55 protein-coding genes and 1 pseudogene (1 of these 56 only partly in view) are annotated in these 55,263 nt (G+C 68.4%); 29 read left to right on the top strand and 27 right to left on the bottom strand.

Annotated features, from left to right (window positions below):
- Positions 1 to 121: 121 nt before the first annotated feature.
- Positions 122 to 3,322, bottom strand: a complete 3,201-nt coding sequence (locus M2165_RS03900) for an Rne/Rng family ribonuclease (RefSeq protein WP_280813370.1) — start codon at positions 3,320 to 3,322, stop codon at positions 122 to 124.
- A 558-nt stretch (positions 3,323 to 3,880) separates the two neighbouring features.
- Here M2165_RS03900 and M2165_RS03895 point away from each other — a divergent pair.
- The 4 genes from M2165_RS03895 to M2165_RS03880 are packed head-to-tail and all read left to right on the top strand — an operon-like array spanning position 3,881 to position 7,061.
- Positions 3,881 to 4,963, top strand: coding sequence for an RluA family pseudouridine synthase (locus M2165_RS03895; protein ID WP_280813369.1), 1,083 nt, complete (start codon positions 3,881 to 3,883; stop codon positions 4,961 to 4,963).
- Complete coding sequence (locus M2165_RS03890; protein WP_280813368.1) at positions 4,956 to 5,630, top strand: HAD-IA family hydrolase; 675 nt, start codon at positions 4,956 to 4,958, stop codon at positions 5,628 to 5,630. The genes M2165_RS03895 and M2165_RS03890 overlap by 8 nt, the downstream gene beginning before the upstream one ends.
- 10 nt (positions 5,631 to 5,640) lie before the next feature.
- Positions 5,641 to 6,012: a Rieske 2Fe-2S domain-containing protein gene (locus M2165_RS03885; RefSeq protein WP_280813367.1), complete on the top strand. Its 372-nt coding sequence runs from the start codon at positions 5,641 to 5,643 to the stop codon at positions 6,010 to 6,012.
- 5 nt (positions 6,013 to 6,017) lie between these two features.
- Entirely contained in the window at positions 6,018 to 7,061 is a 1,044-nt protein-coding gene (locus M2165_RS03880) for a S49 family peptidase (protein WP_280813366.1), read from the top strand.
- 24 nt (positions 7,062 to 7,085) lie between these two features.
- On the opposite strand, the gene M2165_RS03875 is transcribed toward M2165_RS03880, so the two are convergent.
- The 3 genes from M2165_RS03875 to M2165_RS03865 are packed head-to-tail and all read right to left on the bottom strand — an operon-like array spanning position 7,086 to position 9,582.
- The gene (locus M2165_RS03875) at positions 7,086 to 8,237 is read right to left on the bottom strand and encodes an MFS transporter (RefSeq protein WP_280813365.1); all 1,152 of its coding nucleotides are present in this window, start codon (positions 8,235 to 8,237) and stop codon (positions 7,086 to 7,088) included.
- 2 nt (positions 8,238 to 8,239) lie between these two features.
- Positions 8,240 to 9,004: an SAM-dependent methyltransferase gene (locus tag M2165_RS03870; protein WP_280813364.1), complete on the bottom strand. Its 765-nt coding sequence runs from the start codon at positions 9,002 to 9,004 to the stop codon at positions 8,240 to 8,242.
- Positions 9,001 to 9,582, bottom strand: a complete 582-nt coding sequence (locus M2165_RS03865; protein WP_280813363.1) for a Maf family nucleotide pyrophosphatase — start codon at positions 9,580 to 9,582, stop codon at positions 9,001 to 9,003. Before M2165_RS03865 ends, M2165_RS03870 begins: the two co-directional genes overlap by 4 nt.
- Positions 9,583 to 9,619: 37 nt before the next feature.
- On the opposite strand from M2165_RS03865, the gene M2165_RS03860 reads away from it, so the two are divergent.
- The 22 genes from M2165_RS03860 to nagZ all read left to right on the top strand — a co-directional run bounded on the left by M2165_RS03860 (position 9,620) and on the right by nagZ (position 29,059).
- A complete protein-coding gene (locus M2165_RS03860; RefSeq protein WP_280813362.1) occupies positions 9,620 to 10,177 on the top strand; it encodes a YceD family protein in 558 nt (185 codons plus the stop codon).
- Between the two features lie 113 nt (positions 10,178 to 10,290).
- Complete coding sequence (rpmF, locus tag M2165_RS03855) at positions 10,291 to 10,473, top strand: 50S ribosomal protein L32 (RefSeq protein ID WP_007830466.1); 183 nt, start codon at positions 10,291 to 10,293, stop codon at positions 10,471 to 10,473.
- 61 nt (positions 10,474 to 10,534) lie between these two features.
- Positions 10,535 to 11,632, top strand: a complete 1,098-nt coding sequence (plsX, locus tag M2165_RS03850) for a phosphate acyltransferase PlsX (RefSeq protein WP_280813361.1) — start codon at positions 10,535 to 10,537, stop codon at positions 11,630 to 11,632.
- Positions 11,632 to 12,609 carry a beta-ketoacyl-ACP synthase III gene (locus tag M2165_RS03845; RefSeq protein WP_280813360.1) on the top strand — a complete coding sequence of 326 codons (978 nt, stop codon included), beginning with the start codon at positions 11,632 to 11,634 and terminating at the stop codon, positions 12,607 to 12,609. Before plsX ends, M2165_RS03845 begins: the two co-directional genes overlap by 1 nt.
- 51 nt (positions 12,610 to 12,660) lie before the next feature.
- Positions 12,661 to 13,614 carry an ACP S-malonyltransferase gene (gene fabD / locus M2165_RS03840; RefSeq protein ID WP_280813359.1) on the top strand — a complete coding sequence of 318 codons (954 nt, stop codon included), beginning with the start codon at positions 12,661 to 12,663 and terminating at the stop codon, positions 13,612 to 13,614.
- Between the two features lie 28 nt (positions 13,615 to 13,642).
- Positions 13,643 to 14,386, top strand: coding sequence for a 3-oxoacyl-ACP reductase FabG (gene fabG, locus M2165_RS03835; RefSeq protein WP_280813358.1), 744 nt, complete (start codon positions 13,643 to 13,645; stop codon positions 14,384 to 14,386).
- A 98-nt stretch (positions 14,387 to 14,484) separates the two neighbouring features.
- Positions 14,485 to 14,724 (top strand): acyl carrier protein, encoded by a 240-nt coding sequence (acpP, locus tag M2165_RS03830; RefSeq protein ID WP_007830471.1) that lies wholly within the window; start codon positions 14,485 to 14,487, stop codon positions 14,722 to 14,724.
- A 99-nt stretch (positions 14,725 to 14,823) separates the two neighbouring features.
- Positions 14,824 to 16,068, top strand: coding sequence for a beta-ketoacyl-ACP synthase II (gene fabF / locus M2165_RS03825; RefSeq protein WP_280813357.1), 1,245 nt, complete (start codon positions 14,824 to 14,826; stop codon positions 16,066 to 16,068).
- A 13-nt stretch (positions 16,069 to 16,081) separates the two neighbouring features.
- Positions 16,082 to 16,564 carry a hypothetical protein gene (locus tag M2165_RS03820; RefSeq protein WP_280813356.1) on the top strand — a complete coding sequence of 161 codons (483 nt, stop codon included), beginning with the start codon at positions 16,082 to 16,084 and terminating at the stop codon, positions 16,562 to 16,564.
- Between the two features lie 9 nt (positions 16,565 to 16,573).
- The gene (rpoE, locus tag M2165_RS03815; RefSeq protein ID WP_280813355.1) at positions 16,574 to 17,248 is read left to right on the top strand and encodes an RNA polymerase sigma factor RpoE; all 675 of its coding nucleotides are present in this window, start codon (positions 16,574 to 16,576) and stop codon (positions 17,246 to 17,248) included.
- A 17-nt stretch (positions 17,249 to 17,265) separates the two neighbouring features.
- A complete protein-coding gene (locus tag M2165_RS03810; RefSeq protein WP_280813354.1) occupies positions 17,266 to 17,937 on the top strand; it encodes a sigma-E factor negative regulatory protein in 672 nt (223 codons plus the stop codon).
- A 22-nt stretch (positions 17,938 to 17,959) separates the two neighbouring features.
- A complete protein-coding gene (locus M2165_RS03805; protein ID WP_280813353.1) occupies positions 17,960 to 19,027 on the top strand; it encodes a MucB/RseB C-terminal domain-containing protein in 1,068 nt (355 codons plus the stop codon).
- Between the two features lie 109 nt (positions 19,028 to 19,136).
- Positions 19,137 to 20,639, top strand: coding sequence for a DegQ family serine endoprotease (locus M2165_RS03800; protein ID WP_280813352.1), 1,503 nt, complete (start codon positions 19,137 to 19,139; stop codon positions 20,637 to 20,639).
- Between the two features lie 523 nt (positions 20,640 to 21,162).
- Positions 21,163 to 22,974: a translation elongation factor 4 gene (gene lepA, locus M2165_RS03795; RefSeq protein WP_280813351.1), complete on the top strand. Its 1,812-nt coding sequence runs from the start codon at positions 21,163 to 21,165 to the stop codon at positions 22,972 to 22,974.
- A gap of 8 nt (positions 22,975 to 22,982) precedes the next feature.
- Positions 22,983 to 23,948 carry a signal peptidase I gene (lepB, locus tag M2165_RS03790; RefSeq protein WP_280813350.1) on the top strand — a complete coding sequence of 322 codons (966 nt, stop codon included), beginning with the start codon at positions 22,983 to 22,985 and terminating at the stop codon, positions 23,946 to 23,948.
- A 34-nt stretch (positions 23,949 to 23,982) separates the two neighbouring features.
- Entirely contained in the window at positions 23,983 to 24,354 is a 372-nt protein-coding gene (locus M2165_RS03785) for a DUF4845 domain-containing protein (RefSeq protein WP_280813349.1), read from the top strand.
- A gap of 17 nt (positions 24,355 to 24,371) precedes the next feature.
- Positions 24,372 to 25,058: a ribonuclease III gene (rnc, locus tag M2165_RS03780; RefSeq protein WP_280813347.1), complete on the top strand. Its 687-nt coding sequence runs from the start codon at positions 24,372 to 24,374 to the stop codon at positions 25,056 to 25,058.
- Positions 25,059 to 25,065: 7 nt separating this feature from the next.
- On the top strand, positions 25,066 to 26,031 hold the full coding sequence (gene era / locus M2165_RS03775; protein WP_280813346.1) for a GTPase Era: 966 nt from the start codon (positions 25,066 to 25,068) through the stop codon (positions 26,029 to 26,031).
- A 1-nt stretch (position 26,032) separates the two neighbouring features.
- Complete coding sequence (gene recO / locus M2165_RS03770) at positions 26,033 to 26,806, top strand: DNA repair protein RecO (protein WP_280813345.1); 774 nt, start codon at positions 26,033 to 26,035, stop codon at positions 26,804 to 26,806.
- Positions 26,803 to 27,570 (top strand): pyridoxine 5'-phosphate synthase, encoded by a 768-nt coding sequence (locus M2165_RS03765; protein ID WP_280813344.1) that lies wholly within the window; start codon positions 26,803 to 26,805, stop codon positions 27,568 to 27,570. The genes recO and M2165_RS03765 overlap by 4 nt, the downstream gene beginning before the upstream one ends.
- Positions 27,567 to 27,959: a holo-ACP synthase gene (gene acpS, locus M2165_RS03760; RefSeq protein WP_280813343.1), complete on the top strand. Its 393-nt coding sequence runs from the start codon at positions 27,567 to 27,569 to the stop codon at positions 27,957 to 27,959. The genes M2165_RS03765 and acpS overlap by 4 nt, the downstream gene beginning before the upstream one ends.
- Positions 27,956 to 29,059: a beta-N-acetylhexosaminidase gene (gene nagZ / locus M2165_RS03755; RefSeq protein WP_280813342.1), complete on the top strand. Its 1,104-nt coding sequence runs from the start codon at positions 27,956 to 27,958 to the stop codon at positions 29,057 to 29,059. The genes acpS and nagZ overlap by 4 nt, the downstream gene beginning before the upstream one ends.
- 16 nt (positions 29,060 to 29,075) lie before the next feature.
- Here the strand turns inward: nagZ and M2165_RS03750 are convergent, their stop codons facing one another.
- The 4 genes from M2165_RS03750 to M2165_RS03735 all read right to left on the bottom strand — a co-directional run bounded on the left by M2165_RS03750 (position 29,076) and on the right by M2165_RS03735 (position 33,189).
- Positions 29,076 to 29,591, bottom strand: coding sequence for a M48 family metallopeptidase (locus tag M2165_RS03750; protein ID WP_280813341.1), 516 nt, complete (start codon positions 29,589 to 29,591; stop codon positions 29,076 to 29,078).
- A complete protein-coding gene (locus M2165_RS03745; RefSeq protein WP_280813340.1) occupies positions 29,588 to 30,853 on the bottom strand; it encodes an Hsp70 family protein in 1,266 nt (421 codons plus the stop codon). Before M2165_RS03745 ends, M2165_RS03750 begins: the two co-directional genes overlap by 4 nt.
- A 2-nt stretch (positions 30,854 to 30,855) precedes the next feature.
- Entirely contained in the window at positions 30,856 to 32,418 is a 1,563-nt protein-coding gene (gene lysS, locus M2165_RS03740) for a lysine--tRNA ligase (protein WP_280813339.1), read from the bottom strand.
- Positions 32,419 to 32,541: 123 nt separating this feature from the next.
- Positions 32,542 to 33,189 (bottom strand): LON peptidase substrate-binding domain-containing protein, encoded by a 648-nt coding sequence (locus M2165_RS03735; RefSeq protein ID WP_280813338.1) that lies wholly within the window; start codon positions 33,187 to 33,189, stop codon positions 32,542 to 32,544.
- Between the two features lie 49 nt (positions 33,190 to 33,238).
- On the opposite strand from M2165_RS03735, the gene M2165_RS03730 reads away from it, so the two are divergent.
- Entirely contained in the window at positions 33,239 to 33,799 is a 561-nt protein-coding gene (locus tag M2165_RS03730) for a YggT family protein (protein WP_280817462.1), read from the top strand.
- A gap of 109 nt (positions 33,800 to 33,908) precedes the next feature.
- On the opposite strand, the gene accD is transcribed toward M2165_RS03730, so the two are convergent.
- The 19 genes and pseudogenes from accD to M2165_RS03635 form a co-directional block, all read right to left on the bottom strand.
- On the bottom strand, positions 33,909 to 34,781 hold the full coding sequence (gene accD / locus M2165_RS03725) for an acetyl-CoA carboxylase, carboxyltransferase subunit beta (protein ID WP_280813337.1): 873 nt from the start codon (positions 34,779 to 34,781) through the stop codon (positions 33,909 to 33,911).
- Positions 34,782 to 34,810: 29 nt separating this feature from the next.
- Positions 34,811 to 35,669 (bottom strand): annotated as a pseudogene (trpA, locus tag M2165_RS03720) (tryptophan synthase subunit alpha).
- 71 nt (positions 35,670 to 35,740) lie between these two features.
- Positions 35,741 to 37,018, bottom strand: a complete 1,278-nt coding sequence (gene trpB, locus M2165_RS03715; RefSeq protein WP_280813336.1) for a tryptophan synthase subunit beta — start codon at positions 37,016 to 37,018, stop codon at positions 35,741 to 35,743.
- A 51-nt stretch (positions 37,019 to 37,069) separates the two neighbouring features.
- Positions 37,070 to 37,768 (bottom strand): phosphoribosylanthranilate isomerase, encoded by a 699-nt coding sequence (locus M2165_RS03710; RefSeq protein ID WP_280813335.1) that lies wholly within the window; start codon positions 37,766 to 37,768, stop codon positions 37,070 to 37,072.
- On the bottom strand, positions 37,765 to 38,577 hold the full coding sequence (truA, locus tag M2165_RS03705) for a tRNA pseudouridine(38-40) synthase TruA (RefSeq protein ID WP_280813334.1): 813 nt from the start codon (positions 38,575 to 38,577) through the stop codon (positions 37,765 to 37,767). The genes M2165_RS03710 and truA overlap by 4 nt, the downstream gene beginning before the upstream one ends.
- A 32-nt stretch (positions 38,578 to 38,609) precedes the next feature.
- On the bottom strand, positions 38,610 to 41,390 hold the full coding sequence (locus M2165_RS03700; protein WP_280813333.1) for a FimV/HubP family polar landmark protein: 2,781 nt from the start codon (positions 41,388 to 41,390) through the stop codon (positions 38,610 to 38,612).
- Positions 41,391 to 41,557: 167 nt separating this feature from the next.
- Positions 41,558 to 42,700, bottom strand: a complete 1,143-nt coding sequence (gene asd / locus M2165_RS03695) for an aspartate-semialdehyde dehydrogenase (RefSeq protein WP_280813332.1) — start codon at positions 42,698 to 42,700, stop codon at positions 41,558 to 41,560.
- Between the two features lie 92 nt (positions 42,701 to 42,792).
- Entirely contained in the window at positions 42,793 to 43,881 is a 1,089-nt protein-coding gene (gene leuB, locus M2165_RS03690; protein WP_280813331.1) for a 3-isopropylmalate dehydrogenase, read from the bottom strand.
- A gap of 162 nt (positions 43,882 to 44,043) precedes the next feature.
- A complete protein-coding gene (gene leuD, locus M2165_RS03685; RefSeq protein ID WP_280813330.1) occupies positions 44,044 to 44,694 on the bottom strand; it encodes a 3-isopropylmalate dehydratase small subunit in 651 nt (216 codons plus the stop codon).
- Between the two features lie 14 nt (positions 44,695 to 44,708).
- Entirely contained in the window at positions 44,709 to 46,130 is a 1,422-nt protein-coding gene (gene leuC, locus M2165_RS03680) for a 3-isopropylmalate dehydratase large subunit (RefSeq protein WP_280813329.1), read from the bottom strand.
- Positions 46,131 to 46,186: 56 nt separating this feature from the next.
- The gene (locus M2165_RS03675; RefSeq protein WP_280817461.1) at positions 46,187 to 47,134 is read right to left on the bottom strand and encodes a LysR substrate-binding domain-containing protein; all 948 of its coding nucleotides are present in this window, start codon (positions 47,132 to 47,134) and stop codon (positions 46,187 to 46,189) included.
- Positions 47,135 to 47,324: 190 nt separating this feature from the next.
- Positions 47,325 to 47,465 (bottom strand): entericidin A/B family lipoprotein, encoded by a 141-nt coding sequence (locus tag M2165_RS03670; protein ID WP_280813328.1) that lies wholly within the window; start codon positions 47,463 to 47,465, stop codon positions 47,325 to 47,327.
- 148 nt (positions 47,466 to 47,613) lie between these two features.
- Positions 47,614 to 48,924, bottom strand: a complete 1,311-nt coding sequence (locus tag M2165_RS03665) for a citrate synthase (protein WP_280813327.1) — start codon at positions 48,922 to 48,924, stop codon at positions 47,614 to 47,616.
- 24 nt (positions 48,925 to 48,948) lie between these two features.
- The gene (locus tag M2165_RS03660) at positions 48,949 to 49,272 is read right to left on the bottom strand and encodes a succinate dehydrogenase assembly factor 2 (RefSeq protein ID WP_280813326.1); all 324 of its coding nucleotides are present in this window, start codon (positions 49,270 to 49,272) and stop codon (positions 48,949 to 48,951) included.
- Positions 49,273 to 49,289: 17 nt separating this feature from the next.
- A complete protein-coding gene (locus M2165_RS03655) occupies positions 49,290 to 49,991 on the bottom strand; it encodes a succinate dehydrogenase iron-sulfur subunit (protein WP_280813325.1) in 702 nt (233 codons plus the stop codon).
- Positions 49,992 to 50,018: 27 nt separating this feature from the next.
- On the bottom strand, positions 50,019 to 51,827 hold the full coding sequence (gene sdhA, locus M2165_RS03650; RefSeq protein WP_280813324.1) for a succinate dehydrogenase flavoprotein subunit: 1,809 nt from the start codon (positions 51,825 to 51,827) through the stop codon (positions 50,019 to 50,021).
- Between the two features lie 16 nt (positions 51,828 to 51,843).
- Positions 51,844 to 52,209, bottom strand: coding sequence for a succinate dehydrogenase, hydrophobic membrane anchor protein (gene sdhD / locus M2165_RS03645; RefSeq protein WP_280813323.1), 366 nt, complete (start codon positions 52,207 to 52,209; stop codon positions 51,844 to 51,846).
- 16 nt (positions 52,210 to 52,225) lie between these two features.
- Complete coding sequence (gene sdhC, locus M2165_RS03640) at positions 52,226 to 52,672, bottom strand: succinate dehydrogenase, cytochrome b556 subunit (protein WP_280813322.1); 447 nt, start codon at positions 52,670 to 52,672, stop codon at positions 52,226 to 52,228.
- A gap of 246 nt (positions 52,673 to 52,918) precedes the next feature.
- On the bottom strand, positions 52,919 to 53,677 hold the full coding sequence (locus M2165_RS03635) for a GntR family transcriptional regulator (protein WP_280813321.1): 759 nt from the start codon (positions 53,675 to 53,677) through the stop codon (positions 52,919 to 52,921).
- Positions 53,678 to 53,858: 181 nt separating this feature from the next.
- On the opposite strand from M2165_RS03635, the gene M2165_RS03630 reads away from it, so the two are divergent.
- Together M2165_RS03630 and tam are read left to right on the top strand one after the other, a co-directional pair.
- Positions 53,859 to 54,845 carry a malate dehydrogenase gene (locus M2165_RS03630; RefSeq protein ID WP_280813320.1) on the top strand — a complete coding sequence of 329 codons (987 nt, stop codon included), beginning with the start codon at positions 53,859 to 53,861 and terminating at the stop codon, positions 54,843 to 54,845.
- Positions 54,846 to 54,858: 13 nt separating this feature from the next.
- Positions 54,859 to 55,263: the 5' portion of a trans-aconitate 2-methyltransferase gene (gene tam / locus M2165_RS03625; protein WP_280813319.1), read on the top strand. It continues 372 nt past the right edge of the window; 405 of the gene's 777 nt are visible here — the first part of the coding sequence; it begins with the start codon at positions 54,859 to 54,861; the stop codon falls past the right edge of the window.

Genomic DNA, 55,263 nt, shown 5'->3' with positions numbered 1-55,263 from the left:
GAACGAAGGCGGCAGGCGCGACGGGCCGCCGAACACAGCAAAGAAAAACGGCGCCGATGAGGCGCCGTTTTTCATGGAGCATCGGGCGCAGGGCCCGGATGCGCTTTCCCGCGGATCCGCGTCAGTTCACGCCCTGCTGCGCATCGGCAGCCGACGCGGTCTTTTCGAACGGCAGGCTCATCGCGCCGAGGTCGCGACGGGTCTCGACCAGCACCAGCGGACCGTCGTCGAGCACGACGGCCGGCGGGCGCTCGCGCGGCACGTGCACCGGCTTCGGCTCGGCCGCGATGGCCGCGCGCGCCTGCGCGATGCGTTCGGCGTCGGAGTTCACCCACTGCAGGCCGGACTTCTCGGCGATCTGCGCGAGCTCGTCGAGCGGCAGCTGGAAGGGCTGGACCTTCGGCAGCGCGCGGCCGTTGGCAGCGGGGGCCGGCTGGCTCGCCACGCTGGGTGCGGCGGCGACCACGGCAGGTGCGGCAGCGACCGGAGCCGCCGCGACAGGGGCCGGGGCCGGGGCGGGCGCAGGCGCCTGGACGTGCGCGGCGGCCGGTGCTTCGGCGCTGCGGTCGAAGTAGCTGCGGCGCACCGGTGCTTCTTCGGCCTCGGCGCTGCGGTCGGCCACCTGGGCGGGGGCGCTGAGGTCGCCGGCTTCGGCGGTCGCCGCGGCACCTTCGGCAGCTTCGCTTTCGTCGCGCGGGGCGCGCTCGCGGCGGTCGCGGCCGTAGCGGTCGCGCGAACGGCCGCGGCGCTCTTCGCCTTCGCGGCGCGGCGCCTGCTGCTCGCTGCCGCCGGCTTCGCCTTCGGCATTCGGTGCTGCTGCTTCGGCTGCATTGTCGAAGGCTGCGGTTGCCTCCGCCGCTTCGCCGTCGTTGCCTGCGAAGCGCGGCTGGCCTTCGCCACGGCGCTCGCGGCGGCCTTCGCCGCGCTCGCCACGCGGGCCGCGCTCTTCACGGCCGCCGCGCGGCGCGCGCTCGGTGGGCGTGGTGCCGTCCTGTGCGACAGCGTTGTCGCCGGCCGAAGCGTCGCGCGATGCCTCGGCACCGCCGCGCTCGCCACGTTCCCGGCGTTCGCCGCGGGCGCGCGGTGCGCGTTCGGTCGCCGCCTGGCCTTCGTCGCCTGCCGCGCCGTTGGGCGCGAGCTGTTGCTGGGCTTCGAGGTTGCTGCCGTCGATCAGCTCGGGCGTGCCTGCGCGTGCACTGCGGCCCTCGCCTTCGCGGCGTTCACCACGGCCGCCACGGCGCTGCTCGCCGTCGCGCGGCGCGCGCGCCTCGCGGGGCTCGCGCTGTTCGCGCGGCTGGGCGGCTTCGTTGCGCAGTTCGCTGCCGCGGCCTTCGCGCTGCTCGCGGCCTTCGCGGCGTTCGCCACCGCGGCCGCCGCGGCGTTCGCCGTCGCGGCCACCGGCGCGGTTGCTGCTGCCGTCGCCGCGGCCTTCGCCATTGCGGCCGCCACGGCGCTGTTCACCGTCGCGTGCGTTGCCGCGCGCTTCGCCGTCACGGCCCGGGCGGCCGCCATCGCGGCGCGTGGGCTTGGGCGGCTCGACCGGGATCACGGCCGGCGCCGGTGCCGCGGCCGGGGCGCCGGAGAACCAGCTCTTGATGCGGGCGAAGAAGCCGGTCTCGGCCGGCGCGGGCGCGGCGGCCACGGGCGGTGCGACCGGTGCGGGCGCCGCGGTCGCGGGGGCGCGCGCGGCTTCGGGCTTGGGCACCGACACGGGCGCCGGCGCATCGGGCAGCACGCCCTTGATGACCGGCGTCTGCTTGTTGGTGGGTTCCTGCGAACGGCGCGTGACCGAGGTCGGGTCCTCGATCTCGTCGGCCATCTTGTAGCTGGCTTCGATGTGGTCGAGGCGCGGATCGTCGTGCTTCAGGCGTTCGAGCTTGTAGTTCGGCGTTTCCAGCGTCTTGTTCGGCACCATGAGCACGGTGACGCGCTGCTTGAGCTCGATCTTGGCGATCTCGGGGCGCTTCTCGTTCAGCAGGAACGAGGCGACTTCCACCGGCACCTGCACGTGCACGGCGGCCGTGTTGTCCTTCATCGACTCTTCCTGAATGATGCGCAGGATCTGCAGCGCGCTCGATTCGGTGTCGCGGATGTGGCCCGAGCCGCCGCAGCGCGGGCAGGGGATCGACGAGCCTTCGCTGAGCGCCGGCTTCAGGCGCTGGCGGCTCATTTCCATCAGGCCGAACTTGCTGATCGAGCCGAACTGGACGCGGGCGCGGTCCTGCCGCAGCGCATCGCGCAGGCGGCTTTCGACCTCGCGGCGGTTCTTCGACTCGTCCATGTCGATGAAGTCGATGACGATCAGGCCGCCGAGGTCGCGCAGGCGCATCTGGCGCGCCACTTCGTCGGCGGCCTCGAGGTTGGTGCGGGTGGCGGTCTCCTCGATGTCGCCGCCCTTGATGGCACGGGCCGAGTTCACGTCGACCGAGACCAGCGCCTCGGTGTGGTCGATCACGATGGCGCCGCCCGAGGGCAGCTGCACGGTGCGGGCATAGGCCGACTCGATCTGGTGCTCGATCTGGAAGCGGCTGAACAGCGCCGCGTCGTCGCGGTAGCGCTTCACGCGCGAGGCATGCTCGGGCATGACGTGCGCCATGAACTGCTGGGCCTGGTCGTAGATGTCGTCGGTGTCGATCAGGATGTCGCCGATGTCGTGATTGAAGTAGTCACGGATGGCGCGGATGACGAGGGAGGACTCCTGGTAGATCAGGAAGGCGCCCTTGCCGCCCTTGGCCGCGCCGTCGATGGCGCTCCAGAGCTTGAGCAGGTAGTTCAGGTCCCACTGGAGTTCGGGCGCCGAGCGGCCGATGCCGGCGGTGCGCGCGATGATGCTCATGCCCTTCGGGTACTCGAGCTGGTCCATCGCCTCCTTGAGCTCGGCGCGGTCGTCGCCCTCGATGCGCCGGCTCACGCCGCCGCCGCGCGGGTTGTTGGGCATCAGCACGACGTAGCGGCCGGCCAGCGAGATGAAGGTGGTCAGCGCCGCGCCCTTGTTGCCGCGCTCTTCCTTTTCGACCTGGACGACCAGTTCCTGGCCTTCCTTGATGACGTCCTGGATGCGCGCCTGGCTGGCGGAGACGCCTTCGGCGAAGTACTGGCGGGAGATTTCCTTGAACGGCAGGAAGCCGTGGCGGTCTTCGCCGTAGTCGACGAAGCAGGCTTCGAGCGAGGGCTCGACGCGCGTCACGACGGCCTTGTAGATGTTGCCCTTGCGCTGTTCGCGCCCTTCGATTTCGATTTCGTAGTCGAGGAGCTTCTGTCCGTCGACGATGGCCAGGCGGCGTTCTTCGGCCTGCGTGGCATTGATCAGCATCCGCTTCATGATGCGTTGTCCTTCTATGTATCGTTCTACCGGCCCATGACGGGCCAACGATGCACGGACGACGCCCGCGAAACGAGGGGAATTGCCGCTTGGCCCCGGTTGCCGTGCTGTTGCGCCAGGCGCGAACAGACCTCTAGAGCGTCAGCTCAGGAGGACAGCCGGGGTGGGGGCGCGTGGATGGGCGCGAGCCAGATTCGGTGTTGAGCGGCCATCTTTTTGACGGCCGGTTGCGCAATGGTGGCGCGCGGTGCGGATGATCCGATGCCCGAGGCCGCTGGCAGAAGCCAGGTCGGCCAGCGCAGGCACAGTTGAATCAGCAGCATCAACACAAGGGACTCGCTTCGATCCGCCGGCAGCTTGGAAGCTGCCGGCTGGGTATTCCGTATCGGTGTTTCGTGGGTGTCGGCTTGACTTGGACGCCGGGCCTGCCACTTTGCGCGCTTGCGCGGGGTTTGCAGTCTCGGCGCCAAAGCGGCATCGACCTCGCAGCGCTGTCGTGGGTGTTTGACTGCAGTGGTCTAAACTTCTGTCTAATCAAGCACTTACACGACCGCGCTGGTGAAAAACATTATAGGTGCGAAGCAAAGCCCCGCGGCGGCCCAAATTGCGGGAAACGAAGGCGCCGCGCCCGGCGCGTCCATCCAATTCATTACCGTGGATGCCGAATCGGCCGGCCAGCGGCTCGACAACTTCCTGTTCCGCCACCTGAAGGGCGTTCCCAAGACGCACGTCTACCGGATCATCCGTTCGGGCGAGGTGCGCATCAACAAGGGGCGCGTGCAGGCCGAGACCCGCATCGAGGCCGGGGACGTGCTGCGCCTGCCGCCGGTGCGCATTTCGCCGCGCGCCGAAGAGGGCGCGCAGCCGCCCGCCCCCGCGCGCGAGTTCCCGGTGCTGCTCGAGGACGAGGCGGTGCTGGCCATCGACAAGCCCGCCGGCGTGGCGGTGCACGGCGGCAGCGGCGTGAGCTTCGGCGTCATCGAGCAGCTGCGCACCGCGCGGCCAGCGGCGAAATTCCTGGAACTGGTGCACCGGCTCGACCGCGAGACCTCGGGCATCCTGCTCGTCGCCAAGAAGCGCAGTGCGCTGGTGGCGCTGCAGGACCAGTTCCGCGAGCGCGAGACCGGCAAGACCTACCTGGCGCTGGTCGAAGGTATCTGGCCCGCCAACAAGAAGGTGCTCGATGCGCCCCTGGCGCGCTACCTGCTGCCCGGCGACGGCCCGGGCGCCGGCGAGCGCCGCGTGCGCGTGGTGGCGAAGGACCATCCCGATGCCATGCGCGCGGTGACGCTGGTGCGCGTGCTCGCACGGCTCACGCTGGCGGGGGATGTCGCGCCGATGTCGCTGCTGGCCGTCACCATCAAGACCGGCCGCACGCACCAGATCCGCGTGCACCTGGCGTCGGCCGGCCACCCGATCGCGGGCGACGACAAGTACGGCGATTTCGAGCGTCAGCGCGTGCTCCACAAACTCGGCCTGCGGCGCATGTTCCTGCATGCCTGGCGCCTGCAGTTCAACCACCCGGCGACCGGTGCGCGCGTGGCGCTGCAGGCCGACCTGCCGCCCGAACTGCACACCCTGATGCCGCCGCCCGCGCGCGAGGCGCTGGCCCAACATCCCATTCCCACGGCCCATGACTGATTCTTCTTCCAGACCCCTGCGCTTCGACCTGATCGCCTTCGACTGGGACGGCACGCTCTACGACTCCACGCGGCTGATCGTCCGCTGCATCCAGGCGGCGGTGGTCGACGTGGGCGGCGCGAAGCCGAGCGAGAACGATGCCTCCTGGGTGATCGGCCTGGGCCTGGCCGAAGCGCTCGCACGCGCGGCGCCCGACGTGCCGCGCGAGAAATACGCGGAGCTCGGCGCCCGCTACCGCTACCACTACCTCCAGCACCAGGACGACCTGGTGCTGTTCGACGGCGTGCTGCAGATGCTCGATGCCCTGCGGGCGCGCGGCCATCGGCTCGCCGTGGCCACCGGCAAGTCGCGGCGCGGCCTCAACGAGGCGCTGAAATCGGTCGCGCTGCGCGACCGCTTCGACGCCTCGCGCACCGCCGACGAGACCTTCGGCAAGCCGCATCCGCGCATGCTGCTCGAGCTGATGGAGGAACTCGAGGTTCCGGCCGAGCGCACGCTGATGATCGGCGACACCACGCACGATCTGCAGCTCGCGCTCAATGCCGGCTGCGCGAGCGTGGGCGTGAGCTACGGCGCGCACGAGCCCGGGAGCTTCGACGAACTCAAGCCGTTGTACGTGGCCCACTCGGTCGCCGACCTGGAGGCGTGGCTGCTCGAGAACGCCTGAGAATGCGCGCATGAGCGAAGAACAGCGCATTCCCCTGTGCAACGCGTCGGACCTGGCCGAAGGCGGCCGGGCCGTGCCTTTCGACGTGATCTACGGCGGCGAGACCTGCCGCGCCTTCGCTGTGCGCTTCGAGGGCCGGCCGCATGCCTACCTGAACCGGTGCAGCCATGTGGCGATGGAAATGGATTTCCAGCCCGACCGCTTCTTCGACGATTCGGGCCAGTGGCTGCTCTGCGCCACGCACGGCGCGGTCTACCGGCCCGACACCGGCGAATGCGCGGGCGGACCGTGCCGCGGCGGCCTCGTGAAGATCGCCCTCAGCGAGAGCGACGGCGTGGTGCACTGGCATACTGCCTGGAACCTCCATCCCCTGACTTTCTGAAATCAATGACCGACCCGAACCGCACGGAACCCCACGGTTTCGAACCTTTTGAGCCGGCGACCCCCATCGCGTCCTCGCAGGACGCCCCGAGAAACATGGCCCAAGACCCTACGCAGCGCCCCGGCTGGGAGCGCGCAACGCTCGAGAAACTCGCTTTCGCATCGCTCAACGAGCAGAAGGCCACGCGCCGCTGGAAGACCTTCGTGCGCCTGGCGTGGCTCGCGTTCTTCGTCTTCCTGGTCTGGCTCGGCATGTCGCGCAGCACGCCGAGCGCCGCGAAGAGCACCGCCCACACCGCGGTGGTCGAGATCAAGGGCGAGATCGCCAACGGCGGCGACGCGAGCGCGGAGTTCGTCATCGCCGCGATGAAGACGGCCTTCGAGGACGAGGGTGCCAAGGGCATCGTGCTGCTCATCAACTCGCCCGGCGGCAGCCCGGTGCAGGCCGGCATCATCAGCGACGAGATCAAGCGCCTCAAGGCCAAGCACAAGAAGCCGGTCTATGCGGTGGTCGAGGAGACCTGCGCCTCGGCCGCCTACTACATCGCCGCCGCCACCGACAAGATCTTCGTCGACAAGGCCAGCATCGTCGGCAGCATCGGCGTGCTGATGGACGGCTTCGGCTTCACCGGCGTGATGGAGAAGGTCGGCGTCGAGCGGCGGCTGCTCACGGCCGGCGAGAACAAGGGCTTCCTCGATCCCTTCAGCCCGATGAACGATGCGCAGCGCGCCCACGCCCAGGCGATGCTGAACCAGATCCACACGCAGTTCATCAACGTGGTGAAGAGCGGGCGAGGCGACCGGCTCAAGCTCGACACGCCGGGCCTTTTCAGCGGCCTCTTCTGGAGCGGCGAGCAGGCGGTCCAGTTCGGCCTCGCCGACCAGCTCGGCAACGTCGACTACGTGGCGCGCGAGGTCATCAAGGCCGAGGAGGTCACCGACTACACGCGGCGCGACAACGTGGCCGAGAAGCTGGCCAAGAAGTTCGGCGCCGCCATGGGCGACGCCGCCGTGCGCTCGATGCAGCTCGCCTCGCCGGCGCTGCGCTGAACCGCCGCGGCGGCCGGCGGCGGCTCAGGCCCGGCTGCCGCCTTCCGTGAAGCGCGCCGAGGCCGCCAGCGCCACGGCGAACACCACCACCACATAGAGCGCGGCGGTCAGCGAACTCGCCCGCGCGAGCAGGCCGATGACCGCCGGTCCGGCCATGAAGCCCAGGTACGCCACGGCCGACACCGCGGCGATGCCGCTGGCCGGCTCCACGCCCGGGACGCGGGCGGAGGCGCCGAACAGGATCGGCACCACGTTCGCGAAACCGATGCCCACGCCGGCGAAGCCCGCCAGCGCCACCCAGGGCAGGTCGGTCAGCAGCACCAGCGTCATCGCCGCCGCCGCGAGCACGCCGCTGCCGAGCAGCAGCGCCGCCGGCGAGAAGCGCGCCCGCATCGCGTCGCCGCCGAAGCGCGCGGCCGCCATGGCCGCCGAGAAGCTCGCGTAGGCGAGGGCGGCCTGCTCCTGCGGACTGCGGAGCTCCTGCTGCATGTAGAGCACGCTCCAGTCGTAGATCGCGCCTTCGGCGATCAGCCCCAGCGCGGCGAGCACGCCCAGCACCGCCAGCGTGCCGCGCGGCAGCCGGAAGCCGCGTGCGGCCGGCGCCGCATCGGCGGGCGCGGCGGCAGGCGGCAGCATGCGCGTGGACGCGATCGCCACCACCAGCACCATCGCCGCGGCCACCCACAGCAGATGCGCCTGCGGGCCGAGCCCGGCGGCCAGCACCGCGCTCCCGCTCGCAGCGCCTGCCATGCCGCCGAGGCTGAACATGCCGTGCATGCCGCTCATCAGCGGCCTGGCGCCGTGCAGTTCGAGCTGCGCCGCCTCGGTGTTGATGGCCACGTCGAACACGCTCGTGACGAGGCCGAAGGCGGCCAGCAGCCCGAGCAGGGCCGGATAGCCCGGCATCGCGATCAGGCCGGCGAGCAGCAGCGCGTAGATGCAGCCGCAGAGCGCGGCCATGCGGCGGGGCCCGTGGCGGCCGATCCAGCGGCCGGCGCTCGTCAGCCCGACCATCGCGCCGGCGCCGGCCGCGAGCATCGCGATGCCGAGCTGGGCCTCGTCGATGCCGTAGTGCGCCTTGACCGTCGGCACGTGCACGCCCCAGGTCGCGAAGATGAAGCCGGAAGAAAAGAACTGCGCGCGCGAAGCCCAGCGGTGGCCGGTGGTCACTTCCATCGTCAGCGCCCGATCGCGAACACGGCGGGCAGGCGCTCGTCGGCCACGTCCTGCGGCTTGGCGCGCCATGCCTTCACCGTCTGGCTGCGGACCTGCGCGCTGGCGAGCGTCAGGCCGCGCGCCACCGCGAGCCGGGTGTTGTGCTGCAGCGTCTGCACCAGCGCCTGCAGCAGCGCGGCATTGCGGTAGGGCGTCTCGATGAACAGCTGCGTCTGGCCGGTCCTGAGTGCGAGCGCCTCCAGTTCGCGGATGCGCGCCTGGCGCTCGCCCGCATCCTGGGGCAGGTAGCCGACGAAGGCGAAGTTCTGGCCGTTGAGGCCGCTCGCCGCGAGGGCCAGCAGCAGCGACACCGGGCCGGTGAGCGGCACCACCGCGAGGCCCAGCTCGTGCGCGGCGCGCGCCACCGAGGAACCGGGATCGGCGACCGCCGGCATTCCCGCCTCGCTGAGCAGGCCCACGTCATGGCCTTCGAGCGCCGCGGCGAGCAGCGGCCGGGCGTCGAACTGGCCGGCGTGATCGCCTTTCTTGTGCACCTCGCGCGGCAGTTCGCGGATGTCCTGCGCCTGCAGCGGTGCGGCGAGCGGAACCACCGCGTCGATGCGCTTCAGGTAGGCGCGGGCCGACTTGGCGTTCTCGCAGATCCAGTGCGTGATGCCCGCCGCGGTCTGCAGCGTGCCGAGCGGCAGCACGTCCTGCAGCGGCGCCAGCGGGTCGCAGCCGAAATCGAGGGGCGCGGGGACGAGGTAGAGCTTGCCGGGCGTCGTCACAGGAGTTCGACCCCCGCGGCGCGCAGCATCCGGCTGGTGCGGATCAGCGGCAGCCCGACCAGGGCGGTCGGGTCGTCGCTGTCGATGGCGTCGAGCAGCGCGATGCCGAGCCCTTCGCTCTTGGCGCTGCCGGCGCAGTCGTAGGGCTGCTCCGCCTGCAGGTACTGCTCGATGGCCTCGTCGCCGAGCTGGCGGAAAACCACCCGCACCGGCGCCAGATCGCGCTGCACGAAGCCGGTGGCGCGGCAGACCACGGCGACGGCGGTCTGGAACACCAGCGTCTGGCCGCGCATGCGGCGCAGCTGTGCGGTGGCCCGCGCATGGTCGCCCGGCTTGCCCAGCGCTTCGCCGGCAAGATCGGCCACCTGGTCGGAGCCGATGACCACGGCCTCGGGAAAGCGCGCCGCCACCGCCTCGGCCTTTTCCAGCGCCAGGCGCTCGGCCAGCGCGCGGGGTATCTCGCCGGGGCGCGGGGTTTCGTCGACTTCGGGCGCCTGCACGTCGAAGGGCAGGCGCAGGCGGGTGAGCAGTTCGCGCCGGTAGCGCGATGTCGAGGCGAGGATCACGGAACGTTGCATGGCGATGATTGTGCGTGAGCGCGCTAGACTGCCGCGGATGAAGAGAGAATTTGCCCCCGAACGGCTCGACGTCGCCCGCTTCGTCCAGGCAGCCGCGACGCTGGAATCGGCCGATCCGGTCGAGAACTTCGAGCGCCTCGCGGCCGAACTCGCCGCCCCCGCCACCGACGCCCTGGTGCGCTGGAAAGCCGTGGGCGAGGAACGCCCCGGTGCCGACGGCAAGGCCGAGCCCTGGCTGCACCTGGAGGCCGAAACCACGGTGCCGCTGACCTGCCAGCGCTGCCTGTCGCCGGTGGCAACGCCGCTCGTGGTCGACCGCTGGTTCCGCTTCGTGGTGGACGAGGCGACCGCCGAGGCCGAGGACGAGGAATCGGAAGAAGACGTGCTGGCCCTGAGCCGCGACTTCGACCTGCCGGCGCTGATCGAGGACGAGCTGCTGATGGAAATCCCCGTCACGCCGGTCCACGACGTCTGCCCGACGCCGGTCAAGCTGTCCTCGAGCGACGAGGACTTCCAGGCGGCCGAAGAAGCCAAGCCGAACCCGTTCGCGGTGCTCGGCACGTTGCGTTCGCGCAAGCCGGGAGAGGGCAAGTAGCCCTTTTTCCCGGTCTGGGCTATAATCATGGGCTTCGCGCGCGCCGCCTGCTTTTGCTTTCGTCATCGCTTGGGCCCGCAACCAATCACTCACCTCACAGTCCAGGAGCCATCATGGCCGTCCAGCAAAACAAGAAGTCGCCTTCCAAGCGCGGCATGCACCGTTCCCACAACGCCCTGGTGGTGCCCGGCATCGCCGTGGAGCCGACCACTGGCGAAACGCACCTGCGCCACCACATCAGCCCCAACGGTTTCTACCGTGGCCGCCAGGTGCTCAAGAACAAGTCCGAAGCCTGATTTCGCATCCCAAGGCCGAGGCCCGAAGCTACTTTTGCCGTAGCGTCGGGCCTTTGTTTTGATGGCTACGCCTTCTTCTTTCGAATCCACTGCCGCGCCCTCCGCAATCACGCTCGCCGTGGATTGCATGGGTGGCGACCATGGGCCGCGCGTCACGCTCGCGGCCTGCCGCGCGTTTCTCGAGCGGCACAGTGAAGCCTCGCTGCTGCTGGTGGGTGCGCCCGCCGCGCTCGCGGGCTTCACCGCGCATCCGCGCGCCCGCATCGTGCCGGCCAGCGAAGTGGTGGGCATGGACGACCCGGTGGAGATCGCCCTGCGCAAGAAGAAGGACTCTTCCATGCGCGTCGCGATCCAGCAGGTCAAGGACGGTGCGGCCCATGCCGCCGTGTCGGCCGGCAATACCGGTGCGCTCATGGCGATCGCGCGCTACCTGCTGAAGACGCTGGACGGCATCGACCGCCCGGCGATCGCCCCGCAGCTGCCCAACGCCAAGGGCGGTGCCACCACGGTGCTGGACCTGGGCGCGAACGTCGATTGCGACGCCGAGGACCTGTTGCAGTTCGCGGTGCTCGGCTCGGCCCTGGTCTCCGCGCTCACGGGCAACGAGGCGCCTTCCGTCGGTCTGCTCAACATTGGCGAAGAAGCGATCAAAGGCAGCGAAACCATCAAGAAGGCGAGCCAACTGCTCCGAACGGCTGCCAACTCGAAGGATTTGAACTTCTACGGCAACGTCGAGGGTAACGACATCTTCAAGGGCACGACCGACATCGTGGTGTGTGACGGCTTCGTCGGCAACGTGGCACTCAAGGCCAGCGAAGGCGTGGCGTCGATGATCGGCGAATTCATCCGCGTCGAGTTTTCGCGCAGCGTGTTCACCAAGCTTGCAGCGATCGTGGCCTATCCGGTGCTAAAAGCGTTCAAAAACCGCCTGGATCACCGTCGTTACAACGGCGCGGCCCTTTTGGGGCTGCGCGGCCTGGTGTTCAAGAGCCATGGCTCGGCCGACGAAGTGGCTTTCGGCCATGCGCTCGATCGCGCTTATGATGCCGCTCGCAACAACCTGCTCGATCGCGTGCGGGCCCGCATTGCTCACGCCGCGCCCTTGCTCGCGCGGCAGGAGTCCACGGCGACCCAGGACGCGACGGCCCTTCACGCTTGATGAGCCCATATTCACGCATCACCGGCACCGGCAGCTACCTGCCCCCGCGCCGGGTGACCAACGACGACCTTGCCAGAGACCTGGCAACGCGCGGCATCGAGACCTCGAACCAGTGGATCGTCGAACGCACCGGCATCCACGCGCGTCATTTCGCGGCGCCCGACGTCACGAGCAGCGATCTCGGGCTGCACGCGGCGCGCCATGCGCTCGAAGCCGCCGGCCGCAAGGCGGAAGAGGTCGACCTGATCATCGTCGCCACCTCCACGCCCGACATGGTGTTCCCCTCGTCGGCCGCCATCCTCCAGAACAAGCTCGGCATCGCCGGCTGCCCGGCCTTCGACGTGCAGGCGGTCTGCAGCGGCTTCGTCTATGCGCTGACGGTGGCCGACGCGATGATCCGCACCGGCACCGCGCGCTGCGCACTCGTGGTGGGCGCCGAGGTGTTCTCGCGCATCCTCGATTTCAACGACCGCACCACCTGCGTGCTGTTCGGCGACGGCGCGGGCGCCGTGGTGCTCGAGGCGAGCGACGAACCCGGCATCCTGGCCAGCGACCTGCATGCCGACGGCAAGCACGTCGGCATCCTCTGCGTGCCCGGGCATGTGTCGGGCGGCAACGTGCTCGGCACGCCGCTGCTGCACATGGACGGCCAAGCGGTGTTCAAGCTCGCGGTCCGCGTGCTCGAGGAGGCGGCGCGGGCCACGCTCGCCAAGGCCGGCAAGACCGACGCCGACATCGACTGGCTGATTCCGCACCAGGCCAACATCCGCATCATGGAAGGCACGGCCAAGAAGCTGAAGCTTCCGCGCGACAAGCTCGTCGTGACGGTCAACGAGCATGGCAATACCTCTGCCGCATCGATCCCGCTGGCGCTCGACGAAGCCGTGCGGTCGGGCCGGGTGAAGAAGGGCGACACGCTGATGCTCGAAGGCGTGGGCGGCGGCTTCACCTGGGGTGCGGTGCTGCTGAATCTGTAGCGTGCTGCCGCTCCTCGAAGAGCGGCGGCGCGCCATGACGCTGAGAAAACGATGAAATCCTTTGCTTTTGTCTTTCCGGGCCAGGGCTCGCAGGCCGTCGGCATGCTCGACGCCTGGGGCGACCACCCGGCCGTGGCCGAAACCCTGCGCGAAGCCTCCGAAGCGCTCGGCGAAGACGTCGGCGCGCTGATCAAGAACGGCCCCAAGGAAGAGTTGGCGCTGACCACCAACACCCAGCCCGTGATGCTGGTGGCCGGCGTGGCCGCGTGGCGCGCCTGGCTGGCCGAGGGCGGCGCCATGCCCGCGGTGGTGGCCGGTCATTCGCTGGGCGAGTATTCGGCGCTGGTGGCGTCGGGCGTGCTCACGCTCGCGCAGGCCGCGCCGCTGGTGCGCTTCCGCGCCCGCGCGATGCAGCAGGCCGTGCCCGTGGGCGCGGGCGCCATGGCGGCGGTGCTGGGCATGGAGGCCGCCAAGGTGGTGGCCGGCTGCGCCGAAGCCACCGCATCTTTCGGCGCGGGAAGCGCCGAGGTGGTCGAGGCGGTCAACTTCAACGATCCGATGCAGACCGTGATCGCGGGCAGCAAGGCGGCGGTCGACAAGGCCTGCGAACTGCTCAAGGCGGCGGGCGCCAAGCGCGCGCTGCTGCTGCCGGTGTCGGCGCCGTTCCATTCGAGCCTGATGAAGCCGGCGGCCGAGGCGCTGCGCGAGAAGCTGAGCACGGTCACGCTGGCGACCCCGCAGATCCCGGTGCTGAACAACATCGACGTGGCGGTGGAAACCGATCCGGCGCGCATCCGCGACGCCCTGGTGCGCCAGGCCGCGGGTCCGGTGCGCTGGGTCGAGAGCGTCCAGGCCTTGAAACTGCGCGGCGTCGCCGCCATCATCGAGTGCGGGCCCGGCAAGGTGCTGGCTGGAACGGTCAAGCGCATCGCCCCCGAGCTCGAAGCCGCGTCGGTGTACGACCCGGCCACGCTCGCGGACACCCGTCAACTGCTCGCCGGATGAGCGGCGCAAGGCCCGATACTTCTCTTTTATGAGCATTCCTAAATTCGAAGGGCAGGTTGCCCTGGTCACCGGCGCGTCGCGCGGCATCGGCGCGGCGATCGCGCTCGAACTCGCGCAGCGCGGCCTCAAGGTGGTGGGCACCGGCACCACCGCCGACGGCGCGGCAAAGATCACCTCCGCGCTGAGCGCCTACGACGGCCGCGGCCGCGCGCTCGACGTGAACGACGGCGCCGCCGTCGAGGCGCTGATCGACGAGATCGTTAAGGCCTACGGCGCGATCCACGTGCTGGTCAACAACGCCGGCATCACGCGCGACACGCTCGCGATGCGCCTCAAGGACGAGGACTGGGACGCGGTGCTCGACACCAACCTGAAGGCGGTCTTTCGCCTCTCGCGCGCCGTGATCCGTCCGATGATGAAGCAGCGCTACGGCCGCATCATCAGCATCACGAGCGTGGTGGGGGCCTCCGGCAACGCCGGACAGGCCAACTACGCGGCCGCCAAGGCCGGCGTGGCGGGCATGACGCGTGCGCTGGCGCGCGAACTCGGCAGCCGCAACATCACGGTGAACTGCGTGGCGCCGGGCTTCATCGAAACCGACATGACGGCGAGCCTGCCCGAGGCACAGCAGCAGGCGCTGCTGCAGCAGATCCCGCTGGGACACCTGGGCAAGCCCGCCGACATCGCGCATGCGGTGGCGTACCTCGCGTCGCCGCAGGCCTCCTACGTGACGGGGCAGGAACTGCACGTCAACGGCGGCATGCACATGTAGCCGAAAGGCGCAATGTTTTCCCGTACCGGGCACACGGCAAATGCCACAATGCGCCCGGCTAAAATCCACTGTTACCTACAACCCTCAGAGGGAACCAAATGAGCGATATCGAAGCACGTGTCAAGAAAATCATCGCCGAGCAGCTCGGCGTGGAAGAGTCCCAAGTGACGAATGAAAAGGCTTTCGTGGCCGACCTCGGCGCTGACTCGCTCGACACGGTCGAACTCGTGATGGCACTCGAAGACGAGTTCGGCATCGAGATCCCCGACGAAGATGCCGAAAAGATCACCACGGTGCAGAACGCCGTCGACTACGCCACCAAGAATCAAAAGGCCTGATCGGCCAGCCGACACTGCGACGGCGACTGGCGGCTTTTCTTCATTGAACCGCAGGCGCCGATCGGCAGCTGTTCAACGCTTCCAGAAAGGTTTGCCGGCATGACCAAACGCCGCGTCGTCGTGACCGGACTCGGTTGCATCGCTCCTGTCGGAAACTCCGCGACCGAATCCTGGGCCAACCTGTTGGCTGGGAAGTCGGGCATCGCGAACATCACCGCCTTCGATGCAAGCGCCTTCGCCTGCAAGTTCGCGGGCGAGGTGAAGGGTTTCGACATCACCCAATACATCTCCGAGAAGGAAGCGCGTCACATGGACCGCTTCATCCATCTCGGACTGGCAGCGGCCATCCAGGCCGTGCAGGACAGCGGCCTCGCGACCGGCGACGCGCTCTCCTATGAAGAGGCCGTGCGCATCGGCTGCAACATCGGCTCCGGCATCGGCGGCCTGCCGATGATCGAGGAGACCCACGGCGAGCTCACCGCGCGCGGTCCGCGCCGCGTGTCGCCGTTCTTCGTGCCGGCATCGATCATCAACATGATCTCGGGCCATGTGTCGATCAAGTACGGCTTCAAGGGCCCGAACATCGCCATCGTGACGGCCTGCACCACCGGCCTGCATGCCATCGGCACCTCGGCGCGCATGATCGAGTACGGCGACGCCGACGTGATGATCGCCGGCGGCGCCGAGTCGACCATCTCGCCGCTCGGCATCGGCGGCTTCACGGCCCCGCGCGCGCTCAGCACGCGCAACGACGATCCGGCGACGGCTTCGCGCCCGTGGGACAAGGACCGCGACGGCTTCGTGCTCGGCGAAGGCGCCGGCGTGCTGGTGCTCGAGGAGTACGAGCGCGCCAAGGCGCGCGGCGCCAAGATCTACGCCGAAGTGGCGGGCTTCGGCCTGACCGGCGACGCGTACCACATGACTGCGCCCGACGTCGACGGCCCGCGCCGGTCGATGGCCATGGCGCTGTCGAACGCGGGCGTCAACCCCGACCAGGTGCAGTACCTCAACGCGCACGGCACCTCGACCCAGATCGGCGACCTGAACGAGACCAACGCGGTCAAGCTCGCGTTCGGCGATCACGCGAAGAAGCTCGTCGTGAACTCGACCAAGTCGATGACCGGCCACCTGCTGGGCGGCGCCGGCGGCATCGAGTCGGTCTTCACGGTGCTGGCACTGCATCACCAGAAGAGCCCGCCGACCATCAACATCTTCAACCAGGATCCGGAGTGCGATCTCGACTATTGCGCCAACGAGGCGCGCGATCTCAAGATCGATGTCGCGGTCAAGAACAACTTCGGCTTCGGCGGCACCAACGGCACGCTGGTGTTCAAGCGCGCTTGAGCACAGTTCCTTCATGCACAGCGCGCCGTCGGTGAACTATCCGGTGGGGCGCTCGCGCGGCGCGACCCGGATCCTGATCGCCGCCTGGGCATTGGGCGCCTGCTGCGCGGGCATTTCCTGCTACCTGTTCGATGGCGCCGCCTGGCGCCAGGTGCTGCTGGTGCTGAGCGTCCTGTTCTCGGGTGCCGCGGCCGCGCTTGCGTTGCGCAGCGACGGTGCGGCCGAGCTGCGCTTCGACGGCCTTTGCTGGTCGCTCGCCGGCAGCGATCCGGGCCGGAGCGTCCATGCGGCGCGTGCCGTCGTCGCGCTCGACCTGCAGTCGCTGCTGCTGCTCCGGCTCGTCGAGCCGGGCCGCGCGGCGCGCTGGGTGTGGGCCGAGCAGCGTGCCATGCCCGAGCGCTGGCGCGACCTGCGTCGTGCGGCCTATGCGCGCATTCCGTCCACGTCGCCCGTGGCGCAGCCGTGGCGGGCGACGGTGCCTGCCGATGCGCCCTGAAGACTGCCGATGACCACTTCTCCGCCGCCAGTGCCTCCGGAGTCCGGCCTGCCCGACGGCGCCGCCGGCACCCCGCGCCCGGGCGAGGTGGACCTGCAGCTGGTCCAGCGTACCGTGGCCGGCGACCAGAAGGCCTTCGAACTGCTGGTCGTCAAGTACCAGCGCCGGATCGAGCGGCTCATCGGGCGCATGGTGCGCGACGTCGACCTGATCGAGGACATCGCTCAGGAGACCTTCATCCGCGCCTACCGCGCACTGCACCAGTTTCGCGGCGACGCCCAGTTCTACACCTGGCTCTATCGCATCGCCGTCAATACGGCGAAGAAGGCGCTGGTCGACATGAAGCGCGACCCGACGGTTTCCGAGAGTGCCCTGCGGCCGTCTTCTGAAGACGACGATGAAACTTACCGCCCCGGAAACGAACCAATCAGCGACGAAACCCCCGAATCGGTCCTGGCGGCGAACGAAATCGCCCGCGTGGTCGAAATGGCGATGGAAGCGCTGCCTGCCGAACTGCGCCAGGCCGTCACCCTGCGCGAGATCGAGGGCATGAGTTACGAAGAGATTGCCGAGGTCATGGATTGCCCTATCGGCACGGTGCGCTCGCGTATTTTCCGGGCGCGTGAGGCCATTTCGGCCAGGGTCAAGCCGCTGCTGGACAACCAGTCCGGCAAGCGGTGGTAGGTAAGCAGGTGAATGAAATGAATCAGACCATGACGGGGCGTGAACAGGTGTCCGCATTGGCGGACGGTCATTTGCAGGGCGAGGACTTGGCGCTGGCCATCGAGACCGTGTGCGCCCAGGAAGACGCCCGGGGCGCCTGGCGTGCCTACCACCTCGTGGGCGATGTGCTGCGCTCGGGCGCCCATGCGCCGTGCACCGACACCGATGCCTTCCTGACGCGCTTCCAGCAGCGCCTTGCCGCGGAACCCGTCGTGCTGCGGCCCGCGGTGGTGCCCCTCGAAGCCGCTTCCACCGTGACTGCGGTGCGGCGCAAGGCCGATGCGGCCAACGAGCCGGTCTTCCGCTGGAAGCTCGTGGCCGGCGCGGCCTCGCTGATGGCCGTGGCGGCGATCAGCTGGACGCTGGTCGGCAACGGCGCCGCCGTGCCGGCGCCGGGCGCGCAATTGGCGGCGACGCAGCCGCAGCCCGCCGCCAATTCGGTGCTGGCCGTCGCGGCCTCCAATGGTCAGCCGACCGCCGGCAGCACGCTGGCGCCCACGCGCGTGCTGGTGGGCAACGGCAATCCGCAGGTCATGCTGCGCGACCCGCGCCTCGACCAGCTGCTCGAGGCGCATCAGCAGGCCGGCGGCGCGTCGCAGATGCCCTCGAGCTTCCTGCGCAACGCCACTTTCGAAGGCCCCACGCGCTGATGTGCGCCGATCGCCACGCTCGATGATCCTTCCGATGCAGATTTCCGCACGCGCATTCGCGCTGGTGTTCGCTGCTTTCTGCCTCGCCCAGGTCGCGGCCGCCCAGACCCGGTCCGGCGCCGCCGCGAGTGCCAAGGAGGCGGCCTCCGCGCAGACCGGTGATGCGCCGCCCGCGATGGGCGTGGTCGAATGGCTGCAGCGCATGCACGCGGGCGCCCGGCAGCGGAACTACATCGGCACCTTCGTGGTGTCGGCCGCGGGCGGCAACCTGTCGAGCGCGCGGATCTGGCATGTGCGCGACGGTGAAATGCAGATCGAGCGCATCGAGGCGCTGTCGGGCCCGCCGCGCTCGACCTTCCGGCGCAACCACCAAGTGATGACCTTCCTGCCCGAGGCGAAGGTCGTGAAGGTCGAGAAGCGCGAGAACCTCGATCTGTTCCCCAACCTCCCGAACAAGCCCGATTCGTCCATCGGCGATTTCTACGACGTCCGCACCATCGGGAAGGACCGCGTGGCCGGCTTCGACACCGACGTGGTGCAGCTGGTGCCGCACGACGGATTGCGCTTCGGCTACCGCATCTGGAGCGAGCGCCGCTCGGGGCTCGTGGTGAAGCTCCAGACCGTGGACGGCGAGTCGCGCGTGCTGGAGCAGTCGGCGTTCTCCGAACTGCAGCTCGACGCGCCGGTCAAGGCGCAGGCGCTGCTGCAGATGATGGCCAACACCAGCGGCTACCGCGTCGAAAAGCTCGAACTCGAGCGCAGCAATGCGCAGGACGAGGGCTGGGCGCTCAGGGCGCCCGTGGCCGGCTTCAAGCCGCGCAGCTTCTACCGGCGACCGGCCGGCGACAAGGCAGCGCAGGACCGCACGGTCCAGTGGACCTTCTCCGATGGCCTTGCTTCGGTGTCGCTCTTCATCGAGCGCTACGATGAAAAGCGTGCGCCGCGCGACGGCGTGCTGACCATCGGCGCGACGAACGCGATCCGGAGGCGGCTGCCCGAACCGGCGAGCGACTGGTGGCTCACGGCGGTGGGCGAGGTGCCGCAGCAGACGCTCAACGCCTTTGCCCAGAGCCTCGCGCGCATACGCTGAGCCGCGGGTCACGGTCCGCAGCAGCCGGTGGTGCTGGATGAACCAAGTTGGCATCGCAGACTCATAGCTCTTCTACTTTTGGCCGCTCTGTTCTTTTGAAAGAAAACCGATGATGTTCAAAGTCGAGGGACACAAGCTTCGTTCCTGTTTCTTCGCATTCGGCCTGGCATGCACGGCCGCGGCAGGCCTGCTGCCCGCCGCACCGGCCGCCGCACAGGCGCCTCAGACTGCACCGCAGGCCCGCGGCCTGCCCGACTTCGCCGACCTCGTCGAGCAGGTCGGTCCCGCAGTGGTGGGCATCCGCACCGTCGAGAAGGTCACGCGCGGTGGTGGCGGCGGCGAGATGGACGAGGAGATGCAGGAGTTCTTCCGCCGCTTCTTCGGACAGCCGCTGCCCGGCAACCCGCGTCCCGGACCGCGCCAGAACCGGCCGCAGCCGCAGGAGGAAGAGCGCCCGCGCGGCGTGGGCTCGGGCTTCATCCTGAGCGCCGACGGCTACGTGATGACCAATGCGCACGTGATCGAGGATGCGTCCGAGATCCTCGTCACGCTCACCGACAAGCGCGAGTTCAAGGCCAAGCTGATCGGCGCCGACAAGCGCAGCGACGTCGCGGTGGTCAAGATCGAAGCCACCGGCCTGCCCGTGGTGAAGGTCGGCGACATCTCCAAGCTGCGTGTCGGCGAATGGGTCATGGCGATCGGCTCGCCCTTCGGCCTCGAGAACACCGTGACCGCGGGCATCGTGAGCGCCAAGCAGCGCGACACCGGCGACCTGGTGCCGCTGATCCAGACCGACGTGGCCATCAACCCCGGCAACTCGGGCGGCCCGCTGATCAACCTGCGCGGCGAGGTGGTCGGCATCAACAGCCAGATCTATTCGCGCTCGGGCGGCTACATGGGCATCTCGTTCTCGATCCCGATCGACGAGGCCATCCGCGTCAGCGATCAGCTGCGCGCCACGGGTCGCGTCTCGCGCGGCCTGATCGGCGTGACCATCGGTTCGGTCTCGAAGGACGTGGCCGAGTCCATCGGCCTGGGCAAGGCACGCGGCGCGCTCGTGAGCAGCGTCGTGCCGGGCTCGGCCGCCGACAAGGCGGGCGTGCGCGAGGGCGACATCATCACCAAGTACGGCGACAAGGTCATCGAGACCCCAAGCGATCTCTCGCGCTCGGTCGCCAGCACCAAGCCGGGCGTGAAGAGCACGCTGACCGTGTTCCGCAACGGCAGCGCGCGTGAGCTGTCGATCACCGTGGCCGAGGGCGATCCCGACACCAAGCCAGCCGGCAAGCGCCAGCAGGACCGCGAGGAGCAGCCGCAGGGCAAGTCGTCCGCGGCCGGCAAGGCGCTCGGCCTGTCGGTGAGCGATCTGACCGATGCCCAGAAGAAGGAACTGAAGATGCGCGGCGGCGTGCGCATCGAGTCGGCGAGCGAGGCTGCGGCCCGTGCGGGCCTGCGCGAAGGCGACATCATCCTGGCGGTCGGCAACGTCGAGGTCGCGAGCGTGAGGGACTTCGAGGCCGCGATCGCCAAGGCCGACAAGAGCAAGCCGCTGAGCGTGCTGTTCCGTCGTGGCGAGTGGGCCCAGTACGCCCTGATCCGCCCCGCACGCTGATCGGGCGCCTGCCGTCAAGTGGCCCCACCCGACACTCGGGTTTGGGGCCATTTTTTCGATGTGTTTGCCACGTCCGGACGGCTGGTTTCAAAAAAAATCTAAGGCCTCGAGCGACTCGATTTGGTTTGCAGTCACTAACTTATCTCAAGGCTTAGGACGATTTTCAGTAGAATAGAGCACCCTGGGCGGCAAGGTCGCGCATAAAGGAGAGGGATTCCTCCACCATGCGAGATGTCCTGCAGCAGTCCACCGGCGCTCCACAGATCGCCCACAAGTTGTTCATGCAGTGCTCCACCAAAGTTGTGGATAAGTTGTTTATATCTTTGATGTTGTGGACCAGCAACGACCCCTTCCGACCCCGTCCCTGGATGTACGCGCCTCCCTTTTTGCCTACAATGAAGTTCCAACTACTGCAGTTGCCATTGCTTGTTGGTTCAGGGCGCGTCTCCAGAAGACGCGCCCTTTTTTCTTGCCTGTCGCACTCTGCGCACGAGCCAATTCAAGTACTTAAGCGTTCCCGTTGATGAATCACATCAGAAATTTCTCGATCATTGCGCACATCGACCACGGCAAGTCGACGCTCGCAGACCGCTTGATCCAGCGCTGCGGCGGCCTCGCGGAACGCGAGATGGAAGCGCAGGTGCTCGACTCGATGGACATCGAAAAAGAGCGTGGGATAACCATCAAGGCACAGACCGCCGCGCTGCACTACAAGGCGCGCGACGGGCAGGTCTACAACCTCAATCTGATCGACACGCCGGGCCACGTCGACTTCTCGTACGAAGTGAGCCGCTCGCTGTCGGCATGCGAAGGCGCGCTGCTCGTGGTCGACGCATCGCAGGGCGTCGAGGCGCAGACGGTCGCCAACTGCTACACCGCGCTCGACCTCGGCGTCGAGGTGGTGCCGGTGCTCAACAAGATCGACCTGCCGAATGCCGACCTCGACAACGCGCGCACCGAGATCGAGGACGTGATCGGCATCGACGCGACCGACGCGATCCCGTGCTCGGCCAAGACCGGCGTCGGCATCGACGACATCCTCGAGGCCATCGTGCACCGCATGCCCGCGCCGCGCGGCAACCCCGACGGCCCGCTGCGCGCGATGATCATCGACAGCTGGTTCGATCCGTACGTGGGCGTGGTGATGCTGGTGCGGGTGGTGGACGGCCGGCTCGCGAAGGGCGACCGCATCAAGATGATGGCGTCGGGCGCGATGTACAACGCCGACAACGTGGGCGTGTTCACGCCGGCGAACGAGCCTCGCGCGTCGCTCGAGGCGGGCGAGGTGGGCTACATCATCGCCGGCATCAAGGAGCTGCAGGCGGCCAAGGTCGGCGACACGGTGACGCTGATCAAGCCGGGCACGGGCGGTGCCGCGGCGACCGCGACCGAGGCGCTGCCGGGCTTCAAGGAAATCCAGCCGCAGGTTTTCGCCGGCCTCTACCCGACCGAGGCGAGCGAGTACGACTCGCTGCGCGACGCGCTCGAGAAGCTCAAGCTCAACGATTCCTCGCTGCGCTACGAGCCCGAGGTGAGCCAGGCGCTGGGCTTCGGCTTCCGCTGCGGCTTCCTCGGCCTGCTGCACATGGAGATCGTGCAGGAGCGGCTGGAGCGCGAGTTCGACCAGGACCTGATCACGACCGCGCCGAGCGTGGTCTACCAGGTCGTCAAGAACGACGGCGAGGTCCTCATGGTCGAGAACCCGTCCAAGATGCCCGACGTCGGCCGGATGAGCGAGATCCGCGAGCCGATCGTGACCGTGCATCTTTATATGCCGCAGGAATATGTGGGCGCCGTCATGACGCTCGCCAACCAGAAGCGCGGCGTCCAGATGAACATGGCCTACCACGGCCGGCAGGTGATGCTGACCTACGAGATGCCGCTCGGCGAGATCGTGCTCGACTTCTTCGACAAGCTGAAATCGGTCAGCCGCGGCTACGCGTCGATGGACTACGAGTTCAAGGAGTACCGCGCCTCCGACGTGGTCAAGGTCGACATCCTGCTCAACGGCGAGAAGGTCGACGCGCTCTCGATCATCGTGCACCGCAGCCAGTCGCAGTTCCGCGGCCGGGCGGTGGTCTCGAAGATGCGCGAGATCATTTCGCGCCAGATGTACGACGTGGCGATCCAGGCGGCCATCGGGGCCAACATCATCGCGCGTGAGACAATCAAGGCGCTGCGCAAGAACGTGCTGGCCAAGTGCTACGGCGGCGACATCACCCGCAAGAAGAAGCTGCTCGAGAAGCAGAAGGCGGGCAAGAAAAGAATGAAGCAGATCGGCTCCGTCGAGGTCCCGCAAGAGGCCTTCCTCGCGATTCTGCAAGTCGAAGACTGATCTCAAAAATGGCATTCATCACTTCCCTGGTCCTCGCGGCCTTCTGCGGCTACGTCGGGGCCTGGTATTTCGGCGCGATCGAAGGCAACTTCGCGCTGCTGCTGTTCCTCGCCACGGTGGTGACCGGCCTCTACTGGCTGGCCGAGCGCTTCTACTTCCTGCCGCGCCGCGAACGGGCCGCCGCCGCCCTCGACGAGTCGCTGGCCGAGCGCAACGCGCGCCTGGCGGGGCAGGGGATCACCCAGGTCGACACGGTCGATCCGAAGGCGAGCGAGCGCTTGCTGATGCAGCCCTGGTGGCTGGACTGGACGGCCGGGCTGTTCCCGGTGATCCTGGTGGTGTTCCTGCTGCGCTCGTTCCTGTACGAGCCGTTCAAGATCCCGTCGGGCTCGATGATGCCGACGCTGCTCACCGGCGACCTGATCCTGGTCAACAAGTTCACCTACGGCCTGCGCCTGCCGGTGATCAACACCAAGATCACCGAAGGCACGCCGCTCGCCCGCGGCGACGTGGTGGTGTTCCGCTACCCGCCCAAGCCGAGCATGGACTACATCAAGCGCGTGGTCGGCATTCCGGGCGACGAGGTGGCCTACCTCAACAAGAAGCTCACCATCAACGGCCAGCCGGTGTCCAAGGAGCCGATGCCCGACTACCTCGACGGCGATTCGATGCGCCTGCTCCGGCAGTACACCGAGAACCTCGGCGGCAAGCAGCACCGGCTGCTCAACGACGACGCCGGTTCGACCTTCGTCCAGGGCGCGACGGACTTTCCGTTCCGCGAGAATTGCCGCTACTCGGTCGAAGGCGTGGTGTGCAAGGTGCCGCCCGGCAATTACTTCATGATGGGCGACAACCGCGATAATTCGGCCGACTCGCGTTTCTGGGGATTCGTGCCCGACAAGAACATCGTGGGAAGAGCGTTCTTCGTCTGGATGAATTTCGGCGACCTGGGTCGCATCGGTCCATTCCAATAAAGCAATCGAGATCACTCGAGGGGGTTCGGGAAAAATGAAAGCAAATCGGTTCAACCGCGGCGCCAAGGCATCGCGGCAGCGCGGCATTTCGTTCATCGGCCTGGTGTTCGTCGCCGTGGTGCTGGCATGCGTCGGCGTCGTCGTGGCGCAGGTCATTCCGACGCTGATCGAGTACCAGGCCATCCAGAAGGCCGCCAACAAGGCCAAGGAAGGCACCACCGTGCCCGAGGTTCGCGCCATCTTCGACCGGGCGCAGGCGATCGACGACTTCAAGTCGGTCTCCGGCAAGGACCTCGAGATCCGCAAGGAGGGCGAGAAGGTGGTCGTCTCGTACGCCTACGAGCGCGAGATCCCGCTGTTCGGCCCGGCCTACCTGGTGCTCAAGTACAAGGGCGAGGCGCGCTGAGCGCGGCGACACGCAAGGTGGACGGTGGCCTCGTTGCGCTGCAGGAGCGCCTCCAGCATTCGTTTTCCGACGCGCGGCTGCTCCAGCTCGCGCTGACGCATCGCAGCTTTTCCGCCGACCACAACGAGCGCCTCGAGTTCCTCGGCGACTCGGTGCTCAACCTGGCGGTATCGCACCTGCTCTACATCCGCCTGTCGGCGCTGCCCGAGGGCGACCTGTCGCGCGTGCGCGCCAACCTCGTCAAGCAGGACACCCTGCACCGCCTGGCGGTGGATCTGGCGCTCTCGCCGCTGCTGCGGCTCGGCGAGGGCGAGGCGCGTTCGGGCGGGCCGAACCGGCCTTCGATCCTCGCCGACGCGCTCGAGGCGCTGATCGGCGCCGTGTACCTGGACGCCGGCTTTGCCGCGGCAGAGGCCCTGGTCCATCGGCTCTACGAGTCGGTCGAGATCAACCCGCGCATGCAGGCCGTGGCCAAGGATCCCAAGACCGAATTGCAGGAATGGCTCCAGGGCCACAAAATGAAGTTGCCGGTGTATCGCGTGGCGGGCACGCTCGGCGCAGCGCACAAGCAGACCTTCGATGTCGAGTGCGAGGTGCCGGAGCTGGGCCTGCGCGAGCGCGGCATCGGTGGCTCGCGCCGCGCCGGCGAGCAGGCTGCCGCGGCGGCGATGTTGATCCGGCTCAAGGCGCGCAGAGCCGCGTGAAACCCCCATGAACGACGCTATCAATTCAACAGCAGACGCCCAGGAACCCGCCGACGGCCCGAACGCGGGTGGTCCGCAGCATTGCGGCCTGGTGGCCATCGTCGGCAAGCCCAACGTGGGCAAGTCGACGCTGCTCAACGCGCTGGTGGGCCAGAAGATCAGCATCACCTCGCGCAAGGCGCAGACCACGCGCCACCGCATCACCGGCATGCGCACGCTGGGCGCGAATCAGTTCGTGTTCGTGGACACGCCGGGCTTCCAGACCCTGCATGCCAACGCGCTCAACAAGTCGCTCAACAAGACCGTGCAGGGCGCGGTAGGCGACGTGGACCTGATCCTGTTCGTGGTCGAGGCCGGCAGCTTCACCGCGGCCGACGAGCGGGTGCTCAAGCTGCTCGGCAAGGGCATCCCGACCGTGCTGCTCGCCAACAAGCTCGACAACGTGCACCGCCGCGGCGACATCGCGCCCTGGCTGCAGTCGATGCAGCAGAAGCATCCCTTCGCCGAGTTCGTGCCGATGTCGGCCAAGAACCCGAAGGACGTCGAGCGCCTGTTCGGCATCTGCGAGAAATACCTGCCCGAGCAGCCCTGGTTCTACGCCGAGGATGAACTGACCGACCGCAGCGAGAAGTTCCTCGCGGGCGAACTGGTGCGCGAGAAGCTGTTCCGCCTGACCGGCGACGAGTTGCCCTACACCTCGACGGTGGTGATCGACAAGTTCGAGGAAGAAGCGCCCCAGAAGAAGGGCCAGAAGCGCCTGCTGCGCATCGCAGCGACCATCGTGGTGGAGCGCGACGGCCACAAGGCCATGGTCATCGGCGACAAGGGCGAGCGCATCAAGCGCATCGGCATGGAAACCCGCGTCGAGCTCGAGAAGCTGGCCGACGCGAAGGTGTTCCTCGAGCTGTGGGTGAAGGTGCGTTCGGGCTGGGCCGACGACGAGGCCCGCGTGCGCTCGTTCGGTTACGAATGAAGTGGCCACGGCCCACCGCGTCTCGCACGAACCGGCGTACGTGCTCCACCGCTACGACTGGAGCGAGTCGAGCCTGATCCTCGAGGTCTTCACCCGCCACCACGGGCGCATCGCGCTCGTGGCCAAGGGGGCGAAGCGGCCGAGCTCCAATTTCAGGCCGGTGCTGCTGCCGCTGCAGCCGCTGCAGCTCAACTACGGCGGCGACGCCGAGATCCGCACGCTCAAGGGCGCCGAATGGATGGGCGGCCACGTCATGCCGACCGGCGAGGCGCTGCTTTCGGGCTACTACGTCAACGAGCTTCTGCTGCGGCTGCTGGCACGCGACGATGCCCACGAGGCGCTGTTCGACGCCTACGCAGGCGTGGTGCAGGTGCTGGCCGGCGACCATGCCGCGGCGCAGGCGGCGACCCAGGCCGCGGCGCTGCGGGCCTTCGAGCTGCTGCTGCTGCGCGAGGTGGGGCTGCTGCCCTCGCTCGACGTCCAGACGCTCACGCTCGAGCCGCTCGCCGCCGAGGCGCGCTACAGCCTGGTGCCCGAGGCCGGCCTGCGGCTCGCGGGCGCGGACGAGGCGGCGCTGCCGGGCGCGGACTGGCGGTCGCTGCAGAAAGTGCTCGACGACCGCGCGCCCTTCACCGCGACGCTGCGCGAGATCGCGACGATGAACGCCGGCAGCAACAGTGCCCTGCGCAACCAGCTGCGCGCGCTGCTCAACTACCATTGCGGTGTGTCCACGCTGCGAACGCGGCAGATGATGAGAGATTTGCAAGCCCTATGAGCACACCCGCCCATTCCGCAGCCACCACGGCGCTGTCGGTCAATCTCAACAAGGTGGCGCTGGTGCGCAACACGCGCCAGCTCGGCATCCCGAGCGTTGTGGCCGCCGCCGAGGCCTGCCTGGCAGCCGGCGCGCAGGGGATCACGGTGCATCCCCGGCCCGACGGGCGCCACATCCGCGCCCATGACGTGCACGACCTCGCGGCCCTGCTGGCCGCGAAATGGCCATCGGTCGAATTCAACATCGAAGGCAATCCGTTCCACAACCTGATGGATTTCGTGCGCGCGCAGAAGCCGCACCAGGCCACCTTCGTGCCCGACAGCGAAACCCAGTCGACCAGCGACCACGGCTGGAACTTTCCCGAGGACGCCGAGCGGCTGCGCCCGGTGATCGCCGAGGCGCGCGCGCTCGGCGTCCGGGTGAGCCTGTTCATGGACCCGATCCCCGAGATGATGGCCGCCGCCAAGGCCGTGGGCGCCGATCGCGTCGAGCTGTACACCGAAGGCTATGCCGCCTCGCGCGGCACCGCGGACGAAGCCGCCGTGCTGGCGCGCTACGTGGAGGCGGCGCGCGCCGCCCAGGCCGCCGGCCTGGGCCTCAATGCCGGCCACGACCTGAGCCGCGACAACCTCACGCCCTTCCTGCGCGCCGTGCGCGGCGTGCAGGAGGTCTCGATCGGCCACGCCTTCGTCGCCGATGCGCTCGAACTCGGCTATGTCGCCACGACGCAGGCCTACCTGCGCTGCATCGCCGACGCCGCATGATCTACGGCATCGGCACCGACATCTGCGACGTGCGACGCATTGCCGCGACCTTCGAGCGCCAGGGCGAGCGCTTTGCGCACCGGGTGCTCAGCGACGCCGAGTTCGCGGTCTGGAAGGCCCGCAGCGCGCGCTGGCCCAAGCGCGGCCTCAGCTACCTCGCGACCCGCTTCTCGGCCAAGGAGGCATTCAGCAAGGCCATCGGACTGGGCATGCGCATGCCGATGAGCTGGCGCCTGTGCGAGATCGCGAACCTGAAGAGCGGCAAGCCCGTGATCGTGCTGCACGGCGAGCTCAAGCAATGGTTCGAGGCGCAGGGCCTCACCGCGCACGTCACGGTGACCGACGAAACCGAATATGCCGCGAGCTTCGTCGTGGTCGAGAAAGCATGAGCGCCGCCGCCGTACCTTCACACGCCCCGCTGATCGTCGACGTGGCGGCAACCGAGCTCAGCGACGCCGATCGACGCCGCATCGCCCATCCGCTGGTGGGCGGCGTGATCCATTTCGCGCGCAACTGGCGCGACCGCGCGCAGATGAGCGCGCTCAACGCCGAGCTGAAGGCGATCCGGCCCGATCTGCTGATCTGCGTGGACCACGAAGGCGGCCGGGTGCAGCGCTTTCGCACCGACGGCTTCACCCGGCTGCCCTCGATGCGCGCGCTCGGCGAGCTGTGGATGCGCGACGCGATGCGCGCCACCCAGGCCGCGAGCGCCGCGGGCCTGGTGCTCGCGGCCGAGCTGCGCGCCTGCGGCGTGGACTTCAGCTTCGCGCCCGTGCTCGATCTCGACCACGGCGGCAGCGGCGTGATCGGCGACCGCAGCTTCCACCGCGACCCGCGCGTCGTGGCACTGCTCGCCAAAAGCATGGCGCACGGCATGCTGCAGGCGGGCATGCGCCATTGCGGCAAGCACTTCCCGGGGCATGGCTTCGTCAAGGCCGATTCGCACGTCGCGATCCCGGTCGACCGGCGCGGGCTCAAAACCATCCTGGCCGACGATGCGCGGCCCTACGACTGGCTCGCGGGCACGCTCGCGGCGGTGATGCCGGCGCACGTGATCTACCCCAAGGTCGATGCGCGGCCCGCGGGCTTCTCGCCGAAGTGGCTGCAGGACGTGCTGCGCGGCCGGCTGGCCTTCGACGGCGCGATCTTCAGCGACGACCTGAGCATGGAGGCCGGGCGCTACATCGACGGCCGGCTGCTGAGCTACGCCGAGGCGGCGTTCGCGGCGCTCGGCGCGGGCTGCGATCTGGCGATGCTCTGCAACCAGAGCATCGGCGAGGGGCTCGCGCTCGACGGACTGCTCGACGACTTCCAGGCCGCGGCCGCAGCGGGACGCTGGCAGCCCGAAGCAGAGAGCGAAGGGCGCAGGCGGGCGCTGCTTCCCGCCACGCCGGCGCCCGACTGGCATGCGCTCGCCGACTCGGCCGCGTACCGGCACGCGCGCGCGGTGCTCGCGAAGGCCGGGCTCGCGGCCCCGCAGGACGCCTGAACTGCGGCGGCGCCGGCTACGGCGCGCCGCCGGCCCACAGGCGCTCGCCGCCGGCGTCGAGGTGCGTCAGGTAGAGCCGGACGTCGAATTCCAGCCGGTGGTAGTCGGGCTCCATGTGCTCGCACAGCGCATAGAAGCTCTTGTCGTGCTCGCGCTCCTTCATGTGCGCCAGCTCGTGGACCACGATCATGCGCAGCCATTCGAGCGGCACCTCCCTGAACAGGCTCGCGACGCGGATCTCCCGCTTGGTCTTGAGCTTGCTGCCCTGCACGCGCGAGACGGTGGTGTGCGTGCCCAGCGCATTCCGGATCACGTGCAGCTTGCTGTCGAACGCCACTTTGGCGAGCGGTGGCGCCTTGCGCATGAAATCGTTCTTGAGTTCGTGGACGTAGTCGTAGAGCGCGCGGTCGGTCTGCATCCCGTGCACCGGCCCGGGATAGCGCCGCCGCAGCAGCGGCCCCAGGCCTTCGCCCGCCAGCAACTGCTGCACCTGTGCCAGCAGCGCCGGTGGGTAGCCCGCGAGGTATTTCATGCGCTCGCCGAGCCGGCGCAGGCGAGGCCGGTCGCCACGCCGCCGAACAGGTCGCCTTCGACCAGCGGAATACCCGCGAAGCTCCGTCGCAGCGCCTGCTGGAACGGCCGCAGGGCCGACGAGCCGCCGGTCAGGTAGATGGCGTCGAGGTCGCCACTGCGCAGGCCGGCGCGCTTCACGCAGGCGTGCGCGCATGCGATGACCTCGTCGAGCAGCGGCGACAGCTGCTGGGCCATGTCGTCCGGCGACAGCGAAGCGGACAGGCCGCGTTCGGCGCAGGAAAGATCGATGGCCGCCGCCGCATCGTTCACCGAGGCGGCGATCTTCGCCTGCTCGACCTCGCTCGCGATGCGGTGGCCATGCCGTTCCTCGAGCACCGTCATCAGCCGGTCGTGCAGCCGCGTGTCGCCGTAGCTGGTGCGCAGTTCCTTGGCCTGCCGCACCGCCTTGGCCGCGTAGAGCCAGTTGATCAGGTGCCAGGACGAGAGTTCGAAGAACACCTTGCTCGGCACTTCGCGGCCCTGCGGGCCGGTGTGGCGGAAGCCGAAGGCCGGCATCACGCGGTCGAGGTTGAGGCGCTGGTCGAAATCGGTGCCGCCGATGTGCACGCCGCTGGTCGCGAGCACGTCCGCGCTGCGGTCGTCCCGCGTCGCGCGCTCGGGGCCGACGCGCACCACGGTGAAGTCGGACGTGCCGCCGCCGACGTCGACGATCAGCACCAGCGATTCCTTCGCGATGCGCTGCTCGTAGTCGAAGGCCGCCGCGATCGGTTCGAGCTGGAAGCCGATCTCCCGGACGCCCGCGGCGCGCGCCGCGTGGCGCAGGCTTTCTTCGGCCCGCTCGTCGCGCTTCGGGTCGTCGTCCACGAAATGGACCGGCCGGCCGATCACCACGCGCTCCGGCACCCGGCCGAGTTCGCGGCCGGCGCGTTCCGCGAGTTCGCGCAGGAAGCGCGCGATGATGTCCTCGAAGCTCACCAGCCCGTCGTGGATCGCGGTCTTCTCCTGCATCAGCGCACTGCCGAGCAGGCTCTTGAGCGACCGCATGAGACGGCCTTCGACGCCGGCCAGGTAGAGCGCGATCGCCTCGCGGCCGAAGTGCGTGGTGCGGTCCTCGGCGTTGAAGAAGATCGCGGTGGGCAGGGTGGTGGCCGCGCCTTCGATCGGCAGCAGCCGCGCCACGCCGTCGACCCGGCAGGCGACGGCGGAGTTGGAGGTGCCGAAGTCGATGCCGATCGTCGGCAGCGACGACGGTGAACGCACGTTCAAGCTTCCCTGCGCAGCGCCGGGAACAGGATCACGTCGCGGATGCTCGGCGAGTCGGTCAGGAGCATCATGAGCCGGTCGATGCCGATGCCGCAGCCGCCGGTGGGCGGCATGCCGTACTCGAGCGCGCGCACGAAGTCGTGGTCGTAGTACATGGCTTCGTCGTCGCCGCTGTCCTTCGCGGCCACCTGGGCGTTGAAGCGCGCGGCCTGGTCCTCAGCGTCGTTGAGCTCGCTGAAGCCGTTGCCGAACTCGCGGCCGGTGATGTAGAGCTCGAAGCGCTCGGTGACCTCGGGGCGCTCGTCGTTCGCGCGCGCGAGCGGCGAGATCTCGGTCGGGTGCTCCATGATGAAGGTCGGCTGCCAGAGCTTCTCTTCCACCGTCTCCTCGAAGTACATCACCTGCAGCGCGGCGAGGCTGCGCTGCGAGAGCTTGTCCTTCTCCTCGCTCAGGCCCAGCTTGCGCAGCGCGCTGACGAGCCAGGCGCTGTCGTCCACGCCGTCCCCCGCGTCGGTGTGCTTGAGGATCGCCTCGCGGATCGTCAGGCGCTCGAAGGGCTGCGTCAGGTCGACGGGCTTGCCCTGGTAGCTGAGCTGCTGCGTGCCGACGGCCTTCTGGGCGATGGTGCGGATCAGCGTCTCGGTGAAGTCCATCAGGTCGCGGTAGTTCCAGTAGGCCGCGTAGAACTCCATCATCGTGAACTCGGGGTTGTGCCGCACCGAGATGCCCTCGTTGCGGTAGCTCCGGTTGATCTCGAACACGCGCTCGAAGCCGCCGACGATCAGGCGCTTGAGGTACAGCTCGGGCGCGATGCGCAGGAACATCTCCTGGTCGAGCGCGTTGTGGTGCGTCTTGAACGGCTTGGCGTTCGCGCCGCCCGGGATCGGGTGCAGCATCGGCGTCTCGACCTCGAGGAAGTCGTTCGCCACCATGAACTCGCGCAGCGCGCTCACGGCCTTGCTGCGCGCGGTGAAGCGCACGCGGGCCGTCTCGTCGGTGATCAGGTCGACGTAGCGCTGGCGGTACTTCTGTTCCTGGTCGGCCATGCCGTGGAACTTGTCGGGCAGGGGGCGCAGGCTCTTGGTGAGCAGGCGCAGCGCGCTCACCTTGACCGACAGCTCGCCGGTCTTGGTCTTCATCAGCGTGCCTTCGGCGCCGAGGATGTCGCCCAGGTCCCAGCGCTTGAATTCGGCATACGCCTCTTCGCCGACGGCGTCGCGCGTCACGTAGAGCTGGATGCGGCCGGTGGCGTCCTGCAGGGTGGCGAAGCTGGCCTTGCCCATCACGCGCTTGAGCATCATGCGGCCCGCCACGCTCACGGCCACGGCCTGCGCTTCGAGCGCCTCGGCATCGACGGCGCCATGCGCTTCGATCAGCGCAGCGGCACGGTGCCCGGGCTTGAAGTCGTTCGGGAACGCGACGCCCTTGCCGTCGGCCTGCGCGGTGCGCAGCAGCTTGAGCTTCTCGCGGCGTTCGGCGATGAGCTGGTTGTCGTCGGCGGCGGGTGCGGCGGGCGCCACTGCGGCGGGCGTGGGAATGGGGGGGGTCAGGTGATCGGACATGGAAGACGGGTGGGGCGCAACGGGAGCGTGCGCCGGCCCGGCATTTTAGCCGATGAACCCCTTGCCGAACCGCGCCGGACGGCCCGTCAATCCTGCGCGATATGCTATTTAAAAGGTAGCAATCTAACCAGTGATGCCCGTGCGTGCGAGCAGATCGCCGACCAGTTCGAGGCGCATCAGCGGGCTGTCGAGCTCCATCAGCCGCTGCCGCAGTTCGAGCTGCATCGGCACCAGTTCGCACCAGCGGTTGGCGACCCAGCCGCAATCGTCGAAGCGGTAGGGCTGCGCGATCGGCAGGCGCACGGCTTCGGGGCCCTGCGCGCGGCGGCGCTCTTCGAGCGTCTCCACGAGGCGCTGCAGGGCCACGGCGGTGTGGCGGAGGTCGTCGGGAATCTCGAGCGCCACGTCCTCGGCCACAGCCTCGACCTCGGCGACCCAGAGGCCATGCTTCTGCAACTGCGTCTCGCGCACGCGAAAGCGCTGCGTGCCCACGCATTCGATCTGCAGCAGACCGCTCTGCGGCGACTCGAATTCGCGGATCGTGGCGAGCGTGCCGATCGCCGCGAAGCTCTCCGCATCGGCGCCCGGCTTGCGGACCTCGCTGCCGCTCGTGAGGCTGACCACGCCGAAGGGTGCATCGGCCTTGCGGCACTTGCCGACCATGTCGAGGTAGCGCACCTCGAAGATGCGCAGCGGCAGCACGCCGCCCGGAAAGAGGACCGTGCCGAGCGGGAACAATGGCAGCGAATGCAAAAGGGGCTGTTTAGTCATCGAGGAACCTTGCATGGCTATCATCGCATTCCGCTCACGACCCCGCGCCATGCTCTACCAGATCCCTTCGTTCCTTCTCGACGTGATCGTCGGCCTGCTCGGCGGCGCCTGCCTGCTGCGCCTCTACATGCAGTACCACCGCGTGCCCTTCGGCAATCCGCTCGGACGCTTCGTGTTCGCGATCACCGACTGGATCGTGCTGCCGCTGCGCCGCATCGTGCCGCCGCTGAAGCGCTGGGACCTGGCGAGCGCGATCGCGGCCTGGCTGCTGGTGCTCGTGAAGTTCCTGCTGCTGTGGCTGCTGATCGGCAACCTCGGCCGCCTGATCGCGCTGCCGCTGGTGTCCTTCGTGGGGCTGCTGCAGCTCGCGGTGTCGGGGCTCACGGCGCTGCTCGTCGTGTATGCCGTGCTGTCGTGGATACCGGGCGCCTCGCCCGTGCTGTTCGACCTGATCTCGCGGCTCGCCGAGCCGCTGGTGCGGCCGTTCCGCCGCTTCATTCCGCTGATCGGCGGCGTCGACCTGTCGCCGCTCGCCGCGATCGTGCTGCTGCAGGTGATCGCGATCGTGCTCGGCAACCTGCTGGTCTGGGCCTACCGCCTCGGCGCCTGAGCCTGCCCTTTCGAGAACACCGCGGAACCGGCTTCGCCGGGCCGCAGGTGTTGCCCCCGGTCGGGGGGTGGCGAAGCGGACACGCAGTGCCGCGCAGCCTGGGGGCGAGCTAGATCACCGCGTCTGCGGGCTGGCGCAGCAGCATCGCGAGGGTGCTGGCGATGGTCTTGCGCAGCTCGCGGCGGTCGCTGATGAAGTCGATCGCGCCCTTGGTCTGCAGGAACTCGGCGCGCTGGAAGCCTTCGGGCAGCGTCACGCGAACGGTCGACTCGATCACGCGCGGGCCGGCGAAGCCGATCAGCGCCTTCGGTTCGGCGATCACGACGTCGCCCACGAAGGCGAAGCCGGCCGAGACGCCGCCCATGGTCGGGTCGGTCAGCACGCTGATGTAGGGCAGGCCCTTCTTCGCGAGGCGCGTGAGCGCGGCATTGGTCTTGGCCATCTGCATCAGCGACAGCAGGCCTTCCTGCATGCGCGCGCCGCCAGTGGCGGTGAAGCAGATGAAGGGCACCTTCTGCTCGATGGCGGTCTCGACGCCGCGCACGAAGCGCTCGCCGACCACGCTGCCCATGCTGCCGCCCATGAACTCGAACTCGAAGCAGGCCACGACCACGCTGATGCTGTGGACCGAGCCGCCCATCACGACCAGCGCATCGGTCTCGCCGGTGTTCTCGAGCGCTTCCTTGAGCCGCTCGGGGTAGCGGCGGCTGTCCTTGAACTTCAGCGCATCGACAGGGAGCACTTCCTGGGCGATCTCGTAGCGCCCCTCGGCGTCGAGGAAGGCGTCGAGCCGCGCGCGCGCGCCGATGCGGTGGTGGTGGCTGCAGCTCGGGCAGACGTTCTGGTTGTGCTCCAGGTCGGTCTTGTAGAGCACCGTCTCGCAGGCCGGGCATTTGATCCACAGGCCTTCGGGCACCTGGCGGCGCTCGGCGGGGTCGGTCTGGGCGATCTTGGCGGGTAGCAGTTTTTCAAGCCAGCTCATGGAAATCCTCGGGGTCAGGGCAGCGGCGATTATCGGCCAGCCGCATTCTTGGGGGTAGCGGCGGGCAAGGCGTCGAGCGCTTCGCGGATGCCGGACAGGAATTCGCGCACCGCGGGCACCACCTGCTCGCGCGGCTGGCCGTCGATCAGCTGGATGATCTTCGTGCCGATCACGACCGCGTCCGCGGCCGAGCCGATCGCCTGCGCGGTGCGCGCATCGCGGATGCCGAAGCCCACGCCGACGGGAATCTGGACGTGTTCGCGGATGCGCGGGATCATCCGGCCGACCGCCTCGGTGTCGAGGTGGCCCGCGCCGGTCACGCCCTTGAGCGAGACGTAATAGACGTAGCCGCTCGCGATGCGCGCCACCTGCGCCATGCGCTCGCCGGTGCTGGTGGGCGCGAGCAGGAAGATCAGGTCCATCCCGGCGGCCTTGAGCTCGGCGGCGAAGTCCTCGCATTCCTCGGGCGGGTAGTCGACCACCAGCAGTCCGTCGACGCCGGCGGCCGCGGCATCGCGGATGAAGGCCTTCGCGCCGTGCACGAGGTCATAGCGCTCGACCGGGTTCGCATAGCCCATCAGCACCACGGGCGTGGCGGCGTCCTTTTGGCGGAACTCGGCCACCCATCGCGAGCACCTGCTTCATGCCCACGCCCATCGCGAGCGCCGCTTCGCCGGCCTTCTGGATCACGGGGCCGTCGGCCATCGGATCGGAGAAGGGCACGCCGAGCTCGATCACGTCGGAGCCGGCCTCGACCATGCCGTGCATCAGCGCGGGCGTGATGTCGGCATAGGGAAAGCCGGCGGTGACGTAGGGAATGAGGGCGCGGCGGCCGTCTTTTTTCAGCGCCTCGAAGGTGGCGGCGATGCGGCTCGGCCGTGCCCCCACGCTTGCCACTTCGTGTGCTGCGCTGCCCCCCGAGGGGGCCTTCGCACCTTGGAGCGGTCCGGCGGTGCTCATCACTTGCCTCCCTTCACGCTCAGCCCGCGCATCGACGGCCGGTCGTAGAAGTCGACGCCCGACAGGTCGGCGACGGTGCCGATGTCCTTGTCGCCGCGGCCCGAGAGGTTGACCAGGATCGACTGGTCGGGACGCATGGTCTTGGCGAGCTTGAGCGCATGGGCCACCGCATGGCTGGACTCGAGCGCGGGGATGATGCCCTCGGTGCGGCACAGGTAGTGGAAGGCCTCGAGCGCCTCCTTGTCGGTGATGCCCACGTATTCCGCGCGGCCGATGTCCGCCAGGTGCGCATGCTCCGGGCCCACGCCGGGGTAGTCGAGGCCGGCGCTGATGCTGTGGGTCTCGGTGACCTGGCCGTCCTCGTTCTGCAGCAGGTAGGTGCGGTTGCCGTGCAGCACGCCCGGGCTGCCGCGCAGGATCGAGGCCGCATGCTTGCCGCTGTCGAGGCCTTCGCCCGCGGCCTCCACGCCGATGAGCCGCGTGCCCGCGAACGGAATGTACGGATGGAAGATGCCGATGGCATTGCTGCCGCCGCCCACGCAGGCGATCACCACGTCGGGCTGCCGGCCCTCGGCTTCGCCCGTGATGCCCTGCGCCGCGAGCATGGCGGGCATCTGCTCGATGCATTCGGTGCCGATCACGCTCTGGAAGTCGCGCACCATCATCGGATAGGGATGCGGGCCCGCGACCGTGCCGATGATGTAGAAGGTGTTCTCCACGTTCGTGACCCAGTCGCGCATCGCCTCGTTGAGCGCGTCCTTCAGCGTCTGGCTGCCCGAATCGACCGGCACCACGGTGGCGCCCAGCAGGTTCATGCGGTAGACGTTGGGGCTCTGGCGCTTCACGTCCTGGCTGCCCATGTAGACCACGCATTCAAGCCCGTAGCGCGCGCAGATCGTGGCCGTGGCCACGCCGTGCTGGCCGGCGCCGGTCTCGGCGATCACGCGGGGCTTGCCCATGCGGCGCGCGAGCATCGCCTGGCCGATCACGTTGTTGATCTTGTGCGCGCCGGTGTGGTTGAGGTCCTCGCGCTTGAGGTAGATCTGGGCGCCGCCCATTTCGCGGCTGGCGCGCGCGGCGTGGTAGACCGGCGAGGGCCGGCCGACGAAGTGCTTCAGCTCGTAGTGGAATTCGGCCAGGAAGGCCGGATCGTCCTTGTACTTCGCGTAGGCGTCGCGCAGCTCGTTGATCGCGTGGGTGAGCGTCTCGCTCGCGAAGGTGCCGCCGTAGCGGCCGAAATGGCCGCTGGCATCGGGTTGCTGGTAATTGCTTTGCATGGTTCTCGATCGGTGGGCCGCGGCCCGATACGCACGATCGGGAAGCGGCGGCTAACTGGAGGAGAAGGCGCTGTCGGCCGCCCTGGCGGCTGCGACGAATTGCCGGATCTTTCCGGCGTCCTTCAGGCCCTTGTTGCCCGGGCCGTCGATCTCGACGCCCGAGCTCACATCAACGGACAGCGTCTTGCAGCGCGCCCGCAGGATGCGAATGCCATCGCTCACGTTTGCAGGTGTGAGCCCACCACTCAAGACGAGGTGAGCGTCGACGGCGGGTGGAAGAAGTGACCAATCGAATGCCTTGCCGCCACCGCCATAACCTTCGACGTGGGCGTCGAGCAGGATGGCCTGGGCGTGGGAGTAATCGGACGCGTATTTTACGAGGTCGAAGCCCGCGCCGGCAGTCCCCATGGGAATGCGGGCTGCGCGCATGTAACGGAAGCGCCCGTGGCCCGAGGCTTCCTCGCACTGCTGCGGCGTCTCGTCGCCATGGAATTGCGCGATCGCGCCCCGTACGCGGCCGAGCGCTTCGAGGGCCGCGGGCGCCGCCGCGTTGACGAACAGCAGCACCGGCGTGACGAAAGGCGGCAGCCGGGCGGCGAGCGCTGCGGCGCGCTCGGCCGTGACCGCACGCGGGCTGGCGGCGTAGAGCACGAAGCCGACCGCATCGGCGCCGGCCTCGACGGCCGCATCCACGTCGGCCTCACGCGTGAGGCCGCAGATCTTGATGCGGGTGCGGGGCGGGGCGGTCATGGCGGGCCATCATACGCAGCGCCGCCGCCCTGCAGCGTGGCCTCGGCGGGCAGACCCCAGCGCGCGTCGTACAACGGACCGAGAAAGTACAGCCCGTCGGCCGAAAAGGTGGGCGCCGCCACCTTGCGGCTGCGCGCTTCCAGCACCTCGACGATCCATTCGGGCGGCGCGTCGCCGCGGCCGATGCGCACCAGGCAGCCCATGAGGTTGCGGATCATGTGGTGCAGGAACGCGTCGGCCTCGAACTCGAAATGCCAGCGGCAGCGGTCGCCAGTGCCGCTGCGGGTGATCTCGATGCGCCGCAGGTCCTTGACCGGCGAGCGCGCCTGGCAGGCCGAGGCGCGGAAGGAACTGAAGTCGTGCCGGCCCACCAGCAGCGCCGCGGCGGCGCGCATCGCGTCGCCGTCGAGCGCATACATCGACCAGCCCACGCGGCCCGCATCCAGGCTGGGCCGCACCGGCGATTCCGAGAGCACGTAGAGGTAGCGGCGCGACAGCGCGCTCGCGCGGCAATGGAACTCATCGGGCACCGGATGGGCCCACTGCACCGCGATGTCGTCGGGCAGGAAGCGGTTGGTGCCGCGCACCCAGGAGAAGGGCTCGCGCTCGATGGCGGTGTCGAAGTGCACCACCTGCATCAGCGCATGCACGCCGGTGTCGGTGCGGCCGGCGCACAGCGTGCCGATGCGCTGGGTGGTGAAGCGCGCGAGCGCGGCTTCCAGCTTGTCCTGCACCGTGCGGCCCGAGCGCTGGCTCTGCCAGCCCTCGTACGCCTGGCCGTTGTAGCGGATGCCTAGCGCCAGCCTCACGAACTCGGGAACGGTCGGAACAGTGCCGCGGCTCAGCGCAGCTCGGCGAGCAGCTGCCGTGCCTGCGACTTGAGGTCGCCGGCGCTTTCGGCTTCGACTTCCTCGACCAGCGAACGGGCACCCTCGACGTCGCCGATGGCCTGGAGTTCGCGCGCCAGCGACAGCTTGACCGCATGCGGGCTGTCGTCGCCGTCGTCGTCCTGGGTCGGTGCGACGGGGCGGGCTGCTTCGGCCGCGGTGCCGGCGGCCGGACGGGCGGGAAGCCCGGCCAGTGCGCTCATGTCGAACTCGATGAAGCCCGAATCCGCGGGCAGGCCGCTGCGCAGGCCGACCGGACGGGTGTTGGCGTCGGCGTCGCCGAGTGCGCCGGGGCGGGTGATCGGTGCCAGTGCGCCGGGGGCGGTGTCGAAGTCGTTCTCCATGTCGACCGGCGCGATCGGAGGATGCGCGGCCGCATGGCCGTTGGACAGGGGCGCCACGGGCGCCGGGGCCACGTAGGCGGTCTTGGGCAGGCTGGCGCTCACGGGGGCGGGCGCCGGCACGGGGGCCGGGGGCTGGCTCAGGTCCAGGTCGAAATCCAGCGGCGCCACCGAGGGCATGAACGCCGGCGGCGCCGACACGACGGGCGCAGGGGCCGGGGCGGGCGCCGGTGCCGGCGTGGGCGCTGCGGGCTTGGCCGCCGCGGAGGCCAGGGCGCCTGCGAAGGCCGCGCTCTCGGTCGCGCTCACGCTGCGGGGCGCGCCCGATTCGTACAGCGGATTGCCCGGGTCGAGGTCCTTGCCCATCTCGACCACGCGGTTCCAGTCCGCACCCGTGCCGCCGGTGAGCTTGTGGACTTCGGTCGCCAGGCCTTCATAGGCCCGGACGTCGCGGCGCTTGGCGTGGATTTCGAGCAGCTTCAGGTGGATGGCCGTGCGCTCGGGGTTCACGCGCAGGGCTTCGCGGAGGATTTCCTCGGCCTGCAGGTCGCGGCCGTAGGCCAGGTACACGTCGGCCTCTGCGACCGGGTCGACGTCGCCCGCATCGAGCTGGCTCGGCGAGTAGGACAGCGAGGAGACGGTCGAGTCGCCGCGCTGCTTGGTGTCGACCGATTCGCCGCCGCTGGCGCCGAAGAACGAGTCCTTGGGAATCCGGCTTTCGAGGAACACGCTTTCGCTCATTTCCTCGCGCCGGCGACCGAGCACACGGTAGAGCAGGAAGCCGATCAGCAGCGCGATCAGCGCGGCGCCCGCGAGCATCAGCGGGTTGTCGAGCAGTTCCTCGAAGAAGCCGCGTTCCGGTGGCGGCGGCGGAGGTGCTGCCTTGACCACCGGCTTGGGTGCGGCGACCGGCGCGGCGGCTGCGGCGCTGGCGGCCGCGGCGGGCGCGCCCGGGGTGGTTTCTGCGGTGGAGGCCGTGGATTCGGCGGTGGCGGCAGCCGGCGCCGCAGGGGCTGCCGTTTCCGTCGCCGCCGCGGGGGCTGCAGCCGGGGTGGCCGGCGCGGCAGGTGCCGCGGCCGGCGCGGGAGCCGGGGCCGGAGCGACCGCAGCGGCGGGCGCCGCGGCGGTGCTGGTCACGCCGGGGTTCGGCACCGGGATGCCGGGGGCGGCCGGTGCGGGCGCCGCGCCGGCGGCGGGCGCCGTCGAACCGGTGGCCGCCTTCAGCTTGGCCAACTCTTCGATGTTCTTCGAGAGCTCGGCCACGCGGTTGTTGTTGTCCTGTGCCTGACGGGCCTGCGCCACCTTTTCCTCGGCCGCACGGGCTGCTGCGCTGCCCTGGGTGATCGTCAGCTTGTCGGGCGCGCTCGCCGCCGCATTGCGGTCTTCGACGTTCGCCTGCAGCTTGCCGGAGGCCTTGCGGTCCGCAGCGGCCACGTTCGAGGTGGGCGCGTTTTCCGCCAGGCGCTGGCGGTAGGTGCCGAAGTCGCGGCTCTGCGCCACGATGGTGCGCCGGGCCTCGAGGGCCGGAACCGCGCCGGCTTCCGCGGCGCTCGGCAGGTCGAGCACGGCGCCGGCCTTCATCCGGTTCACGTTGCCGCCGATGAAGGCATCGGGATTGGCGCGCAGCAGCGCGACCAGCATCTGGTCGAGCGAAATGTCGGCGGGCTTGTAAGCCGCGGCGATCTTGCCGGCGGTGTCGCCACGCTGGACCGTGACCTGTTCGCCACCACCTGCCGCACGTGCCGGTGCCGCGGGAGCCTGCGACGCGGGAGCGGGAGCGGGCGCGGCCGGGGTCGGTGCCGGTGCGGTCACTGGCGCAACGGGCGCGCGCTCGCGGCGTGCACGGGCCGCGGCGGCACCGGGACGCTCCACCGGCGTGCTGATCTGGGGCGCGACCGGCGCCAGCGGTGCGGCGGGCGCCGCCGGACGCGTGGCCGGCGGGTCCAGCAGCACCGTGTAGTCGCGCACGATGCGCCCGGAGGCGCCATTGGCCTCGAGCAGCAGGTCGATGAACGGATCGTTGAGCGGACGGCTGCCGCTCAGGCGCACCACGTACTGGCCGCCCGCGCGGCGCTGCAGCGTGGCCTTGACGTCGCCGAGCGCTGCGTTGTACGGAACACCGGCGTTCCTGAAGGCGTCGGGGCTGGCGACGTTGATCTTCAGGCTTTCCGCCTCGGCGGCTGCCATTTCGGTCACGTCGATCTCGGCGCGCAGCGGCTCACCCAACGCCGACTGCACCTTCAACTGACCCAGCGCGAAGGCGCTGGCGTCCGTGCTTGCAAGGCCCATGACCACCGCAACGGCCGCGCCGAGCACGGAAAGGCGGATGCCGGTCAGAGGCAGAGAAGGGCGAGCGGCCGATGGGCGGGCCGCGGGCAACAGATGTCTTGTCATGCTGATAGGGGCGGCTCAGGCCCAGAAATTGTAAGAGGACGTTAGCATCAACACCCCGGGCTGACAAGGCGCTGCGCCTGATCTACCCAGTGCGCGCATACTTACGCACGCGTTCGATGTTGTTGCGCGGCAACAGTTTCGCTTTCCGGGGAGCCGGCGCAGCCCCATCAGGCGTCGAGCAGGATGCGCAGCATGCGGCGCAGCGGTTCGGCCGCGCCCCAGAGCAGCTGGTCGCCGATCGTGAAGGCGCCGACGTATTCCGGTCCCATCGCCAGCTTGCGGATGCGGCCCACGGGAATGTCCATCGTGCCCGTCACGGCCACTGGCGTCAGGTCCCGGACGGTGGCTTCGCGGGTGTTCGGCACCACCTTCGCCCATGCGTTGTCGGAGGCGATCATGGCTTCGATGTCCGCGAGCGGCACGTCCTTCTTGAGCTTGAAGGTCAGCGCCTGGCTGTGGCAGCGCATCGCGCCGACCCGCACGCAGAAGCCGTCGACCGGCGTGGCCGCGGTGCCGAAGGCCGCGCCCTGGCCGAGGATCTTGTTGGTTTCGGCGCCGGCCTTCCATTCTTCCTTCGAGACGCCGTCGCCCAGGTCCTTGTCGATCCAGGGGATCAGCGAGCCGCCCAGCGGCGCGCCGAAGTTGGCGGTCTCGGCCGCGCTGAGGTTCTGCTGGCGGTGCAGCACCTTGCGGTCGATCTCGAGGATGGCCGACTTCGGATCGTCGAGCAGCGCGCGCACCTCGGCGTTGAGCGTGCCGAACTGCGTCAGCAGTTCGCGCATGTGCTGCGCGCCGCCGCCCGAGGCGGCCTGGTAGGTCATGCTGGTCATCCACTCGACCAGGCCGGCCTTGTAGAGGGCGCCCACGCCCATGAGCATGCAGCTCACGGTGCAGTTGCCGCCGATCCAGTTCTTGCCGCCCCTGGCGAGCGCGTTCTGGATCACGGGCAGGTTGACCGGGTCGAGCACGATCACCGCGTCGTCGTTCATGCGCAGCGTCGATGCCGCGTCGATCCAGTGGCCGCTCCAGCCCGCTGCGCGCAGCTTGGGGAAGACTTCGGTGGTGTAGTCGCCACCCTGGCAGGTGATGACGATGTCGCACTTCTTCAGCGCCTCGATGTCGTTCGCATCCTTCAGCGCGGTTTCGTTCTTGGCCATGGCCGGGGCCTTGCCGCCGGCGTTGGAGGTCGAGAAGAAGACCGGCTCGATGAGTCCGAAGTCGCCTTCGGTCTGCATGCGGTCCATCAGGACCGAGCCGACCATGCCGCGCCAGCCCACGAGGCCGACCAGAGGTTGAGATGCGTTCGCCATTTCAGTTTGCCCTTTGAAGAAAAAAGTTGCCGATTTCTCTTTTGCGCCCGGCTCGTCAGGAGCCGGGGTGGGCGTGACGAAGCGGGCTGCGGTTAGCCGGTAATCGTCTTTTTGGTGATTGCTGCAACGACCGCGTCGCCCATTTCGCGGGTGCCGACGCGCTTCGTGCCTTCCGACCAGATGTCGCCGGTGCGCAGCCCGGCGGCGAGCACGTGCTTGACGGCCGACTCGATCCGGTCGGCCGCTTCGGCTTGGTTCAGTGAAAAGCGGAGCATCATGGCAGCGGACAGTATTGTAGCCAATGGATTGGCAACCCCTTTGCCGGCAATGTCGGGCGCGCTGCCGTGGCTGGGCTCGTAGAGGCCCTGGTTGCTCGAATTGAGCGAAGCCGAGGGCAGCATGCCGATCGAGCCGGTGAGCATCGCGGCTTCGTCCGAAAGGATGTCGCCGAACATGTTGCCGGTCACGATCACGTCGAACTTCTTGGGCGCCTTCACGAGCTGCATCGCGGCGTTGTCCACGTACATGTGGTCGAGCTCGACGTCGGGGTAGTCCTTGTGCACCTCGGTCACCACGTCCTTCCAGAACTGGAAGGTCTCGAGCACGTTGGCCTTGTCGACGCTGGTCACGCGCTTGTTGCGCTTGCGCGCGGCCTCGAAGGCGACGCGCGCGATGCGCTCGACCTCGGGGCGCGAATAGCGCATCGTGTCGAAGGCTTCCTCGGCGCCCGGGAAGTGGCCGTCGGCGGCGATGCGGCGGCCGCGTGGCTGGCCGAAGTAGATGTCGCCGGTCAGCTCGCGGATGATGAGGATGTCCAGGCCCGCGATGAGTTCGGGCTTGAGGCTCGAGGCGCCGACCAGCTGCTCGTAGCAGATGGCCGGACGGAAGTTCGCGAACAGGCCGAGGTTCTTGCGCAGCCCCAGGATCGCCTGTTCGGGCCGCAGCGGGCGGTCGAGCTTGTCGTACTTCCAGTCGCCCACGGCGCCGAACAGCACCGCGTCGGCTTCCTTCGCGAGCTTGAGCGTCGCATCGGGCAGCGGATGGCCATGCGCCTCGTAGGCGGCGCCGCCGACGAGCGCGGTTTCCATCTCGAACTGGAGGTCGAGGGCGTCGAGCACGCGAATGGCCTCGGCGACGATTTCGGTGCCGATGCCGTCACCGGGGAGAACTGCGATTTTCATGAGTGGTCTGGGGAGTTGAGAGCGGGAATTCGGACATCCGAACGCAGAAGGAAGACAAAAACTACGCGAAGGTCGCGGAAGGGATCCAGCGATGAATTTTCTGGATTTACTTCTGCGACTTCTGCGAAACCTTCGCGATCTCTGCGTTCGGCTGTTCTGCCTTCAGGAAATCATCGTATGCGCCAGCCAGGGCTTCTGGGCCAGGCGCTCGGCTTCGAAGGCCTTGATCTTGTCCTGGTGCCGCAGCGTGAGGCCGATGTCGTCGAGGCCGTTGATGAGGCAGTACTTGCGGAAGGCCTGCACGTCGAAGGCGAACTCGCCGCCGTCGGGCTTCACGACCACCTGCCGCTCGAGGTCGATGGTCAGCGTGTAGCCCGGGAAGGCGAAGGTCTCGTCGAACAGCTGGGCGACCTGCGCCTCCGGCAGCACGATCGGCAGCAGGCCGTTCTTGAAGCTGTTGTTGAAGAAGATGTCGGCATAGCTCGGCGCGATGATGGCGCGGAAGCCGTACTGGTCGAGTGCCCACGGCGCATGCTCGCGCGAGGAGCCGCAGCCGAAGTTCCTGCGCGCGAGCAGGATCGAGGCACCGGCGTAGCGCGGCTGGTTCAGCACGAAGTCGGGGTTCGGCTTGCGGCTCGCCGGGTCCTGGCCCGGGAAGCCGGCGTCGAGGTAGCGCCATTCGTCGAACAGGTTCACGCCGAAGCCGGTGCGCTTGATCGACTTGAGGAACTGCTTCGGAATGATCGCGTCGGTGTCGACGTTCTCGCGGTCCATCGGGGCCACGAGGCCCTGGTGCACGGTGAATTTCTGCATGTCTTGTCTCCTGGTCAGGCGAAGGTGCGCACGTCGACGAAATGGCCGTGCACCGCGGCGGCGGCGGCCATGGCCGGGCTCACGAGGTGGGTGCGGCCGCCCGCGCCCTGGCGGCCTTCGAAGTTGCGGTTGCTGGTCGAGGCGCAGCGCTCGCCGGGCTCGAGGCGGTCGGCGTTCATCGCGAGGCACATCGAGCAGCCGGGTTCGCGCCATTCGAAGCCCGCGGCCTTGAAGATCGCATCGAGCCCTTCGCGCTCGGCCTGCTCCTTCACCACGCCCGAGCCGGGCACCACCATCGCGAGCTTGACGTTCTTCGCGACCTTCTGGCCGAGCTTCTTCACCACGGCCGCGGCCTCGCGCATGTCCTCGATGCGGCTGTTGGTGCAGGAGCCGATGAACACCTTGTCGATGAAGATGTCGTTCATCGCCTTGTTGGGTTCCAGGCCCATGTACACCAGCGCGCGCTCGATGGCGCCGCGCTTGTTCGCGTCCTTTTCCTTCTCGGGATCGGGCACGCGGCCGTCGATCGACACCACCATCTCGGGCGAGGTGCCCCAGGTCACCTGGGGACGAATCTGCGCGGCGTCGAGCTCGACCACCGCATCGAAGTGCGCGCCGGGGTCGGACTGCAGCGTGCGCCAGTAGCTCACGGCCTGCTCCCATTCGACGCCGGTGGGCGCGAGCGGGCGGCCCTTGATGTAGTGGAGGGTCTTGTCGTCCACCGCGACCAGGCCCGCGCGCGCGCCGGCCTCGATCGCCATGTTGCAGACCGTCATGCGGCCTTCCATGCTCAGGTCGCGGATCGCGGAGCCCGCGAACTCGATCGTGTAGCCGGTGCCGCCGGCGGTGCCGATCTTGCCGATGATCGCGAGCACGATGTCCTTGGCCGTGCAGCCGAGCGGCAGCTTGCCCTCGACCTTCACGAGCATGTTCTTCGCCTTCTTGCCGAGCAGCGTCTGCGTGGCCATTACATGCTCGACCTCGCTGGTGCCGATGCCGTGCGCGAGCGCGCCGAAGGCGCCGTGCGTGGAGGTGTGCGAGTCGCCGCAGACCACGGTCATGCCCGGGAGCGTGGCGCCCGACTCCGGCCCGATCACGTGCACGATGCCCTGGCGCTTGCTGAGGAACGGGAAGAAGGCCGCCGCGCCGAACTCGGCGATGTTCTTGTCGAGCGTGGTGACCTGCTCCTTGCTGGTCGGATCGGCAATGCCTTCGTAGCCGCGCTCCCAGCCGGTGGTGGGCGTGTTGTGGTCGGCCGTGGCCACCACCGAGCTGATGCGCCACAGCTTGCGTCCCGCCACGCGCAGCCCCTCGAAGGCCTGCGGGCTGGTGACTTCGTGCACCAGGTGGCGGTCGATGTAGAGGATCGCGGTGCCGTCTTCCTCGGTGTGGACGACGTGTTCGTCCCAGATCTTGTCGTAGAGCGTGCGTGCCATGTCGGTCTCTTCTGTCTTTCGTGGGGAAAAGGATTGTCTGCTGTCTGTCTTGTTGTCTACGCGGCGAGCGGCTCGCCGGCGGCGCCGGAAGCCGCATGCAGGTGGTTCACCAGCGAGCGTGCCGCCACCGGCAGGGTCGAAAAGTCGCGCGCCACGAGCCGGATCTCGCGCGCCGCCCAGGCGTCGGCCAGCGCCACGCTCGCGAGGCGGCGGCCGATGCCGTCCTGCATGAGCTCGAAGGCGCGCTGCGGCATCACGCCGATGCCCAGGCCGTTCTCGATCATGCGGCACATCGCATCGAGGCCGGTGACGTGGATGCGCAGCTTGATGCTGCGGCCGGCGCCGAGCGCGGCCTCGTGCATCGCGACGTAGATCGAGCTGTTGGTGTGCAGGCCCACGTGGTCGAAATCGAGCGACTCGGCGAAGTCGATGCGGCCGCGCGCGGCGAGCGCATGGCCCGCCGGCACGATGAGCGCGAGCCGGTCGTGGCGGTAGGGCAGGCTCTGCAGCTCGCCCGCGCCGCCGGCCACGTGGCACACGCCGAGGTCGGCCGCGCCTTCCTGCACCGCGCGGATCACCTCGCTGCTCAGGTGCTCCTCGAGGTCGATCTTGATGGCCTCGTGGGCGCGCGTGAAGACGCCGAGGTCCTCGGGCAGGAACTGCACGATCGCCGAAATGTTGGCATGCACCCGCACATGGCCGCGCACGCCGTCGGCGTATTCGCTGAGTTCGCCCTGCATCTTCTCGAGGCTGTAGAGCACCGAGCGGGCGTGGTGCAGCAGGCTTTCGCCCGCGGGCGTGAGGTCGACGCCGCGCGCATGGCGGTAGAGCAGCGGGGTGCCGAGCGTGGCCTCGAGGTCCGACAGGCGCTTGCTGATGGCCGAGGCCGCGATGAACTCGCGTTCCGCCGCGCGGCCGATGCTGCCGAGTTCGCACACGGCCACGAACAGCTGCAGCGACGTGAGGTCGATGCGGCGGGCGAAATTGCGTTCCGAGGTGCTCATGGGGGGTGGCGACATCGCGATCTGCGATGAGTTGGCCATTTTCCCCCTGTTTTCATCAGGGTGCCATCGTGATGTGCGATGGCCTCGTTGCCTGAAGGCGACGAGTTCCAGTCCTCCCGGATGCGACGCGGCCCCGCCGGCCGGCCGCGGAATGCGGACGGCCGGCGGGGCCGCGCAGAGAGGCTGACGCTTACTGGCGCTTCTTGGCCGCGTCCTCGACCTTCTCGCCGCCCTTCTGGATGTCCTGGCCGGCGCCCCGGAAGGTGTTGCAGCCGCTCAGCGGAATGGCGAGTGCGAAAGCGACGGCGATCAGTGCGGTGATTTGCTTCATGACGGGTCTCCTGTTGGCGGTTGGAAAACAACAAGGTCGGAATCGAACCTCGGGTCCAAACCTACCGCCGCGGCGCGCCGTTCTTGTCAGCCAAGACGCAAAAAAGCTGCCCGGAGGCAGCTTCTTCGCGAGAGGGCGCCGGTCGCGCTCAGCGGGCCGAGATCGGCTTCACGTCGCGCTTGGGCGAGCCTTCGAACAGCTGGCGCGGGCGGCCGATCTTGTACTCGGGGTCGCCGATCATCTCGTTGAGCTGGGCGATCCAGCCGACCGTGCGGGCGAGCGCGAAGATCGCGGTGAACAGCGGCACCGGGATGCCGATCGCGCGCTGCACGATGCCCGAGTAGAAGTCGACGTTCGGGTAGAGCTTGCGCGAGACGAAGTACTCGTCCTCGAGCGCGATCTTCTCGAGCTGCTTGGCCAGTGCGAAGAGCGGGTCCTTCTCGAGGCCCAGCTCGGTCAGCACTTCGTTGCAGGTTTCCTGCATCAGCTTGGCGCGCGGGTCGTAGTTCTTGTACACGCGGTGGCCGAAGCCCATGAGCTTGACGTTCGAGTTCTTGTCCTTGACCTTCTTGATGAACTCGCCGATCTTCTCCACGCCGCCTTCGCGCTGGATGTCGTAGAGCATGTTGAGCGCCGCTTCGTTGGCTCCGCCGTGGGCCGGGCCCCAGAGGCAGGCCACGCCGGCCGCGATGGCCGCGAAGGGGTTGGTGCCCGACGAACCGCACAGGCGCACGGTCGAGGTCGAGGCGTTCTGCTCATGGTCGGCATGCAGGATGAAGATGCGGTCGAGCGCGCGCTCGAGCACCGGGTTCACCTTGTACTCCTCGCAGGGCGTCGCGAACATCATGTGCAGGAAGTTGCCCGCATAGCTCAGTTCGTTCTTCGGGTACATGTACGGCTGGCCGATCGTGTACTTGTAGGCCATGGCCACGAGCGTGGGCATCTTCGCGATCAGGCGGATCGCGGCGATCTCGCGGTGCTCGGGATTGTTGATGTCCGTGCTGTCGTGATAGAAGGCCGACAGCGCGCCCACGAGACCGGTCATGATGGCCATCGGGTGCGCATCGCGCCGGAAGCCGCGCAGGAAGAACTGCATCTGCTCGTTGACCATCGTGTGGTTGGTCACGAGCTTCGTGAAGTTGGCCTTCTTGGTGGCGTCCGGCAGCTCGCCGTACAGCAGCAGGTGGCAGGTCTCGAGGAAGTCGCAGTTGGTCGCGAGCTGCTCGATCGGGTAGCCGCGGTACAGCAGCTCGCCCTTGTCGCCGTCGATGTACGTGATGGCCGACTGGCAGGCGGCGGTCGACATGAAACCCGGGTCGTACGTGAACATGCCGGTCTGCGCGTACAGCTTGCGGATGTCGATCACGTCGGGACCGATGGTGCCCTTGTAGATCGGCAGTTCGACGTTGTCGCCGCCGTTGCTGAACGACAGCGTGGCCTTGGTATCGGAAGCTTTCATTTCGGGTTTCTTTCAGAGAGGTATTCAGGAGGACGAGGAAGAAACGGAGGCCGCGGGACGCTGTGCGCCGTCGGTGCGCATCAGCTGCAGCAGCGCGATCACCTCGGCCCCGGCCCATGCGGGCTCGGGCTCCTTTCTTCGCAGGAGAAGATCGAGGAGATCGTTGTCCGACAGGTCCATCAGGGTCTCCATCGCCGCCGCCTGGCCGACGGTCATGCGGGACGCGTGCCGCTCGAAGAAGCGGGCGATGAACAGGTCGTTCTCGAGCAGTCCGCGCCGGCAGCGCCATTGCAGCTTGCTCAGCGCGCGTTCGCTGATCGGCTGTGCGGGGTCGGCGGCGGTTTGCATGGCTTCTGTCGAATCGATCAGATGGCGCGGCGCACCATCAGTTCCTTGATCTTGCCGATCGCCTTGGTCGGGTTCAGGCTCTTCGGGCACACGTCCACGCAGTTCATGATCGTGTGGCAGCGGAACAGGCGGTACGGGTCCTCGAGGTTGTCGAGCCGTTCGCCGGTGGCCTGGTCGCGGCTGTCGGCGATGAAGCGGTAGGCCTGCAGCAGGCCGGCCGGGCCCACGAACTTGTCGGGGTTCCACCAGAAGCTCGGGCAGCTCGTGGAGCAGCTCGCGCACAGGATGCATTCGTACAGGCCGTTGAGCTCCTCGCGCTCCTCGGGCGACTGCAGGCGCTCCTTCTCGGGCGGCACGGTGTCGTTCTGCAGGTACGGCTTGATCGAGTTGTACTGCTTGAAGAACTGCGTCATGTCCACGATCAGGTCGCGGATCACGGGCAGGCCCGGCAGCGGCTTGAGCACCACGGTGCCCTTGAGCGTGTTCATGTTGGTCAGGCAGGCCAGACCGTTCTTGCCGTTGATGTTCATCGCGTCCGAGCCGCAGACGCCTTCGCGGCACGAGCGGCGGAACGACAGCGTGGGATCCTGCGCCTTGAGCTTCATCAGGGCGTCGAGCAGCATGCGCTCGTGGCCGTCGAGTTCGATCTCGACGGTCTGCATGTAGGGCTTGGCGTCCTTGTCCGGGTCGTAGCGGTAGATCTGGAATGTGCGCTTCATCGTGAAACCTTGTGATGCTGTTCTTGTTTAGAACGTACGGACCTTGGGCGGGACGGAATCGACCGTCAGCGGCTTGAGGTTGACGGGCTTGTAGGAGAGGCGGTTGCCCTCGCTGTACCAGAGGGTGTGCTTCATCCAGTTGGCGTCGTCGCGGCCGAGCGGTGCGACCGGGTCGTCCGCCGGACGCTCGTAGTCCTCGACCGTGTGCGCGCCGCGGCATTCCTTGCGCGCGGCGGCCGACACCATCGTGGCCTGCGCCACCTCGATCAGGTTGTCGACCTCGAGCGCCTCGATGCGCGCGGTGTTGAACACCTTCGACTTGTCCTTCAGGCCGATCGCCTTGACGCGCTCGCGCACGGCGGCGATCTTGACCACGCCCTCGTCCATCGAGGCCTGCTTGCGGAACACCGCGGCGTGCTGCTGCATGACGGCGCGGATCTCGCCGGCCACGTCCTGCGCGTACTCGCCGGCGGTCGACGCTTCGAGCTGGTTCAGGCGCTCCAGCGTGCGGTCGGCGGCATCGGCCGGCAGCGGCTTGTGTTCCTTCTGCTTGTCGTTGAACTGCACGATGTGGTTGCCGGCCGCGCGGCCGAACACCAGCAGGTCGAGCAGCGAGTTCGTGCCGAGGCGGTTGGCGCCGTGCACGCTCACGCAGGAGCATTCGCCCACGGCGTAGAGGCCGTTCACGACCTGGTTGTGCACCTCGCCGGTCTGCACCACCACCTGGCCGTTGATGTTGGTCGGAATGCCGCCCATCTGGTAGTGGATGGTGGGCACCACGGGGATCGGTTCCTTCGTGATGTCGACGTTCGCGAAGTTGACGCCGATCTCGTACACCGAAGGCAGGCGCTTGTGGATGGTCTCGGCACCGAGGTGGTCGAGCTTGAGCAGCACGTAGTCCTTGTTGGGACCGCAGCCGCGGCCTTCCTTGATTTCCTGGTCCATCGAGCGCGAGACGAAGTCGCGCGGCGCGAGGTCCTTCAGCGTGGGCGCGTAGCGCTCCATGAAGCGTTCGCCGTTGCTGTTGAGCAGGATCGCGCCTTCGCCGCGGCAGCCTTCGGTCAGCAGCACGCCGGCGCCGGCCACGCCGGTCGGGTGGAACTGCCAGAACTCCATGTCCTGCAGCGGGATGCCCGAGCGCGCGGCCATGCCGAGGCCGTCGCCGGTGTTGATGAAGGCGTTGGTCGAGGCCTGGAAGATGCGGCCGGCGCCGCCGGTGGCCAGCAGCACGGTCTTGGCCTGCAGGATGTGCAGGTCGCCGGTTTCCATCTCGAGCGCGGTCACGCCGACCACGTCGCCTTCGGCATCGCGGATCAGGTCGAGCGCCATCCACTCGACGAAGAACTGGGTGCGTGCCTCGACGTTCTTCTGGTAGAGCGTGTGCAGCATCGCGTGGCCGGTGCGGTCGGCCGCGGCGCAGGCGCGCTGCACCGGCTTCTCGCCGTAGTTGGCCGTGTGGCCGCCGAACGGACGCTGGTAGATCGTGCCGTCGGGGTTGCGGTCGAAGGGCATGCCGAAGTGCTCGAGCTCGTACACCACCTTCGGCGCCTCGCGGCACATGAACTCGATCGCGTCCTGGTCGCCGAGCCAGTCGGAGCCCTTGATCGTGTCGTAGAAGTGGTAGTGCCAGTTGTCCTCGCTCATGTTGCCGAGCGAGGCGCCCACGCCGCCTTGCGCGGCGACCGTGTGCGAGCGGGTCGGGAACACCTTGGAGAGCACGGCCACGTTGAGGCCGGCGCGTGCGAGCTGCAGCGAGGCGCGCATGCCGGAACCGCCGGCACCGACGATCACGACGTCGAACTTGCGCTTGGTGATTTTTTCTTTTGTGTAGGTCATGGTGGGGATGGCGTCGTCAGATTTTCCAAAGCACTTGAATGGCCCAACCCGCACAACCGACAAGCCAGACGATGGTGAAAATTTGCAGGGCGAGGCGGATGCCGACCGGCTGGACGTAGTCCATCCAGACGTCGCGCATGCCCACCCACACGTGGTAGAGCAGGGCGGCGATCACCGAGAAGGTCAGCACCTTCATCCACTGCGCGGCGAAGATGCCGGCCCAGAGGTCGTAGCCGATGGGGCCGCGCGTGAAGATGAGCTGCGCGAGCAGCACGATCGTGAAGAGGGCCATCAGGCCGCCCGTGATGCGCTGGCTGAGCCAGTCGCGCAGACCGTAATGTGCGCCGACGACGATGCGCTTGGAGCCGTAGTTCACAGACATGGTTCTTGGCTCCTTCTCAGTACAGGCCGAACAGCTTGGCGCCGAGCACCACGGTGAGCAGGATGCTCAGGACCAGCGTGACCAGGGCCGAGCTGTGGCCGAACTCCTTGGTGACGGCGGCGTGGCTCACGTCCATCCAGAGATGGCGCAGGCCGGCGATGAAGTGGTGCAGGTAGGCCCAGATGAGCGCGAGCGCGACGAGCTTGAAGAACCAGCCCGGAACGAAACCAAGGCCGCTGTTGAAGGCGGCCTTGAACCTGGCGAACGAATAGTCGGATGACAGCGAGGTGTCGAACATCCAGATGATGAACGGCAGCAGCAGGAACATCAGGATGCCGCTCACGCGGTGCAGGATCGACACGAAGCCCGCCGGCGGCAGCCGGTAGGTCGTGAGATCGGTGAAGGCATTGATGTTGCGGAATTCGCGGCGCGGTGTCCGGGGGGGAGTTGCAAGCTCTGTCATTGGGGGATGGCTTTCGTGGCTTCGGGGCTTGTTCTGAGAGCGAACGCTTTTGGAGTTTCTTTTGCCTCCTGCGCAGACGAGGCAAATGGCAAACAACGCAAAATTCTATTGCAATGCACCATTGTCTGGCGGCGGCGCCCGGGGCGGCGCAGTGCCGCAGTCGGATGCTATCGAGTCCGGGGCTCGGTGGGCGCGGCGCGCGGGCGCGGCAATGCGGTGCGGTCGTGCGGCCATCTCTGGGTGCGTTCAGCCGAGCTCGTTGCGGTAGTGGTGCGTGTCGGTGCGGTAGAGGCCCCGGCGCAGTTCCATCGGCGTGTCGTGGTACGTGTGGGCCAGGCGTTCCACGCTCAGCAGCGGCGTCTGCCGCGTGACGTCGAGCAGCGCGGCCTGCTCCGCATCGGGCAGCACGGCGCGGATCTTCTCCTCGGCGCGCACCATGCGCACGCCGAACTCGGTCTCGAACATCGCGTACATCGGACCCGGCCACGCGCGCAGCCGTTCGGCCGTGAGGCCCTTGAACGGCGCGCCGGGCAGCCAGAGGTCCTCGAGGATGGTGGGCACGCCGCCGTAGGCCAGCACGCGACGCACCTGCAGCACGGCGTCGCCGGTGCGCAGGCCGAGTGCGCGCGCCACGTCGGCCGAGGCGCGCTGGCGGCGGCAGTCGACGATCGTGCGCTCCGCGGGGCCTTCGGCGCCCGGGCTGCCGACGTCGGGCACGAGCTTGAGGAAGCGGTACTGCACATGCTGCTCGGCATGCGTGGCGACGAAGGTGCCCTTGCCCTGGCGCCGCACCACGAGGTTCTCGGCCGCAAGCTCGTCGATGGCCTTGCGCACCGTGCCCTGGCTCACGCGGAAGCGCACCGCGAGGTCCATTTCGCTCGGGATCGGCTCGCCCGGCTTCCACTCGCCGGCCTGCAGGCTCTGCAGGATCAGCGTCTTGATCTGCTGGTAGAGCGGGCTGAAGGAGGGCGTCGCAGAATCTTCGAGGACGGTGGGGGCGTTCATGGCGGCGGTGGATGCCGTGGCGGCAACCGTGGAGCATATCTTATATAAGACATAAGACGGCGCCCGTCGAATCGGCTTAAAATGCCGGGCGACCTGCGCCGCGGCCCGGATGCCGCCCCGCAGGACCCACCGGCGCCCCGCGCGCCCGCAGAACCGTTTCATCATCTTCTGGAGTCTTCCCATGAGCAAAAAGCCCGTCCGCGTTGCCGTCACCGGTGCCGCCGGTCAAATCGGTTACGCCCTGTTGTTCCGTATCGCGTCCGGCGAAATGCTCGGCAAGGACCAGCCGGTGATCCTGCAATTGCTCGAAATCCCCGACGAGAAGGCCCAGAAGGCGCTCAAGGGCGTGATCATGGAACTCGAGGACTGCGCCTTCCCGCTGCTGGCCGGCGTGATCCCCACCGGCGACCCGCTGGTGGCCTTCAAGGACGCCGACTACGCGCTGCTCGTGGGCGCCCGTCCGCGCGGCCCCGGCATGGAGCGCGCCGACCTGCTGGCCGCCAACGCCCAGATCTTCACGGCCCAGGGCAAGGCCCTCGACCAGGTCGCGAGCCGCAACGTCAAGGTGCTCGTGGTCGGCAACCCCGCCAACACCAACGCCTACATCGCGATGAAGAGCGCGCCGAGCCTGCCGCGCGAGAACTTCACCGCCATGCTGCGCCTCGACCACAACCGCGCCGCCAGCCAGATCGCCGCCAAGACCGGCACCGCCGTGGGCGACATCGAGAAGCTCACCGTCTGGGGCAACCACTCGCCCACGATGTACGCCGACTACCGCTTCGCCACCGTCGGCGGCAAGAACGTCAAGGACCTGATCAACGACCAGGTCTGGAACGCCGACACCTTCCTGCCCACCGTGGGCAAGCGCGGCGCGGCCATCATCGAGGCGCGCGGCCTCTCGTCGGCCGCTTCGGCCGCCAACGCCGCCATCGACCACATGCGCGACTGGGCGCTCGGCAGCAACGGCAAGTGGGTCACGATGGGCGTGCCCTCGAACGGCGAGTACGGCATTCCCAAGGACGTGATCTTCGGCTTCCCGGTCATCACCGAGAACGGCAAGTACAAGATCGTCGAAGGGCTCGAGATCGACGCCTTCAGCCAGGAACGCATCGACAAGACCCTGGCCGAGCTGCAGGGCGAGCAGGACGGCGTCAAGCACCTGCTGTAATCCGGCTGCCGCCATGCTCGACTGGAATCCCGCGCTCTACCGTCGCTACGAGGACGAGCGCACCCGCCCCGCACAGGAGCTCCTGGCGCGGGTGCCGCTGGCCGAGGCGCGGCACGTGGTCGATCTCGGCTGCGGACCGGGCAATTCCACCGAGCTGCTGGTGCAGCGCTTCCCGGCGGCGCGCGTCGTCGGGACCGACAACTCCGAAGCCATGCTCACGAGCGCGCGCGAGCGCCTGCCCGCGGCGCACTTCGAGTTGAGCGACATCGCGACCTGGGCGCCGCGCGAAGCGCCCGACCTCATCTATGCCAACGCGGCCCTGCAGTGGGTGCCGGATCACGAGACGCTGATCCCGCGCCTGTTCGCCGCGCTGGCGCCGGGCGGCGTGCTCGCCGTCCAGATGCCCGACAACCGCGAG

Source organism: Variovorax sp. TBS-050B, from assembly GCF_029893635.1.
Lineage (GTDB): Bacteria > Pseudomonadota > Gammaproteobacteria > Burkholderiales > Burkholderiaceae_C > Variovorax.
The sequence above is the reverse complement of the archived record's forward strand: the minus strand, read 5'-3'. Positions and strand labels throughout refer to the sequence as shown.

What these genes read in the sequence shown, in the direction of transcription:
- M2165_RS03785 (WP_280813349.1), top strand. Translation starts at nt 23,983, where the DNA reads ATGAAAGCAAATCGGTTCAACCGCGGCGCCAAGGCATCGCGGCAGCGC.
- plsX (WP_280813361.1), top strand. Translation starts at nt 10,535, where the DNA reads ATGGCTACGCCTTCTTCTTTCGAATCCACTGCCGCGCCCTCCGCAATC.
- leuD (WP_280813330.1), bottom strand. Translation starts at nt 44,694, where the DNA reads ATGCAGAAATTCACCGTGCACCAGGGCCTCGTGGCCCCGATGGACCGC.
- fabG (WP_280813358.1), top strand. Translation starts at nt 13,643, where the DNA reads ATGAGCATTCCTAAATTCGAAGGGCAGGTTGCCCTGGTCACCGGCGCG.
- acpS (WP_280813343.1), top strand. Translation starts at nt 27,567, where the DNA reads ATGATCTACGGCATCGGCACCGACATCTGCGACGTGCGACGCATTGCC.
- nagZ (WP_280813342.1), top strand. Translation starts at nt 27,956, where the DNA reads ATGAGCGCCGCCGCCGTACCTTCACACGCCCCGCTGATCGTCGACGTG.
- M2165_RS03700 (WP_280813333.1), bottom strand. Translation starts at nt 41,390, where the DNA reads ATGACAAGACATCTGTTGCCCGCGGCCCGCCCATCGGCCGCTCGCCCT.
- M2165_RS03880 (WP_280813366.1), top strand. Translation starts at nt 6,018, where the DNA reads ATGACCGACCCGAACCGCACGGAACCCCACGGTTTCGAACCTTTTGAG.
- M2165_RS03710 (WP_280813335.1), bottom strand. Translation starts at nt 37,768, where the DNA reads ATGACCGCCCCGCCCCGCACCCGCATCAAGATCTGCGGCCTCACGCGT.
- trpB (WP_280813336.1), bottom strand. Translation starts at nt 37,018, where the DNA reads ATGCAAAGCAATTACCAGCAACCCGATGCCAGCGGCCATTTCGGCCGC.
- M2165_RS03660 (WP_280813326.1), bottom strand. Translation starts at nt 49,272, where the DNA reads ATGCAAACCGCCGCCGACCCCGCACAGCCGATCAGCGAACGCGCGCTG.
- rpoE (WP_280813355.1), top strand. Translation starts at nt 16,574, where the DNA reads ATGACCACTTCTCCGCCGCCAGTGCCTCCGGAGTCCGGCCTGCCCGAC.
- acpP (WP_007830471.1), top strand. Translation starts at nt 14,485, where the DNA reads ATGAGCGATATCGAAGCACGTGTCAAGAAAATCATCGCCGAGCAGCTC.
- M2165_RS03885 (WP_280813367.1), top strand. Translation starts at nt 5,641, where the DNA reads ATGAGCGAAGAACAGCGCATTCCCCTGTGCAACGCGTCGGACCTGGCC.
- rpmF (WP_007830466.1), top strand. Translation starts at nt 10,291, where the DNA reads ATGGCCGTCCAGCAAAACAAGAAGTCGCCTTCCAAGCGCGGCATGCAC.
- fabF (WP_280813357.1), top strand. Translation starts at nt 14,824, where the DNA reads ATGACCAAACGCCGCGTCGTCGTGACCGGACTCGGTTGCATCGCTCCT.
- M2165_RS03800 (WP_280813352.1), top strand. Translation starts at nt 19,137, where the DNA reads ATGATGTTCAAAGTCGAGGGACACAAGCTTCGTTCCTGTTTCTTCGCA.
- lysS (WP_280813339.1), bottom strand. Translation starts at nt 32,418, where the DNA reads ATGTCCGATCACCTGACCCCCCCCATTCCCACGCCCGCCGCAGTGGCG.
- M2165_RS03630 (WP_280813320.1), top strand. Translation starts at nt 53,859, where the DNA reads ATGAGCAAAAAGCCCGTCCGCGTTGCCGTCACCGGTGCCGCCGGTCAA.
- sdhC (WP_280813322.1), bottom strand. Translation starts at nt 52,672, where the DNA reads ATGACAGAGCTTGCAACTCCCCCCCGGACACCGCGCCGCGAATTCCGC.
- leuC (WP_280813329.1), bottom strand. Translation starts at nt 46,130, where the DNA reads ATGGCACGCACGCTCTACGACAAGATCTGGGACGAACACGTCGTCCAC.
- asd (WP_280813332.1), bottom strand. Translation starts at nt 42,700, where the DNA reads ATGGCGAACGCATCTCAACCTCTGGTCGGCCTCGTGGGCTGGCGCGGC.
- M2165_RS03900 (WP_280813370.1), bottom strand. Translation starts at nt 3,322, where the DNA reads ATGAAGCGGATGCTGATCAATGCCACGCAGGCCGAAGAACGCCGCCTG.
- accD (WP_280813337.1), bottom strand. Translation starts at nt 34,781, where the DNA reads ATGAGCTGGCTTGAAAAACTGCTACCCGCCAAGATCGCCCAGACCGAC.
- M2165_RS03890 (WP_280813368.1), top strand. Translation starts at nt 4,956, where the DNA reads ATGACTGATTCTTCTTCCAGACCCCTGCGCTTCGACCTGATCGCCTTC.
- fabD (WP_280813359.1), top strand. Translation starts at nt 12,661, where the DNA reads ATGAAATCCTTTGCTTTTGTCTTTCCGGGCCAGGGCTCGCAGGCCGTC.
- M2165_RS03810 (WP_280813354.1), top strand. Translation starts at nt 17,266, where the DNA reads ATGAATCAGACCATGACGGGGCGTGAACAGGTGTCCGCATTGGCGGAC.
- M2165_RS03865 (WP_280813363.1), bottom strand. Translation starts at nt 9,582, where the DNA reads ATGCAACGTTCCGTGATCCTCGCCTCGACATCGCGCTACCGGCGCGAA.
- lepB (WP_280813350.1), top strand. Translation starts at nt 22,983, where the DNA reads ATGGCATTCATCACTTCCCTGGTCCTCGCGGCCTTCTGCGGCTACGTC.
- M2165_RS03730 (WP_280817462.1), top strand. Translation starts at nt 33,239, where the DNA reads ATGCTCTACCAGATCCCTTCGTTCCTTCTCGACGTGATCGTCGGCCTG.
- M2165_RS03765 (WP_280813344.1), top strand. Translation starts at nt 26,803, where the DNA reads ATGAGCACACCCGCCCATTCCGCAGCCACCACGGCGCTGTCGGTCAAT.
- M2165_RS03820 (WP_280813356.1), top strand. Translation starts at nt 16,082, where the DNA reads ATGCACAGCGCGCCGTCGGTGAACTATCCGGTGGGGCGCTCGCGCGGC.
- M2165_RS03805 (WP_280813353.1), top strand. Translation starts at nt 17,960, where the DNA reads ATGATCCTTCCGATGCAGATTTCCGCACGCGCATTCGCGCTGGTGTTC.
- M2165_RS03750 (WP_280813341.1), bottom strand. Translation starts at nt 29,591, where the DNA reads ATGAAATACCTCGCGGGCTACCCACCGGCGCTGCTGGCACAGGTGCAG.
- M2165_RS03670 (WP_280813328.1), bottom strand. Translation starts at nt 47,465, where the DNA reads ATGAAGCAAATCACCGCACTGATCGCCGTCGCTTTCGCACTCGCCATT.
- M2165_RS03675 (WP_280817461.1), bottom strand. Translation starts at nt 47,134, where the DNA reads ATGAGCACCTCGGAACGCAATTTCGCCCGCCGCATCGACCTCACGTCG.
- leuB (WP_280813331.1), bottom strand. Translation starts at nt 43,881, where the DNA reads ATGAAAATCGCAGTTCTCCCCGGTGACGGCATCGGCACCGAAATCGTC.
- M2165_RS03875 (WP_280813365.1), bottom strand. Translation starts at nt 8,237, where the DNA reads ATGGAAGTGACCACCGGCCACCGCTGGGCTTCGCGCGCGCAGTTCTTT.
- M2165_RS03665 (WP_280813327.1), bottom strand. Translation starts at nt 48,924, where the DNA reads ATGAAAGCTTCCGATACCAAGGCCACGCTGTCGTTCAGCAACGGCGGC.
- lepA (WP_280813351.1), top strand. Translation starts at nt 21,163, where the DNA reads ATGAATCACATCAGAAATTTCTCGATCATTGCGCACATCGACCACGGC.
- M2165_RS03845 (WP_280813360.1), top strand. Translation starts at nt 11,632, where the DNA reads ATGAGCCCATATTCACGCATCACCGGCACCGGCAGCTACCTGCCCCCG.
- M2165_RS03860 (WP_280813362.1), top strand. Translation starts at nt 9,620, where the DNA reads ATGAAGAGAGAATTTGCCCCCGAACGGCTCGACGTCGCCCGCTTCGTC.
- era (WP_280813346.1), top strand. Translation starts at nt 25,066, where the DNA reads ATGAACGACGCTATCAATTCAACAGCAGACGCCCAGGAACCCGCCGAC.
- M2165_RS03655 (WP_280813325.1), bottom strand. Translation starts at nt 49,991, where the DNA reads ATGAAGCGCACATTCCAGATCTACCGCTACGACCCGGACAAGGACGCC.
- sdhD (WP_280813323.1), bottom strand. Translation starts at nt 52,209, where the DNA reads ATGTCTGTGAACTACGGCTCCAAGCGCATCGTCGTCGGCGCACATTAC.
- M2165_RS03635 (WP_280813321.1), bottom strand. Translation starts at nt 53,677, where the DNA reads ATGAACGCCCCCACCGTCCTCGAAGATTCTGCGACGCCCTCCTTCAGC.
- M2165_RS03735 (WP_280813338.1), bottom strand. Translation starts at nt 33,189, where the DNA reads ATGACTAAACAGCCCCTTTTGCATTCGCTGCCATTGTTCCCGCTCGGC.
- sdhA (WP_280813324.1), bottom strand. Translation starts at nt 51,827, where the DNA reads ATGACCTACACAAAAGAAAAAATCACCAAGCGCAAGTTCGACGTCGTG.